Source organism: Mesobacillus stamsii, from assembly GCF_030814065.1.
GTDB classification, from domain to species: domain Bacteria; phylum Bacillota; class Bacilli; order Bacillales; family Cytobacillaceae; genus Mesobacillus; species Mesobacillus stamsii.
Map to the genome: position 1 here is coordinate 1 of NZ_JAUSUN010000024.1, position 54,872 is coordinate 54,872.

The window sequence follows — 54,872 nt, forward strand, 5'->3', positions numbered from 1 at the left end:
AAAAAGTATACAATGCAGGGACTTCTTGATGAATTTGACATCATTGAGTGTTTTGAACAACCAGGTGCTCAGATCCGCATAGGAGAAGTAACTAAACGTCAAAAGGCACTATACGAGAATATCGGCATTTCGCCACCAACCTCGTTACAGTAGCTTCGGGAATGCAGGATAAATGCGTACCGTACTTTCTCCCACCTCTAGATCCTTATATCTTTCCATCAGCCAGTCATGGACTTGTGCAGCTGACATATCAGGATTCTCACTTAACCACGTTTGAATAAGCATTTCATAAGGATCCAGCTTTTTAACTCTTGTTTTGGTTGACGCCATCCATCCACTCATTTCCTCTGGAGATTTTTCAAGATATTTATAAACAGTTGTTCTTGAAATACCTAGCTTTCTAGCAATTCTCCTAATTTTAAATCCTTGTTGTTTTAATTGATAAATTTCCATATACATGTTCCACTTTTCCACCTTTACGTTCCCCCATTGCTGATCAAGTCTACAAATCTATCATATTATACAGCAATAAAGGGATTTTTTTTAACTAATAGGGAGGAGTGATGCGAGCATTGAAATGGGTGCCGCCCCTCCCCCGGGGCGGCACCCATTTCAATGCCAATCCCCATAAATAACTGGTAAAAAAGTGTTCATTTTTATCTAGCAATAATGGTCTATTTTAGTTTAGCATTCACACAGGTCTATGTATTATCTAACGGATGATGATGAATAAAGGGATAAGGAGGATTTAAGAATGAGTAAGGAATTAGTGCAAGAAAAGGAATTTGATATTACCGAATTAGTTGAGGTTTTATCACTTGAAGATGAACTGGAAATGGACAATGATATCCGAGAATGGTTACATACACCAATTGTTCAATTAAAGGAATATGGATTCAGTGAACCAGACAGCCAGGAAGAGTATATCGCTATGTTACAGGACTTATCAAGTTATTTAATGGAGAGATAAGGGGGGAAGGGAATTATGGGTTTTTATATTGAAGCACGAAATAAAAAGAATGAGGTTTTTGCAAAGAAATCGTTTCAGGTCTGGAATCCAAATGTAGAACATCTTTATGTGCCATTGGGTTTGGCTAATCCTTATGGCGAAGATTTTAGTGGGAGAGGGGAAGAAATCACAGTCTCTTATCAAACGCTACAACAAGCCTACAAGGAAGTGGAGGGCCCAACATTTTATAGTGAAGCTAAGAGAGAACTGTTGCATCCTGCTGTCTTAATCTTTTCGGGGTTGCATCCAATGCAACTTGATGCCGACCGAGAAAAGGAGATGTTGCTTCGTTTTCTTTCTTGCTGTATAGAAACTGCCGAGAAAGAGGGAATAATCACTTTATACTTGGGGTAACAGTTAATTCTGATGATACAAAACGCTCCGAACCGATATGAGAAATTATACGATTTTTAAGTTAAACAAAATATTGACCATATTTTGGGGACTGAAGGAGAGTGAAGACGTGAGGGATTTTGAAACTTGCAAAAGGAGACATAGAAGACACACCTGCTCAGGAAATAATAACAGATTCTAAGATTTTATCGAGGGACCTAAAAAAGTTGTTGATTGAATATATAGAGGAACAGGAGAAGGCAGGAAGTAAGGATAGAGTGAATAATGGGGCAATACTTGCAAATGGGAATTTGTTATCAAATGAAAGTTGATAAAAAGATGATAAGTTAGGAAAAGTTAAGGGGAAAAAGATTAAGTTAAAAGAGTTACACAACAACAAGAGTATACATGCCGTTTCCAAAAGTGAAAAAAATGCCCACTCTACCCCTTTGCTTAGAGAAATTCCGGAAAATTGGAAAGGTAAGGTGAAGTAGAATGTTGAGAAAAATAGGGTTACTAGTACTTTTTACTATTTTAATAAATAAGCCTGATATTACTCTAGCTCACGATGGTAGTTTGCCTCTGGGTACCCCTGATTTTCATATTGCACCCGGATTCGGTGATACTGAGACAATAATAGATTATGATAATGGTGTAAGAGGGGTTCAACATAATTTTTATTGGGCAGAGGCAACAGTCTTATAATGCATATCAGACTGCTGATGAGGGATTAGCATCGTTTTGGAACGGAGTTAGTACCGGTCCTTATGGGGGACCTGCAGGAATGGAAATTGATACTTCTTTTTATGGTTATGATAAAACTTCATTACCATCTTATGGCGGATATACACACTATGTATTCTCGTATGGACCTAAATCTGAGTCCCAATCTAGTGTAGGTACTTACTGGGGTTCAGATATGCCATATGCTTATATTGATACAACTGCAAGTGACAACCCAGAAGAACCATCCATTGGCATTGGTTCAGGTTATTGGGCTATTGCAAGTGCGGGCTACTATTATTCGTGGGCAATGGGGAAAGATACAAGCTCATCAACTTTTAAAGTAGTGGATTATGATGATTTTAAAGTGCAAATCTCTAGAACACACAGACATTTAGAATCATTCTCTGTTGGAGGGAAGTGTATAGCAGGATCATACACTGACCCATGGTGCAGGTTTGCAGATGGTAATACTGACGGTTATATTGCGCCGGTAAAGCCTTGGTCGGGATTAACACCAGGTTTTGAGTTATGGTTAGAACCTACAGAATCTAATCTTTACCATAAAGGAAATCCGGTTGTTAACGCCAGGCAAAATTTTGGTAGGTCATACTATTAAACTCGCTGCTTTCTTTGAAGAGCAACTATTCGTATAATACAAATTAACGCTTTAATAAAAACAGTTATAAAATGTCCAAAGCCTTGGTATATATGAGTTTGGGCATTTTTTTAATTATACCATTATTTGCGTTAAGAAGGATTAACGCTTATTTTATGAATTAACGCACAATTGGAAGGAGTTGTAATTGTATATAGCATATGTCTACTATTAATCCAAGACGGGCACTTTCCATAACGATATCAAGCATTTAGAGTTCACATACAACGCCAACGGACCTGTTAACGAAAAAGACCTTCTAACGGTAAGATGTATGAACATTACATATGTATATGATGCAGATGACAAGCTAAATAAAAAGCGACTCTAGGCAAAAAGAATTTACACGTATAACAAAAATGGCAATCTCCTACTGCTATGTGTTATTGTTGGTTACCAAGTTTCCTATTATCGAAATCGGCAAAAAGAACTGTTCTCTCGGATTTGTATACCAAACTTCGGACTTTAAAAAGAATACGGGAGTTTTTGGTATATAAATAAAAGTCTCCGAGAAAGGTAGAGGGTTTTTACCATTATTTAAACAATATCCATTTTTAAATAGCCTAGGTATAATTATCTGGACTATCCGGATAGTACACACATTGAGAGAGGAAGAAAAAACAGAATATGTCTTCATCATTCAAGTCCTTTTATCGCTATTTTGCGATAATTATTTCATTATGCCTTGTGATTAGTTTAGTAGGGCCAAATTTTGCAAAAGCAGCACCAGCTGAAGCGAAAAGGACTCCTATAAAGGAAAAACTAATCGCAGAAATTGGGGAAATGCCAAATAAGCTGCCTAAAGAAAAAATGGAGTTAACAAATAAACGCACTGCCTACTCAACAAGGTATTTAAATCCTGACGGAAGTTTTACCGAAGAGATCTTTATGGAACAACAGTTTTATCAAGATCTTTCAGATAAAAAGTGGAAAAAGATCGATAATAAACTCAAAAGCAGTACAAAAAAAACGGAAAAATTCGAAAACACCGCAAATGATCAAAAGACATGGTTTACGAAAGAAACTGGAAACGGAGAACTTGTTACAGTTGAAATGAAAGATAAAAGTGTTGGCTTCGTTCCAGTGAAAGCTAAAAAAGTACAGGGAACAGTTAAAGAAAATGAAATTAGCTATAAAGGGATTTTCGATAATGTTGATGTTCGTTACCGTGTACAAGGCAACGCTGTAAAAGAAGATATTATTCTCAATCTATATCAAAACGAAAACACATTCAGTTTTGAGTTGAAGATGAAAGGTGTTACACCTCATAAAGAAAAAAACGGCACAATCGTTTTCAAAGATTTAAAGGGGAAAACAGTATGGTTCTTTGAAAATCCTTATATGACGGATGCAAAAGACAAATATTCTGAAAAAGTTTCCCTGAATCTGCGTGAAGAAAACGGGAAAATGTTTGTCGATGTTGTTGCCGATCAGTCGTTTTTGAAAGATCCAGAAACACAATATCCTGTTACAATTGATCCAACGATCAACAGCTGGGATCTATTGCGTGACAACTTTATTGCAAGCAGTTTCCCCGATTCTATTTTTTCTAGTAATACTTATATGCATACAGGATATAACATTTATTTCGGCACAACTCGGGCTTTAGTTGAATTTTATTTACCGAGTTTACCAAGCGATAGCAAAATTTCGAGCGCGAATTTCAATGCGTACCAAACAAAATCTGATGCAACGAATACAGCAATTGATTTGTATAGAGTAACGAGTGATTGGTCCTCTTCTGTTACTTGGAATACTCAACCAACAATTGGCACCAAAGTGGAGGGTTCTACCACAAACAACACGTCTAATGCTTACTGGCAATGGGATATTACTCAACTTGTTAAAGACTGGTATAACGGGGACCAGGCGAACTACGGTTTCATGTTAAAACAACAGAATGAAACCACTTCACCTTATCGTACGTTTAACAGTCTTAACAGTGGTAATAATACTCCTCGTCTAACGGTTAATTATACGGTTGATCCTATAGGACAAGAAGAATTTTGGGGCGTCACTGAAGAGGGTATCAATCCTGCGAATGGCAACTTGTTTATTTCCGGCACAGATATTTCAACACCAGGACGCGGTCCTGAAGCATCGATTACAAGATCCTACAACAGTCGTAAATCCTGGTATGCAGGAATGTTCGGTTATGGATGGATCACCAATCTTGAAGCTCGCCTTGTTGATGCTGGAAAAGGACCTATTACATTAATTGATGGTGATAATACCCGTCATATTTTTGGTCAAGCTATAGGCGGCGGTTATGATACACCGGGAGGCCTTTATTTAACTCTTGCAAAGAATCAAGATGGAACATATACGATTACGGAAAAGGATGGAACTAAGGTTCACTTTAATACAAGTGGCAAAATCAGTTCAATTGTTGATACAAACAGCAATAAGTTGAATCTCATATATGACACTGGTGGTAAGTTAACTGTAATTAAAGATGCGTCCGGACGGTCAACTACAATTGCGTATGGAACCAATGGGTTTGTATCTAGTGTAACAGATCCAGCAAACCGTACAACAACCTATAACTATGATACCGCAGGTAATTTGACTAAAATTTCAGATCCTGCCGGTAATTCAACAATCTTAAGTTATGATACCGATCATAATATAACATCAACTACCGATGCTCGTTCTATTACAACGACAGTTAATTATGACATGTCTGATCGTGCCCAAAGCGTTAGCCGACGAATCACGATCAGTGGTGTACAAGAAACAAGTACTACAACCTTCTCATATAATTCTATGGTCACTTCTGTGACAGATGGGGAAGGAAAACGAGTGGATTACTCTTATAATCCAAATGGTAACATTACCAAAATTACTGAAAATCCTTTAGATATCCAAAATAATGCTGTTACTCAGTTTTGTTATGATGATTTTAACAATTTAACCAAAGTGATTGATGCTAATTTATATAAAGCTGATTCAGGAAATACATGTGACGCAACTACAGCAAAGCCTGCATATGTTTATTCCTATGACGAGAACGGAAATCTAACTGGTGCTCAGCTGCCTGGAACATCAGATAACCCTGCAACTCCAGGAGCTCCGGTGAATGAAACATACTCTTATGACGCTGCTAATAATCTAGTGGAAGAGCAGGACTATAACAAAAATATCGATAATATTGATTATGATAGTAAAAATAATCCAACTGAATCCATTGATCCATATCAACAGAGTGTGTCACAACGTTACTTTGCGAATGGGAATATGCAATATGTTACACACCCAATGTCTGTTACGGATAATCAATTGTTTAATGCCAGCTTTGAAATGGACGAAAATGCCGATAACTGGCCGGACAAATGGACAAAATTCATGAAAGATGGAACAACAGCCAATTTTGGTTGGTCAACTACTAAAAAGTTTGGCAAGAAAGCAATTAGCATTTCTAATCCAACTGGCTGGGCGATTGTAAGCTCTGAAAAGATTAAATATGTTGCAGGTGATCAGTACATTGCCAGTGCATTTATCAAAACTGAAAATACGACTAATACAGCGTTAATTAAAATTGAATACTTGGATGCTCAAGGTACGCCACTTGAACCAACGACATTCTCATACGGTTTAAAGGGAACTCATGATTGGACAAGAGTCCAAGCTGTATTAAGCGATGTACCAAGCAAAACTGACACAATTCGTGTTTCAGTTGGTATGAATCCTGGTAGTGGAACAGCATATTTTGATGGAGTTCAATTAGAAAAAGGGTCTGTGCTTGGTGCTTATAACCTTGTTGAGAATTCAAGTTTTGAGCAGCTTGATACGAATGGAAAACCTTACCTTTGGGTAGGAAGCAATCTTTCCACTAATGATGGTCTGGATAATACGGAAGCTTACGTGGGAAAATACTCGTATAAATTAACCGGTGAAGCTGGAATAAATAAATCTATTAAGCAATCGATTCCGATTTCCGGTGATCAAAATACCCGATTAACCTTGTCAGGATGGTCCAAACAAGTTGGGGTAGACCCTAACGGGGGTTACTATAACTTACAAGTAGCGATTAACTACACAGATGGCACAGTTGGTTGGAATAATGCGAATGACTTCAATACAACTGCAGCTGACTGGCAACATGTCTCAGCTGAGGTAAAACCAACTAAAGCGTTCAACTCAATCGATGTCCATTATTACTACTGGAATCAGAAGGGTACCGCATGGTTCGATGCGATGAGATTGGAAACCGGTGCATCTCATACATCTAACACGTATGATGCAAGTGAAAACTATGTTACCAGCATTAAAAACCCACTGGGAGATACTGTTTCTTATCAGTATGATGCGGTTGGAAATCAGACCGCTGTAACGGATGGGAAAGGTCAAAAAACATCTTATGAATTTGACTCCAGGGATTTGTTAACCAAAGTGACGCAGGCAAACCTTGGTGTCACTCAATATGGTTATGATGCTACTGGTAATCGAACGACTGTTACTGATACTAAAAACAATCTTACTAAGTATGAGTACAACGAGTTTGACGAAGTTTCTCAAATTATTAACCCATTAAATCAAGTGACCAAGTTTGAATACAATAAAAATGGGGATCAGACTCAAGTAACATATCCAAACGGGAGCACGGTTTCTAATACATTTAACGCTTTTAATCGTTTAGAAAAGGTTCTTTACAATGGTGTCGAGAAATGGCGCTATGGATATGATGCTAATGGAAACATTACGTCCGTAACCGATGCAGCAGGAAAAACAACAACTTACACCTACGACAAGAATAAAAAGATAACGGAAAAGGCAGAAGGTACATCTAATAAGATTGCTTACAGCTATGACGATAATGGAAATACAACTGCTTTAACTGCAACAGTCGGTACAAATCAGTTTACGAATGAATTTACCTATAATAAACTTGACCAGTTAATCGCTATGTCTCGTAGTAATTCCAATATTGTACGCTTTGTTTATGATGAGCGCGGGAATGTAATTTCCGAAAAGCGCGCAAACGGGACGTACTCTTCTTATGAGTATGAAAGCAACAACCGTCTTCAGTCGGTAATCAATTACAATGCAACTGGTGGGGTTATCGATAAGTTTATCTATACGTATGATGCTAATGGGAACTGGACGGGTGTCACTACAAATGATGGAAATCTTTCTTATCAGTACGATACGTTAAACCGATTAACAAAAGAGATCCTAAAAGATGGAACGATAATTTCTTATGAGTATGATTCAGTTGGTAACCGTATAAAGAAAGTTGAGACAAAAAGAACAACATCTACTACTACGTCTTACACTTACGATGGTGCTAATCAGTTAACGAACAATAATGGTAAAGTACAAACATATGATGCAAATGGAAACCTGACGAATAACGGTGACAAAACATTTATTTACAACGAAGAAAATCGCCTCGTCGAGGTGAAAGATAAAAATGGTGCTTCCATTGCAACTTTTACCTATGATGATCAAGGCCGCCGTAAGAGCATAACCACTTCTGGTGGAACCGTTCACTTCTATTATGATGGGGATAAAGTTATTTACGAAACAGATGGAAATAATAACATCCTTATAGAATATACGTGGGATCAGGAAGGTAACCCCGTCACAATGACAAAAGGCGGTAAAACGTATTATTACCACTTAAATGGCCACGGTGATGTCATTGCTTTAACAGATACAAGTGGAAATACCGTTGCTGAGTATAATTATGATGCATGGGGTAATATCCTGTCACAAACAGGAACAATGGCAACTTCCAATCCTTATCGTTATGCGAGTTATCGATATGATGAGTCTTCTGGTTTATACTATTTAAACGCTCGCTATTATGATACGGATACAGGCCGTTTCATTACGAGAGATACTTTCCATGGATTTGAGGATGATCCAAAGTCGTTAAACCAATATGCTTATGCTCATGGGAATCCAGTTCGTTACGTGGACCATGATGGTAATTGGGTTTGGTTAGTGTTTAATGCGGCGATGGCGACGTATGATGGTTATATGGCATATAAAAAAGCTTATGCACAGGGAAAAAGAGGTTACAAACTAGCATCAGCAGTTGCGTGGGCTGTTGCAGGGAATTTTATTAAAGTAGGGAAAATATCAAAATTCCTAAGCCTGATTAAGTTTTCTAAAAGTATAACAGCTTTTAAAAATTTTAATTCACACTTTGATAAGCATGTTATCAAACAAAAGGAATTTGGGAAAATATCAAAGCAACAATATTTAGATAGAGCAAGAAATTTAGCTAATGCTAAAGGTGATAACAAAAATGTATTTGTCAGAGTGCTTTCTGGTGGTAGAACTGCAAAATATAAAAAATCTACAAATGAACTAGTAATAATTCATGATGGTAAATATATTGGAACATTGTTCAAACCAAGTAGAGGTTGGAATTATTTTAAGGGTCTAAAGTAATTTAGAGGTGATAGAAATGTACGAATGTCCAGTTTGTGGATTTAATAAGTTGGAAGAACCTATGTATCTTGACACTGGAGAACCGATGTTTGTTATATGTCATTGCTGTGGATTTCAATCTGGCTATGACGATGATGATCAGGGATTTTCCTTTCAGGCCTTTCGGAATAAGTGGATAGAAGAAGGTTACCCTTGGTTTAACCCTAAGAAAAAACCAAAATGCTGGGATATTAATAAACAACTTGAAAAAATAAAAGATTTTAAATAATTCTAGCTGAAACCTTGAAGTCCCTTCTTCAAGGTTTCAGTGTCTTGACTGCAATTTTCAATATATGAAGGCTAGTAGTCTGTACTATTTAATGGCTCGTTATTACAATTCAGATACAGGACGTTTCATCTCGAGAGATACATTCCATGGATTTGAAGATGATCATGTTTCTTGGGCAGTAGCAGATAACTTTATTAAAGTCGGAAAGATTTCCAAGTATCTAAAATTAGTTAATGGTAGCGTTATAAAGAAAGCGTCTAAAGCTGAATATAAAAGCAGCTAAAAAAGTCGGAAGCTTTACAGTTAAGAGTAAGCATTTTATCAAATACAGGAGGCAAATGGAGAAAATTTAATACGTCTAGCCAAAGAGAAGCAAGAAGAATAATTTCTGTTGCACTCAAATCGCGTAATGCACAATTTTCACCTAATAACCAGCCTAATTCTTATGTAGTCATTACTAATATGGGACGGAAAATTGGAACAAATAGGTGAAACGAGAGTTAAAGTTTTATAGGAGTTGACGGAAAAGTATGGACAGCCTATCCGATAAAATAAAATTTAAATTTAAGATCTATTTGAATAATAAAATCGAAGAAGAATTGATTCTTAATCGAAATTATAAGTAATATCCGAAATAGAGGGTCTATTTCAAATTTTAGTTAATGAACGATTGTTTTTTAATGAACAATATATTTTGTTGCTAGAGTTGGGTATTGCTTTAAAGAAATGGCTTCAAAAAATAAAATTAAACGATATTGAAAGTTTTGAATATATTACAATGGATGATGATGAAGGTCCCCTTTTAGAATTCATTTATACAAACAATGGTTGGGGAATTTATTCAAGATGGCAAGAATTTGAGTTTCAGAAGAGTATCCCTATTGAAATACTAATTGAGGCTATAGAGTACTTCTTAAGTGACTTACAAGAGCAGTTGTTAAGTGCATATAACCTTAGACTTACAGATTATCTTTAATAAGATTTAAGTATACAAAATAATCGATTAGTTGCAGGAAGTAAGTTATGCACCTAATCGATTGTATAAATAATTTTGAGATTAACTTGTCCTTCACAGTATATAGTCGGAAAAGAAGAACACTTAACAGTTATGAAAAAGTGGCATGATTATGGGTTATATATTAGGAAAAGCTAACTTTCTTTTTCCTATAAGTAATTGTAAAATAAAACAGTAAAATATGGACGAATAATATTAGAAAGGTAGAATAAACAACATGAATGAACATAAAGCAGCAGGATTTTGGATTCGATTAGGATCAATTATTATTGACGGATTATTACTTATACCACTTTATCTTCTTTGTATGTTAATAGGTGTATCTGACATCGCCACAGAAATATTTGTAAATAGCATTAATTTTTTATATTATCTCATTATCCCTGTGATATGGTCAGGTTTTACAGTTGGTAAAAGAGTAGTAGGGATTAAAATTGTTCGTACAGATGGTAAAAAGGTTGGAATTGGTACAACATTGAAAAGATACATTTTAGCTTCGCTTGTTTATGTTGTAACACTTGGAATTGCATTCATTATCAGTGCATTTATGGTAGGATTACGAAAAGATAAACGATCTATACATGATCTAATTGCAGGAACTCAAGTAATCTATACGTCTAAAAATTAAAACAGTCTTGAATATTACAAAGAGCTACCTTACTAATGTAGCTCTTTTCCCGATTGTGGCATTTGCGGGGCTGCCGTACAGAAGGCGAAATTAGGTTCAAAACAAATCAAATTTCGAATCCGTCCACAGCTGTAGCCGTCGAAAGTGACCGGGTTGCCTATGATCCGAAAAAGAAGTATGTAGTCAGCGGATATATCAAAACCACCAACACAAATTCAAATGCCAAGCTTGTGATCACCGGCGGCAACGCAAGCGGACAGACGACCCAGACGGTAAGCAGCGCCATGCTGAAAGGGACAACCGGCGTGGAAAGGATGCACTTTGTCATCAACCCGGAAGATCTTCCGGTCGATACAACCTTCATGACGCTAAAGGCGTATGTCAATGCCGGAAATGGAGATTACTTCTTTGACGGCCTACAAATTGAGGAGGAGTATTACGGGGCGTTTAACCTAATCGAAAACAGCAATTTTGAATTTGATTCGGAAAACAATGGAGTGCCTGACGGCTGGTACTTACCAGGAACCCTAACATTTTCCGATGGAGTAGATTCTACTACAGCTTATACAGGAGCCAAATCCATCGAGTTGACCGGACAGCGTGGAGTGGACAAGTTTATTCGCCAGGAACTGAAAGTGAATGGTACAGCCGGAAAGGATATTACCGTATCCGGGTTTTCAAAAGTTGATGCTCCTACTGCTTCTGCAGGTCTTTATCAGATGAATGTAGCTATTAATTATACAGATGGTACTATTCAATGGGTAAACGGTGATTTTGATAAGAGTAAATCTCATGATTGGCAACACGTTTCCTTAAGATTTGCGACTTCGAAGGATTTTAAATCGTTAACGATATATTATCAGTCTAAAGATCAGACTGGAACTGATTGGTTCGATGCAGCCAAAGCCCAAATTGGATCCATTCGTTCAAAATTGACCTACGATTCTCTAGGAAACTACGTTATCAACAGTACAGATCCGAATGGCAACAATGTATGGAAAATATATGATTCTATTGGGAACCTCACCAGAAACGGTTGGGGGAGTTACTCGACGATATGAACATGATGCCAATGACAACCTGACAAAGGTAACCGATGAATATGACCGCTTGACAACGTATGAATACGACCAGTCCGGAAACCATACCGGAACCAAAAATGCAAATGGGCAAAAGATAACGTCTACCTATAACGAAAGAGATGATATCACATCTTTGACTCATGCCTTGGGCCGTTCCATTTTCTATGAGTACGACCTAACGGAAAACAAAACAAAAACTATTTCTCCAAACGGGAGTGCAATTGAACACAGGTATGATAATGTCAACCGAAAAACTGCCACTTTCCATAACGGAGTGAAGCGTTATGAGTTTTCCTATGATGCCAATGGCAACCCTATTAGTGAAAAGAATCTTCTAACAGGTGTTACTACTAACTATGAATATGATGCGGATGAAAGAATAACTGAAAGAAGTGATTCGAGCGGAAAGAAGCTATCTTATGTTTACGACAAAAACGATAACCCTATCACAAGCACGTACTTTTCTGGAATAAAAATATCTCGGTAAACCGTATTTTTGATAAAAATGACAAAATTTCAAGTATAACTAGTGATGGATATATGTCATCCACTTTCACTTTTACTGAAAATGATCAAAATAAAAATGGTACATTTACCCTTTTCGATCATGACGGTACGGGCAATCTTTTCATTAGGGAACTTGTCGCAATCTATTTAAAAAAAGAGGGTTATACAGTTCTTGAAGCAAACGATGGTGTAGAAGCTGTGAATATTTTATCTGAATGCACCATTCATCTGTGTATCATTGATGTTATGATGCCAAATAAAGTAAAAGAAGTGCCTGAAAAACATCGTGAAGGTTTTAAATTAACCAAGGGAACAAAGTATGTATGTAGTTTGCATAATGTGTCTTATGTCTTGGGTTTGACTCCACGAAATTGTGGACTCGACAATTCTGCTTAGTCCTCCATCTCACTCGCCAAGTTTGCGAGTCAATGCAGCCAACTTTGGACGTATTAAAAAAACGCCCACCGGAATGAACGTTATTGCTGCGTTATTTTTTCGATTTCTGATTCTACTTTGAAAACTCGCTTGTTAAGGGCCTGAACGTCATAGTCTTTATCCTCAAGTTTGCCGTTGATCTGTTTAATCAGGGCCGTGATATCTTCCGGCTGGTCGGCTTCCATTCGCACTAGCGTTTGCTCGATGCTTTCTAGGCGGTTATCTACCGTGTTGAAGCGTGCTTCCATTTTCTTTTCTAGTTGTTCCTGCCCGTGTTTCACCCCTTTAATTTCAGATAGAATTTGCTTCAAGATTTCCTCGTTCATCGTGTTCATCCTCCCCTTCTTGTATGTACTGTACAATTTCTTCGATGGAGCATTGGAAATGGCTGCATACACGCTCGATCACGTCCATTGATACATTCTCCCCTTTTCCCATTTTAGCAATTTTGGAGGGAGAAAACTTCAGTGTTTTTCGCATTCTTCTTTTGTCAGGTTCTTATCAATCAATTGTTTCCAGAGGCCATTATAAGAAAATGGCATGTCCTATCATCATTATTCACATTGTAAGACATAATCTATTATTTCTCAAAGGTTTTCTATCACAAGGAGTTGATGAATTTCCTTATTTTACCTTAAAACTTGTTTTTTGATTAAGTGGTAATCTCCGCCTTTCTTCCATTGTAAGTTTATTAGAAGTGCAGATTGGTTGTATAAAAAATGGAAGGAAATAATATTTTTATTTCCCCTTTTTTGCGACGAGGGGAAAAGAGATGCTTGTAAAAAATATTTTAGTACTAGACGAAACATACTAGAATAATGTACAATTTGTGTGAATATTAGTTTTATTGACAAAATTGTGATATCAAGTTTTTAGGGGGAAAAGAAATGAGAAAAAGAAGATTGGCTGGGATTTTTCTTTCGTTTTCGTTAATAGCCGGGGCACTGGCTGGCTGTGGCGGGACACAGAGCAGCGGAGGGTCGAGCGACACGATTAAAGTCGGCGCAAACATTGAACTCTCTGGCGGGGTGGCATCTTATGGACAATCCATTTCAGAAGGCCTAGAACTCGCTCTGGAAGAAATCAATAAAGACGGGATTGACGGCAAAAAAATTGAGCTTGTAAAAGTAGATAACAAATCAGATGCTGCAGAAGCAACCAACGGCGCTATCAAGCTGGTTAACCAGGATAAGGTAGTGGCCATCATAGGTGCAGCTACTTCAACAAATACCCTTGCCCAGGTGCAAGTTGCCCAGGATAACAAAGTTCCGCTTATTACTCCAACTGGAACAAATCCTGATATCACGAATAAAGACGGCAAGCTCAATGATTATGTGTTCAGGACTTGCTTCATTGACCCGTTCCAGGGGACAGTAGCAGCGAATTTTGCAGAAAAAGACTTGGGATCGAAAAAAGCTGCTATATTCATTGACAGTGCAAGTGATTACTCAAAAGGGCTTGCAGCTTCATTCAAAAAAGCATACAAGGGAGAAATTGTGGCTGAGGAAGCTTATGTGGCTAAGGATACAGATTTCAGCGCTACTTTGACTCGAATCAAATCAGCAAATCCGGATTTCATCTTCCTGCCGGGTTACTATGAAGAAGTTGGTTTAATCATTAAGCAGGCTCGTGAACTTGGAATTGATGTTCCTTTCATGGGTGGAGATGGCTGGGATTCTCCTAAGCTGATAGAAATCGCTGGAGGAGAGGCTCTTAATAACACATATATTACCAATCACTATTCGTCTGGAGACAAATCAGAGAATATTCAGAAATTTGTAGAAGCATTCAAAGGCAAGTACGATGGCAAGAGCCCGGACGCCTTTGCAGCGCTTGGCTATGACACAGCTTACTATCTTGCAGATGCAATTAAGCGCGCGGGAAGCACTGACCCGGCAAAGATCCAAGCGGCATTAGAGGAAACACAAGATCTTCAATTAGTTTCCGGAAAACTTACATTAGATAAAAACCATGACCCTATTAAATCTGCTGCCATTCTTGTTTATGAAGATGGCCAGCAAAACTTCAAAACAAACGTGGCTCCTGAATAAGCAGGAGATGGAAAAGGGGGGCTGTCGATGTCCTCCTTTTCTTACTTATTTTAGCCCCATTTTAAAAAAACACTGAATTGAAAATGCATTCAAGGGGAGTTCATTATGGAACTTGTACAGCAATTGGTGAATGGAATTTCGTTGGGTAGCATTTATGCCTTGATTGCCTTGGGCTATACAATGGTTTATGGCATCGTAAAATTAATTAATTTTGCACATGGAGACGTTTTTATGGTAGGGGCCTTTGTGGGCTTCTATGCTATTAAAATATTGGAATTATCCTTTTTCCCAGCACTGTTAATATCCATGGCAGCTTGCGCTTTGTTCGGAATGCTCATCGAACGTGTTGCATATAAGCCTCTGCGGAATGCAACTCGCATAGCGGCGTTGATCACAGCAATTGGAGTATCGCTGCTGATTGAGTATGGCGTCATTTATGCACGAGGTGCGCAACCAGAAGCATATCCAGGAGATGTGCTGCCAAAAGAAACGATTGACATTTTTGGTTTATCTATTTCGAGCCAATCTCTATTTATTCTTGGTGTATCTGTAGCACTTATGGTTATTCTCCAATTTATCGTTCATAAGACAAAAATCGGTAAGGCGATGCGCGCAGTCTCCTATGATGCAGAGGCAGCCAAGCTAATGGGGATAAATGTTGATAATACAATTTCGGCAACATTTGCGATTGGTTCTGCACTTGCAGGTGCAGCTGGCGTTATTTTCGGTACTTACTATATTAAAATTGAACCGCTAATGGGAATTATCCCTGGATTGAAGGCTTTTGTCGCCGCAGTTCTTGGCGGGATCGGCATCATTCCTGGAGCGATGGTCGGCGGCCTGCTGCTTGGGGTCATCGAGGCGCTTGTTTCAGCATTTGGTTATTCATTATGGCGTGATGGAGTTGCCTTTATCGTCCTTATCCTTATTTTGATTTTCCGTCCGTCTGGTTTGTTCGGGAAAAACATAAAAGAGAAAGTGTAAAGGGGAGGACTAGGTATGAAACTTTTCAAGCAATCAAAAAGCTTCTGGTTCTTTATCCTGCTGTCTCTGGCCGCGTTCGGAATCATACAAGCATTGATAATCACAGGTATGCTAAATGGTTTCTATGTAAATACAATTATATTTGTTGCGATCAACATTATCCTTGCCGTCAGCTTGCACCTTATTATAGGGATTACGGGCCAATTTTCAATAGGCCATGCCGGGTTCTTAGCTGTCGGAGCCTACGCATCAGCTATCATTACGATGAAGCTGCAGCTTCCTTTTGCTGCCGCGATCATAGTAGCGGGGCTAACGGCTGCATTTACAGGACTTCTCATTGGTATTCCGAGCTTGCGCCTGAAGGGGGATTATCTTGCGATTGCTACATTAGGATTCGGCGAAATTGTCCGGATTGTGCTTCTTAATGTCGACTATGTCGGCGGGGCAAGCGGCATGCAAGTTTCGCATTTAACCACATGGGGTTGGGCGTTTACCTGTATGCTAATTGCGATTATCGTCATTGTCAACTTCACTAATTCAACTCATGGCCGGGCCTGTATTTCCATAAGGGAAGATGAAACAGCTGCCGATGCAATGGGAATCAATACAACTCTTTATAAAGTAGTTGCATTTGCGATCGGTGCTTTCTTTGCAGGGATAGCTGGGGCGCTCTATGCCCACAATTTTTACATTATTCAGCCATCCAATTTCGGCTTTCTAAAATCATTTGATATCCTGATTTTCGTCGTACTCGGCGGGCTTGGAAGCCTTTCGGGTTCTGTCATTGCTGCAATCCTGCTCACAATTATTTCAACATTCTTGCAGGAATATCCTGAGACGAGGATGATCATTTATAGCCTTGTGCTGATCGTTACGATGCTGTACAGGCCACAAGGTTTAATGGGAACACGTGAAATTACTTCCCTGTTTAAGAAGCGAAAGGCAGCTGAAGGAGGAACACAAGATGACTCAAAGCACACCGTTGCTTAAAGTAGATAATGCCGGAATCAGGTTTGGCGGCCTGAGAGCAGTGGCCGATGTCAATGTTGAACTGTTCCAAGGAGAGCTTGTCGGTCTCATTGGCCCGAACGGTGCTGGGAAAACCACTTTCTTCAACCTTCTCACAGGAGTTTATGTACCAACAGAAGGGAGCATTCTTCTGAACGGAGAAAAGCTTCATAACCTGGCACCGTATAGAATAACAAGGAAAGGCATCAGCCGAACATTTCAGAATATCCGCCTATTTGGGGAGTTATCCGTGATTGATAATGTAAAAGTGGCATACCATTCCCTTGCAAAGCATTCTATCCTAAGTTCGATCTTCCGATTGCCGTCTCATTTTTCCGGTGAAAAAGAGATGGATGATAAAGCGGTAGACTTCCTTAAAATTTTTGGGCTTGACCGTTATAAGGATGAAAAAGCGAATAACCTCCCATATGGGCAGCAACGGCGTTTGGAGATTGCCCGGGCTCTCGCTGCGAATCCCAAATTGCTGCTGCTGGATGAGCCGGCGGCAGGGATGAATCCCCAGGAAACAAAAGAACTGATGAACCTTATTGCGCTAATCCGCGAAAAGTTTGATTTGACAGTTTTGCTGATTGAACACGATATGGGACTTGTTATGGGAGTATGCGAACGGATATATGTATTGGATCACGGCCAGTTGATTGCCAACGGTACACCTGAAGAAATTAGGAATAATCCGAAGGTGATCGAAGCGTACCTGGGGGAGGAGGTTTCATAATGCTGAAGGTAGAAGGAATCAATGTTTATTATGGAAATATACAAGCTTTGAAAGGGGTATCCCTGGAAATTAATCAAGGGGAAATCGTTACTTTGATTGGAGCAAATGGTGCAGGTAAAAGCACGCTGCTCAAAACCATTTCAGGGCTTTTAAAACCTAAGCAGGGGCAGATCATTTATGAAGGCCAATCGATTGCCGGAAAGGCAGCACAATCGATCGTAAAAATGGGAATCTCTCATGTGCCGGAGGGCCGCCGAGTTTTTGCTAATATGACCGTTGAGGAAAATCTCGATTTAGGGGCATACCTTAGAAAAGATAAGGAAGGAATAAAAGAGGATTTTGGCAGAGTGTTTGAGCTTTTTCCAAGGCTTATGGAACGCCGAAAACAGTTAGCGGGCACCCTGTCAGGCGGTGAACAGCAAATGCTGGCTATGGGGCGCGCCTTGATGGCGCGACCAAGGCTGCTAGTACTCGATGAGCCGTCAATGGGCCTTGCACCATTGCTTGTGAAAACGATTTTTAGAATCATCGAGGAAATCAATGCAACCGGAACAACAATCCTGCTTGTCGAGCAAAACGCCCATATGGCCCTGTCGATCGCCAACAGAGCCTATGTCATCGAAACCGGCCGCGTTGTCCTATCTGGCACGCCAGATGAATTAAATGCAAGCGAACAAATTAAAATGGCCTATCTGGGAGGCCATTAATTAAGAAAACCGTTCCTAATTAGGGAACGGTTTTTTGCTTGCTCTTTTTTGTGATTAAAGACCTGTATTTGCTTTTACCAGAATTTCATCATATTTCTTAGCATCCTCTTTTTTAGTGGACAGAACCGTTCCAAGATAAGCGCTGAGAAAGCCTAGAGGAATGGAAATGATTCCAGGATTGGTCAGGCTGATCAGTGGATCACCGACAAGGATGGCTGCACCTGCTTCTGGTGACCAGACATTCGGACTGATTGCCACGAGGAACAGGGAACTTATCAGTCCAACCAACATTCCGGTAATAGCCCCAGTGGTGTTAAAGCGCTTCCAAAAAATTGTGAAGATAAGAACAGGCAAGTTTGCACTCGCAGCAACTGCGAAGGCCAATGCGACAAGAAAAGCCACATTTAGCTTCTGGGCAAATAAGGCAAGGATGATAGATAGGACTGCAACTCCAACGGATGCGAGTTTTGCTGCAACCATCTGCTCTCTTTCGGTAGCTTGCCCTCGGCGCATGATATGTCCATAAAAGTCATGGGCAAAGGCGGAGGCAGCTGAAAGGACAAGGCCGGCAACTACTGCAAGAATCGTAGCGAATGCTACAGCCGAAATAAACGCAAACAGGAAATCGCCTCCGAGCGCTTGTGCAAGCAGAGGAGCAGCCATATTGCCAGCTGCATTTGCGGCGACAATATTATCGTATCCAACGAAAGCTGCTGCGCCAAAGCCGAGGAAAACGGTCATAACATAAAATACTCCGATGATCCAGGTTGCATACACAACTGATTTTCGTGCAGTCACCGCGTCTTTTACAGTAAAGAAACGGATCAGAATATGCGGCAGGCCTGCAGTACCGAGAATAAGTGCCAGATTCAAGGAAATGGTATCCAAAGGACTTGTGAACTTGTTCCCAGGATTAAGAAAGCTATCTCCAAGCGGTGTAGCCGTTTTCATTTCATTGAACATATTAAGGACACTGAAGTCAAATTTCGCAAAGACGATAATCGAAATAATGAATGTGCCGATCATTAGCAGACCGGCTTTTACGATCTGTACCCAGCTGGTGGCGGTCATTCCGCCAAACACAACATAAACAGTCATTAGCGCACCGACAATCAACACAGAATACAGATAATCGATCCCCAATAATAATTTAATAAGTGCACCTGCCCCAACTAACTGTGCAATCATATAAAAAATAGAGATAGTAATGGTATTTAAAGCTGCCACACCACGAATTTTTTTATCATCAAAACGAGCAGCAATCATATCAGCCATTGTATACTTTCCTAAGTTTCTGAGTGGCTCAGCGATCAGATAAAGGACTACCAGATAAGCAACAAGAAAGCCGATACTGTAAAAGAAGCCATCAAAACCAGACAGGGCAATCATCCCAGCTATACCAAGGAAAGATGCAGCAGACATGTAATCGCCTGCGATAGCAAGACCGTTTTGAAAACCAGTCAAACTGCTGTCAGCGGTATAAAAATCGCTTGTAGTCTTAGTACGCTTCGAAGCGAAATAAGTAATGACAAGAGTGAGTCCAACGATTAAAAGAAACAAGGTAAATGCCAATGTATTCAAGAAAGATTCCCCCTGGCGTACTTGCTTTTTATTTCTTCGACAATTTCATCAAATTTAGCGGCACGTTTTGTATAAATGATGCACAAAGACCATGTCATGATAAATTGAGCAAATGCAAATACCCAAGCCCAGCTAATCGCACCAAAAGCAGGTGTATTTAAAACGGTAGAGTAAGCGGTCAGAATAGGAAGCGTAAAGTAAAATGCTAAAAAAAATAAAGAAAACGGCAGCAAAAAGTTTCTTTTTTCCTTTAGCAGCTGCTGGAATTTTTCAGACTGGACAATCGCTGAGTAATCAATGGAGTTTTCCATCTTCGTCGTTTGTTTTTTTATCATTGGCGCATTCGTAGTCATTCCTTTTCCCTCCCTAAATTAGTGAATAATAAATAATGAATCTCCCATTCCTCCTCCTGTATTCATAGTATGTATATTATTATAAATATATCTGAAAAATTTGTAAATTTAAAATATGCATAATTAAATAATTTTCTGTCTATTTATTCTGTCGCAGAAGAAAAGAGATGAGTTGTCCGAACTAATTAAGCTAGTAAAAGAACACCTGCTGAGAAACTCTTACAGCTTGTCCAGCTGGGTGTGAACGATTACTTGTACACAGATAAACTCGACACAGAATGGAAGGGGCTACAGGCTGATCGCAGATATCAACGGTTGTGGCGGTTTTATCGACGGTTAGAGAGAAAATATCAACGGTTGTGGCGGTTTTATCGACGGTTAGAGGGAATTTATCGACGGTTGGAGTGGTTTCATCACCAGTTCACATGTTGGTAATGCCAATTGACATTACAATATACCAGTTATTTCAAAATATAATAGTAGTTGGGATTTAAGCTGGATTAATTTTTAAAAAGGTTGGGGCCTTTCTGCCGAAAATTTAAAATCGGGGTTGGTCATGTTCGTGCTCGGTAAACGAGAAGGAACGAAAAAATAAGCTACTCTAAAAAGAAGGGCAGGACGGAGATCTTGGAAGGACATCTGAAAAAGTGCAAAAATAAATAGGAGAAAAGCGGTCAGAAAAGAGAAGCACAAGAAACATAACTTTTGGGACTTTGTTTTAGCTAAAGCAGGGGAATTTGGCATACTCGATCTGGCAAAGTTTTTAGAAGAAGAACGGGACGCGGTATATGGAGCAGTCCAGGAAGGATCCAAATGTTTTCGGAGGAACCAACGCCTAATTAGGACAGGTTGTGTGGAGAACATATAAATGATGTAAAGATGGTCGATAAGGTTTGCGTTTGTTTATCAGTTAGTATAAAGTAAAAAAAAGCGTGCTCGCCTTGGCACACTTTTCAATACCTAGATTTTTAATAATTCTTCCTCAAAATAGAAGGTGGCCGGATACTCTTTAACTGTGTATGAGTATCTTTTCATGTTTTTTACATATTGAGATTTCATAATAGTCACTTTTTCACCGGTTTCTTTGATACTGACAGATTGACCAGACTTATAAAGGTTGCTTGCGCTTTTCAATTAGCCACGCCCTTTCATATTCACCTTATTATATCACATTTTTAACGTTCCCATTTGTAAATAACAGCTGTTTTTTGGTTTTTACAAATTTCCTAATTCCCTTAATACTTGCACTTCGCTTCCTGGTCTGTTATTATTAAGGAGGATTATTTTTGTTCGGTATGCAAGGAAAGAACATGCACTGCTTGATTCGCCTGGATTAACTGAAACAAGAATAGTAACAAATTGTGTGGATATCACACTAGGAGGCAACAAAAATGGAAAACGGTAAAGTAAAATGGTTCAACGCAGAAAAAGGTTTCGGATTCATCGAGCGTGAAGGTGGAGAGGACGTTTTCGTACACTTCTCAGCTATCCAAGGCGAAGGCTTCAAGTCTCTTGAAGAAGGCCAAGAAGTATCTTTCGACGTTGAGCAAGGTGCTCGTGGACCTCAAGCAGCTAACGTTACAAAATTATAATAACGGATTAGCCCATACAAACAAGCCCTGATCTGATCAGGGCTTGTTTTTTTGGTGCGCGTCTTGTTGTAGCTGGAATAATTAGTTAGCAGTGGGATTCCATCTAATTTGGAGGGATTTCAGAATTTTCCGTTGATCAATCGTCCTATCCGGTAGATAATAGTACTAGGCAATTTTTCATAATCATAGAATCCCGGGGGATAAAATGATAGATTTCATAAAAGATTTGATTTTGCATTTTTTGATGATGCTTTCACTTGGCTTCATGTACAATTTTTTGTGGATGCAAAAGCGTTCGGATTATAAGAAACAAATCTTTAAAATGGCAATCCTTGTGACGCTGCTCGTGACAATGGCATTGCCTGTCAAATTCCAAGAAGGCATGGAGTTTGATTTCAAGCTGATACCTATCTTTATCGCTTTCTTCTATTTAGGCAAGAAGGATGGACTTCTCCTGATAGCGGCACTATTGCTATTGCAAAGCCTGATGGACATCGACGGACTGCTTGTTTTAACCATCAACTACGGGATCATCTTCCTTTTGTTTTTTGCGTTGGAAAAGACTTATAATAAATCGACGGTCAGCAGGAAAATCATTCTAGGTATTTTTGTCTATAGTTTAATAACCCCTACAAGGCTTGCTGCATTGATCAAATCTGGCCATGCCGATGCCTGGATGTATTTACTCGTCTTTTCACTTGTTTCCTTCCTTGCTTTATCGTTTATCATTTATATCATGGAAATGACCAACTTACAGCTTAAGCTGATGCATGATCTACATAAGGCAGAAAAATTCTCGGCCATCAGTCAGCTGGCTGCATCCGTCGCCCATGAAATCCGCAATCCAATGACGACAATCAGAGGCTTCATGCAAGTTTTGCAGGGAGATAGGAACCTGAGTGACGATCAGAATCTTTTCATTTCCATTTCTCTCCAAGAGCTTGACAGGACCCAGACAATCATCAATAACTTTTTGGCGCTGGCCAAACCAAATACAGGGTCCATGAATCCAATCGACCTAAGCACCATTTTGAAAGAAACGACCGCGTTCATGAGGTCCTATTCTCATCTCAGAAACACAGAGCTGGTAGAAGCAATTGATAATAGTCTTTGCATTAAAGGGGATGCCCATGAAATCAGGCAGGTATTTGTCAATATCCTGAAAAATGGGATTGAGGCAATGCCTTCAGGAGGCAGTATTTATATCATTGCTAAGGTTGATAAGGGTTATGTAAGGATCCAATTTCGGGACGAGGGCATTGGCATGACAAAGGAACAGCTCGCCCGGCTCGGTCATCCATACTACTCAACAAAGGAAAAAGGTACTGGCCTCGGGATGATGATTTCCTATGATATCATCCAAAGAATGAGGGGCAAAATCAAGGTCGAGAGTGAAGAAGGAAAGGGGACAATTTTTATGATCTTGCTGCCCTGCGGCTGAGATTTCCGTCACAATTCCCCCAAATTATGCTATGATAAAAAGAAAAAAATGGACTTAATGGATAGTATTTCTAGGGAGGATAAGCTGGATATGAGAGCAAGGGTAAGAAAAAGTGAACCTTTTTCATTTGACAAACTGAAAGATTTTTTCACTACTATACTGCTGCATCTTAGTTTTTATGCCTTCATCGTTCTTCTCGTCATATTTTTCATCGACAATTTTAGTTAACTACATAATGAGGTTTGGGATCGGTAAAATAAAGAAGAAGCACTGAAGCCATATGGTAAGGCCTGACAAGCGATCCGCCATCATTCCATGAAAAAAAGCTGAGTTGCTCAGCCTTTTTTTGTTTATGATCCCATCAAATTACAGACCGAAACTTCTGTCTTTTGAAGCAAACATATAGGTTTTATGATGGAACCTTATCCCATAGATCAGCCCCATTGCCATCATATTGCCCATCAACGAACTTCCGCCATAACTGATGAAAGGCAACGGGATCCCCGTAATCGGCAGCAGCTGAATGGTCATTCCGATATTTTGAAAGACATGGAAGGCAATCATGCTGATAACCCCTGTACTAATATAAATGTTAAAAGGGTCATTCGTATCCAGTGCTGTTTTGGTCAGGTGGTAGATGAGCAGGAAATAAAGGCTGATAACAAAACTGCCGCCGATAAAGCCAAATTCTTCACCAATGACGCTGAAAATAAAGTCCGTATGGCTTTCGGGAATATAGACTTCACTGCCATTGATTCCTTTTCCTGTCAGCATGCCAGAGCCAATCGCACTAAGGGATTTCAACAGATGGTAACCGTATTCCGGGTAGCTCTCCGGATCAAGCCAGGCATAGATGCGGCCAAATTGATACGTTTTTACTCCGAGATATTCTTTCAGAATTTCCGGCTTCCAAATGACGAGATAAAGAATGCTGGCTCCTATTGCGGCTCCGCTTCCATAGAGAGGCAGGATGATAGCCCAGGTGATGCCTGAGACGAGGATGATTCCAGTAAAAATCGCTATGATTACAAGAGATGTTCCGAGATCAGGCTGCATTAAAATCAGTCCCAGCGGCAAGGCGGTAATGACTCCAAGTTTGACGAACAGCAGGAAATCAGTTTGGAGGGTCCTGCTAGGATGGTTTTGATGATGGGCATAGATGGCACTGCTCAAGGCTAGAATCAAAAAGACTTTCATGAATTCAGATGGCTGGAATGATCCAAGTGGTTCGATGAAAAACCAGCTTTTTGCCCCGTTTCTTTCTTCAGCAATGCTGGCAGGGGCGAAAAATAGGAAGATGAGCAGAAAAATCCCGAATCCATATAAATACCAGGAGAGTTTACGGTATTGTTCACTGTCAAACATCATGACTACTGCAATGATTCCTGAACCAACGATATACCAGAATATTTGCCTACTTAAAAAGTTCTGCCCAATATATTGCCCGGTTTTCTGAGCGCTATAAATCGCAAGGCAGCTGGTTAGAAAAAACAGCAATAGGAGCAGTGTCAGTGTCCAATCAAAACGATCATATTTTTTAGTCGTTGTATCCATTCGCTCCACCCGGTTCCATTCGTTTTCCTAATAATCGACTATCTGGTTTCGTTTTCCCTAAAGGCAAAGTTCCTACCATTTTATGTTAACAGACAACGCTAACGCTCACAACCCCTGACTCGGGAATCGACTCAGATATGGATTAGACGAATGATGGGAGGGTTTGGTTTCTGTAACAAGGGGATTCTTTTTATAGGTGGAGTGGATAATATTTATGACTCGGAAGAAAGATATTTCCCTGCGTTTTTGTTAGAATGGAAGAAGCTGTCGTTCTGAAGCTTAGAATTCTCCAGGAGGTTTTGCAGTTGAAAAGGAACCATCCTTATAGCAGGGATTTACTATATCTCCACATGAACGAACGGGACCATTATGTGCTTTCGCATGGAATCGAATTTCATGAATTTTTCAAGTCGTTACAAGATCCATTTGCCCATCTGTTGCTGTTGAAGCATCGCTATGAGGATGGCGAATTTAACAGTCATACTTTATTTGAATATGTACCTGGTGACAATGCTGAAAAGCTGGCACAAGCGAATGTACATGCATTCGGTGACTTTTGCTGGATTGATTTTGAGGAAGTGGAAGCGCTGAACGTGCTGACCGCCCAAGAAATAGCCGAACTCCTTTATCTTGGACATATCAAGCATCATTTGAAGCTGCCATTTTACAATCAGCTTAATAATCGGTTTGTTTATTTGTCCAATGAAGATGGCTGGTTCAACAAGATCTATTATCGCAATTTCAATGACTTTTACCGCATGCTTGGCGATGTTCTATCAAGCAAACTCGGAGAAATGAAGCCGGAAAAAATGCTGCTTGGAATCCGCAAAAAAAAGTCTTATCCATCAGTAAGCAAAGAAATTCTTAAAGCGTTGATCCCTGCTTTGAAGGAAGGGGCTGTGCTTTCGCTGAAACAGATGCAACAGAACCGCAACAGGATGGAAATACCAATCTGGATTATCGGAGATTTTGCCGACATGGATGACATGCATGATGAATACAAAGAAGCAAGTCGCAGCCAACCGGACGGCAGAATTGTTTTTGATAAAAAGTTAAAGGAATGGAGCTTGCTTGCACAATAAGTAGAACAACAAAATTTTTGCCGCGATTGTTGGAAGATCGTGTATAATGAGTTGGAATGGATCATTGCATATTGAAATGAACAGGTGTCTTTTTAACGAGACTTAATAGGGAAGGTTGGTGAAAATCCAACGCGGTCCCGCCACTGTAAATGGGAGCAAGCTGAGAAATGCCACTGTACAAATGTATGGGAAGGCACAGCGAGCATTGACCATAAGCCAGGAGACCTGCCTGTCCATTGTACCAAGCCAACCTACGAGGATAGGGAGGTGTCGACAAGCTTTATGTCTTTTTTGTAAAAACATTTGCTTACTCGGACATCTCCGCTTCAGATGGAGATGTCTTTTTGTTATTTTTCGAAAAAATGGGGGGAGCAAATGAGGCCATTTACCCGGATCATTTTACATAATAAAGGAATAGCCTATGTATTTGCGATGGCATTCTTGATCAGCTCGATGCTGCTGGGGATCGCAATTGGAACGGTAGCCATTCCTGTCTCTACTATTATAGAAATCATTTTTACAGATATTTTCCGGTTACAGGGACAGGGGATCGATCCAATGCATGCTAGTATTGTCATGGAAATTAGGCTGCCGCGTGTTTTGCTGGCAGGCCTAGTTGGTGCGTCACTTGCAATCGCCGGCTCTGCATTTCAGGGTCTGCTGCGAAACCCTCTTGCCGACCCGTATACGCTTGGAATTTCTTCGGGTGCCTCCATTGGAGCAGTTGCAACGCTTTTTTTTGGCGTGTCACTGCCTATGGTTGGAGCATTCACCCTGCCGATGCTTAGCATTCTGTTCGCATTTGCCACTGTGTTGTTTGTGCTATTTTTTGCCCGAAAAGTCGACAGACTGCTTAGGGTGGAGACAATTATATTAACTGGAATCATTTTAAGTTCCTTTCTTGGATCATTCATTTCATTGATGATTGCCCTATCTGGCGAGGAGCTGCGGCAAATTATTGGCTGGCTGCTTGGCAGCGTCTCGATGCGTGGCTGGGAATATATAAAAATCATTTTTCCTTTCTTCCTTATTGGACTGGTGATATTGTTGGCAAATACGAGGGAGTTAAATGCGATGTCCTTTGGAGAAGAGCGGGCACAGCATCTCGGTGTCAACGTCGAGCGCCGCAAGCTGTTGATTTTGCTGTCCGGTTCACTTTTGACCGGTTCGGCTGTTGCAGTGTCAGGAACGATCGGCTTTGTCGGCCTGGTTATTCCCCATTTAACAAGGACTATCTGGGGCCCTGACCATCGCCATTTACTGCCATTATCGGTGCTGATTGGCGGGGGATTTCTGATTCTAGCCGATCTAATCTCGCGGACGATTATTGCTCCATCAGAATTGCCAATTGGTGTGATTACAGCATTAATCGGTGCTCCGGTTTTTGCGTTGATTTTAATGAGAAATCGCAGAGAAAGAAGTGCTGGACGATGATTACTGTGAATGGCTTAACTGGCGGATACGCAGGCGGCGAGGTGCTGAAGGGCATCTCCTTTCAGGTTGGCCACGGGGAGCTTTTCGGAATTCTTGGTCCGAACGGAAGCGGGAAAACGACGCTGTTAAAAATGATCAGCGGTGCATTGGAATTCAGAAAAGGTGCCATCGAGCTGGATAGCCGGCCGTTGACTCAGTATTCACCGAAGCAGCTGGCGAGGATGATGGCGGTCCTGCCGCAGCATTCCGACCAGGCGTTCCCATATCGTGTGAAAGAAACCGTTTCGCTTGGCCGTTATGCGCACCAGAAAGGCTGGTTCCACAGCTGGAGTGAGGAAGATGAGCAGATTGTTCTCAAAGTGATGGAACAGACAGGGATCACCCATCTGCAGGAAAAATCAATTGTTGAACTGTCCGGGGGTGAAAGGCAACGAGTCTATCTTGCGCAGGCACTGGCGCAGCAGCCGAGGATTCTGCTGCTTGATGAGCCGACGAACCATCTGGATCTTAGCTTTCAAAAAGAGCTGTTGGATTTGCTAAAAAAATGGGCGGCAGAAGAGGAGTTGACGGTGGTCTCGATTTTTCATGACTTGAATCTAGCCTCGCTTTACTGCGACAGGCTACTGCTAATGGAAAATGGCGAGGTACTGATTGTTGATACTCCTGCTGAGGTTTTAAAAGAAGAGCGAATCAAGGCTGTTTACAAGACAAAGGTCAAAAATCATCCGCATCCTGAAATTGCCCGGCCACAGCTGCTGCTCGTTCCTAAATCAGACGGCAATCAAGCAGCCAATTTCCAAATAGACGCATCGTATCTTGACATTGGATCAGACCGGATTGCACTAAAGACACCGGCGAAATTGAGGACAATGTCTTCTGGAATTACGGGTGCCGGGATTGGCTGGCATAATTCCTTCGTCCACCGGGTGGTTCCGATGGATTATGATTGCAGTGACCATAAAGCAGAAATGGCTGAGTTTCTGCAGGCGAATGGTTTCCTGCCGAGCGAGACGGTTGCGATGATGACGGCTGTTCCTGCGGAATCCGTCGCACACCGTTTTTTTAAGAACGGGGAAGTTTCTATCTTCATTATGGTCTCTGCAGGTAATACGCATCGGGAGAGTCCAAGAAATATCAATACATGGCTGTTCATTAATGGCCGAATCTCGGAAGAAGCGTTCATCCAGAGCGCAATGACTGCAGCTGAGGCGAAAATAAGGGTAATACAGGAGCTGCAAGGAAGCAGTACTAGCGATGCTGGCCAGTCAGCTGGTATTTCAACCGACAGCATCTGTATCGCAGCTACGCAGCAAGGAGAGCTAATTGCCTATGCTGGAACCGCTTCGCCACTAGGCAAGCTCATCAGTGACGGGATTTATTCCTGCACTAAACAAGCGATTTTGAACTATCGAGCTGGAAAGACTTTATGAAGGAATCTGCAACAGAAGATGTCCAGGGCGCCGTAGAAAAACTGCGTGCCGCCGGTGTCTCGATCCTGCTCGAACCAACCGAAAAACCATGGGGCCAGGTCGTTGCCTATGCAGCCGACCCGGATGGGCATTATATTGAAATATGCACACCGATTGCTTGAAACAAAGTCCTGCAGTTAGTCAGCTGCAGGACTTTGTTTTGTTTAATTTGGATTTTTAAAGGAACCCTGTTTTCGCTGAAACCATGAACAAGGTGGATTCTCATTTTATAATTTTAGGATTTCAACGTAGAAATGAGAAAAATGAAGCTATTAGTCGAATTGCAAAGGAAACATGATAATACACCGTTTACAATATGGGTTGCCTGTTTTAGGATTTGTGTTATGATAAATCCTGTTTATCACGGACCCGGCTTGCTTGAGAGTAGGAAGCCATGAAAAAAATCATATTAAGGGGTGTTTTCTTGACTACTAAAACAATAAAAGAACAATGGTTTGGCAATGTAAAAGGAGATATCCTTGCAGGGATTGTCGTTGCACTTGCTTTGATTCCTGAAGCGATCGCTTTTTCGATTATTGCCGGTGTGGACCCGATGGTTGGGCTTTACGCTTCCTTCGCTATCGCTGTCACAATCGCGATTGTCGGCGGCCGCCCAGGCATGATTTCAGCAGCAACTGGTGCGATGGCACTGTTGATGGTGACGCTTGTTGCCGACCATGGTTTACAATATTTGATGGCCGCTACGATTTTGACAGGTGTCCTGCAGATTCTGTTTGGTGTGTTCAAACTGGCGAGGTTCATGAAGTTCATTCCCCGTTCCGTTATGATCGGTTTCGTGAATGCACTGGCCATTCTAATTTTCATGGCACAGCTTGGACAATTTGTCGATGCTACTTGGGTAATGTATGCGATGGTAGCGGGTGCGCTTGCGATCATCTATCTTTTTCCGCGCATCACAAAAGCAGTTCCATCACCGCTTGTGGCGATTATTGTAATTACAGTGATTGCGCTGATAACTAAAAGTGATGTAAGAACCGTGGGAGACATGGGGAACCTGACATCTGCACTGCCAACTTTTCTGATTCCTGATGTCCCTTTTAATCTTGAAACTTTGAAAATCATCTTCCCATATTCATTGGCTTTGTCGATCGTTGGTCTTCTGGAATCCTTACTGACAGCTTCTATCGTCGATGATATGACAGATACTACTATTGATAAAAATAAAGAAAGCCGCGGCCAAGGGATTGCCAATATTGTAGCCGGTTTATTCGGCGGCATGGCAGGCTGCGCGATGATCGGTCAATCCGTCATCAATGTTAAATCTGGAGGGAGAGGCAGACTATCTGCTCTCGTTGCTGGTGCATTCTTGATGTTCCTGATCCTTGTGTTAGGAAATATCGTTGTCCAAATTCCGATGGCCGCCCTTGTAGGTGTCATGTTCATGGTATCAATTGGAACATTCGATTGGTCATCGATCAAAGCTATCGCAAAGACCCCTGTTACCGATACAATAGTTATGGTTACTACGACTGTTACCACAGTGTTTACTCATGACCTTTCAAAAGGTGTATTTGCCGGAATCATTTTAAGCGCGATTTTCTTTGTCGCAAAAATATCAAAGGTAAAAGTAACTTCTACACTCGATGTAGCAGCCAAACGCCGCACATATTTCGTAACAGGACAAGTATTCTTCGCGTCCGTTACAGATATGCTTGAATCATTTGATTGGAAAGAAACAGCAAAAGAAGTCGTCATTGACCTGACTCATGCCCATGTATGGGATGATTCAGCGGTTGCGGCAATTGATAAAATTGTCCTCAAATTGAGAGAGAACGGAACGGTTGTCCGCCTGCAGGGGCTGAATGAACCAAGCTCCCACTTGATTGACAAACTAGCCGTTCACAAACAGGAAGGTGCCAAGCTTTCCGGTCATTAAAGAAAATAGGAGAAAGTGCGTGGACAAATCAACGTGCTTTTCAATGGGAATTAATGGAGGGGAATGGATTGTTTAAAAGAATCTTGCTCGCTTCCGATGGATCAGATCATTCAGTACGTGCGGCGAAAAAAGCCGTTGATCTGGCCAGGCTAAATGGTGATAGTGAAATAACAGTGGTTTATGTTGTCGATGGGCAAACTTCCAAGGAGGATATCCTTCATCATGCGGACCAGACATTGGTAGAGGGAAAAAGAAAAGCCAGGCTTCAACCTGTAACCGATATGCTTGAAAAAGAAAACCTGAGCTACAAGCTTGAAAAATTGCATGGAGAACCAGGTCCAGCGATCGTTGATTATGCAAACAAGAACCAGTTTGATGTCGTGGTCGTCGGCAGCCGCGGTTTGAATGGACTGCAGGAAATGGTACTGGGAAGTGTCAGCCACAAAGTCGCAAAACGGGTTAAAGCACCAGTTTTAATTGTAAAATAACCAGCGTTCAGGTAAAGCCTGAGCGTTTTTTCTTATTTAAGAAGAGCTTCCTGTTAATTTCACAGCTTATTAGAATTGTATAGATTTTCATAGCGAGTTGGAAATTCCGGCGGTTTTTTACAAAATAATCGACACATTAAAAAAGGGATCTTTCCTTTCACGAAATTATCAGTTTATTCATATTATAAATTAGGCGATTGCTTCAGGTGCGAATGCCTATTGCTAATTTTATTTTTGCTGCAGGTTTCAGGCAATTCAAACAGGAAATAGTATAAATATTAAATATTGATAACAATTCCTTAATTGAAAAATAAAGTGGTAAAATAATAACCGGATTGAATTTTATTGGAGGTCTATTTTATGAAGACGAGAATTGGGCTGCTGTACGGCGGCAAATCGGCTGAACATAAAGTATCAATGCAGACAGCTTTAGCTGTGATGAAGGCATTGGATTTTGAAAATTATGAGGTCTACCCTATATACATAACGGAGGAAGGGGATTGGACCAAGGGGCCGCAGCTGAGCGCACCTGCTGAGAACATCAAGCAGCTTGAATTCGCTGATGGTTCGAATCTGCCATCGCCTTCCTTTTCACCGGCATTATTTCAGGCTGACGGAAAGGAAGAGAGCCGGACGCTAGATGTAATTTTTCCGCTGCTGCATGGTCCGAACGGGGAAGACGGGACGGTTCAGGGCCTGCTTGAACTATTGAACCTTCCTTATGTCGGAAATGGGGTTCTTGCCTCATCTGCCGGGATGGATAAAATCATCATGAAGAATATTTTTGCGCAGGCCGGACTCCCTCAAGTAGATTATATAGCTGCACTTCGCAGCGAATGGGAAAAGGACTGCGACAAGGTATACGCCCTTGTGGAAGAGAGGCTTGGCTATCCTTGCTTTGTAAAACCTGCAAATCTTGGGTCCAGTGTGGGGATCAGCAAGGCATCGAGCAAGCAGGAGCTTGAAGTGGCATTCAAGGAAGCGTTTCTATTTGACCGTAAAATCATCGTTGAACAAGGTGTTGTCGCGCGGGAAATCGAAATTGGTGTCCTTGGAAACGATGAACCTGAATGCTCGGTGGCTGGTGAAATCGTTCCTAAGAAAGACTTCTATGACTACAAGGCGAAGTACGAAGATGGCGATACAGCAATGATCATTCCAGCCGAATTGACAGAACAGCAATATGCAGAAGTTAAGGAAATGGCGATCACGGCCTTTAAGGCGCTTGATTGCTCAGGTCTCGTTCGTGCTGACTTTTTTCTGACAAAGGATGGCCAGTTTTTGATTAATGAAGTGAATACTATGCCTGGATTTACGCCATTCAGCATGTTTCCTCTTCTGTGGAAACACACGGGTGTCACATATCCGCAGCTAATTGAAAAGCTGGTGAACCTCGGGATCGAGCGGCACGCTGAAAAGCAGAAGATCAAATATACATTCTAAATAATGCGTAATGAAAAAGGGGACACGGAGGGACAAAGGTCGTGTTCTCTCTTTATCATGGGAGGAAACCTGTATGATCGAAAAAAGTTTAGCGGAAATTGCGAAAATGGCTGGCGGGCTGAATGATGTACGGAAATTTGCCGATGTTAAAGTCAAAGGTGTATCCATTGACACACGTAAAATGGAGGCAGGAAATTTATTTGTTCCTATTAAAGGGTCGCGGACAGACGGCCATAACTTTGTAGCGGATGTGATCGAGAACCGCGGTGCTTCGGCAGCCCTCTGGCAAAAAGATGTCCCGAGTCCTCCAGAACACCTGCCAGTCATCATTGTTGAGGATACGACAACAGCCCTTCAGGAGCTGGCAAGAAGCTATCGAAATTCACTGGAAATCAAGGTTGTCGGAATTACAGGAAGCAACGGAAAAACAACAACAAAGGACATAACATCCAATCTGCTTGCCCAAAAATACAAGGTTCAGAAAACAGAGGGGAACTTCAATAACCATCTTGGACTCCCGCTGACGCTATTGCGTCTTCGGGAAGATACAGAGGTGGCTGTACTTGAAATGGGGATGAGCAGCAAGGGAGAAATTGAATTTTTATCCAAGCTGGGGCGCCCTGATGCAGTGATCATTACGAATATTGGCGAATCCCACCTGCTTGATCTCGGTTCAAGAGAAGCGATCGCGGATGCTAAACTGGAAATCATTAGCGGTCTCAAGGAGAATGGGATCATCATTTATCACGGAGACGAGCCTCTATTGCGGGATAGACTGCAAAATTATCATGGAAAGGGCATTCTGAAAACCTTTGGGGCAAGCCACGACAATGATTTGTATCCAGTAGCGATCGAGCCGTGGGAGAATGGCAACCAATTCACGACCAACCTCGGCAGTGCAACGTTCTTTCTGCCTGTTCTCGGAAATCACAATATCCTGAATGCGCTCGCAGCCATGCTTGCAGCAGAGTTCCTTGGCGTTTCCTTTGAACAGATGAACGATGGTTTTGCTAGCTTAAAGCTGACAAAAATGAGGATGGAACTTTCAGAGGGAGTTCATGGAGAAAAAATTATTAATGACGCCTATAATGCCAGTCCAACATCGATGAATGCAGCGATTGATCTAGTAGCCAATCTGACAGGCTACCGACGTAAAATCCTGGTCCTCGGTGATATGCTTGAGCTCGGGCCGCTGGAACAAGAATATCATTACAAAGTGGGGATATCCCTCGATGCATCTAAGGTGGACTATGTTTTCACTTACGGCGAACTGAGCGAATCGATCGCAAGAGGTGCAAAGGAAATGCTCGGCGAAAACAGAGTCTTTGCTTTTCATGATAAACAGAAGCTGAGTGAAGAACTGAAAAAATATGTAACCAATGAAACGATTGTTCTTGTAAAAGCATCCAGAGGCATGGCGCTTGAAGAAGTCGTAAAAGCGCTACAATAATATAAAGCTAAAAAGATGTCCTTGCTGGACATCTTTTTATGATGGATTTGAATGCTTTAAAGAGGAAATGTTGGGTTAAATGATTTAAAATAGGGAAAGATTAAAGACGAGAAAAAAACTGATGGGTGATTGGTTATGATCGGTTGTCTATTGATCCATGGTTTTACCGGGTCTCCTTTTGAAGTAGAGCCGCTTGCCCAGTCATTAAGAAGCCGGACTGACTGGAAAATCGCTGTTCCAACCCTGCCTGGACATGGCGATGAGCTAAGCTTGAAAGGAATTAAGCACACAGAATGGATGAACCATGCCGAAAGGGAACTGAAAGCTTTGCTAAAAGAGTGTGACACCGTGTATGTAGTCGGATTTTCGATGGGTGGTCTGATTGCCAGCTACTTGGCATCCTTGTATCCGGTCGAAAAGCTGGTTCTACTCAGTGCCGCTGCCTATTATGTAAACCCTAGACAGCTTGCCTTGGACATCAAGGAAATGATGAAAGACACAGTAAAAGGAAAATTGAAGGAAAATGAGTTGTTCAGGCGTTACACAAAAAAAATCAAAGCAACACCCGTGACCGCTACCTTGCAGTTTCGCAGGCTTGTGGGTAAAATCAAGCCTATTCTCAATGATGTCAAGGTACCTACCTTGATCGCCCAAGGTGAGAGCGATGGCATCGTCCCTCCGAAAAGCGCCCGTTATCTTTATGAAAACATTGGCGCGAACGAAAAGCGGCTGATTTTTTATAGAAACTCCAAACATCTGATTTGCTACTGCGATGAAAAAGAAAATCTATTTGATGAAGTGTATGATTTTTTGACCAATGGAAGCGATCCGCAAGAGAATCCCGTCTGAAAAATTGCTTTTCCTGGCTAAAGATGGTATCATGAATATTGAGTGTCTAACTGAGAAAATCCTTTAAGCGGACATACTCCCGTGCTGGAGAATGTCTTTTTTTGCTAAAATTTCAGGTTCTGTGCCTCAGCACATTGTAATTGCTGATTCAGCCCTGCTTAAAACACAAGGTGCTAACACCTAGTTTGCCGTGAAGGTACAATAAACTAACCAGAATCAGAAATGATTTGGATCCTTAACCAGCCACTTAAAGTAAACGAAGCATCGGATTTCGGTGCGGGATAAATGTAAACATAAAGGAGAATGAGCAAAGTTGACAATGTTCCAAGACATGGGCATTAGCCCAGCAACACTAAAAGCTGTAAAGAATATGGGATTTGAGGAAGCAACTCCAATTCAGGCAGAGACGATTCCAATCAGCCTTTTAAACAAAGACGTAATTGGCCAGGCGCAGACAGGTACAGGTAAGACTGCAGCTTTTGGTATCCCTCTCGTCGAAAAAATCAAGAAAGAAACGCATAACATTCAAGGAATCATCATCGCACCAACTCGCGAATTGGCCATCCAGGTATCAGAGGAATTATACAAAATTGGTTCGGGTAAGAGACTAGGGGTTCTTGCTATCTATGGCGGCCAAGATATCAATCGCCAGATTAGAGCATTAAAAAAAGGACCGCATATTATCGTCGGAACACCAGGCCGACTTCTAGATCATATCAACAGAAAAACAATTCATCTCGATACGGTGGAAACAGTCATTCTCGACGAAGCGGATGAAATGCTGAACATGGGCTTCATCGAAGATATCGAGGCAATCCTTGCGCAAATCCCGAGCGAACGCCAAACATTATTGTTCTCTGCAACAATGCCGGGACCAATCCAAAAGATCGCTGAACGTTTCATGAAGGATCCTGAAGTAGTCAGAGTCAAATCGAAGGAAATGACTGTTCCTTTAATTGAGCAGTTTTATGTGGAAGTTCAGGAAAAGAACAAGTTTGATGTTCTTACGCGTCTTCTTGACATCCAATCTCCGGAGTTAGCCATCATCTTCGGACGCACAAAGCGGCGGGTGGATGAGCTTGCTGAAGCGCTGAACCTTCGCGGTTACACTGCAGAAGGAATTCATGGCGATCTTACCCAGGCAAAGCGGATGTCTGTTTTAAGAAAGTTCAAAGAAGGCTCAATCGAAGTGCTTGTTGCGACAGACGTGGCAGCTCGTGGCTTGGACATTTCTGGTGTCACGCACGTGTACAACTTTGATATCCCACAGGACCCAGAAAGCTATGTGCATCGTATCGGGCGAACTGGCCGTGCTGGGAAAGAAGGAATGGCCATTACATTTGTTACCCAAAGAGAGACTTCTTACCTCCATGTAGTGGAAAAGACAACGAACCGCCGCATGGAAAAACTGAATGCTCCAACTTTGGATCAGGCACTTGAAGGGCAGCAAAGAGCGGTTGTCGACAAAATTAACCAAACAATTGAGTTGAATAACCTTCAATACTACCGCCAGGCTGCAGATGAGCTATTAAAAGACCATGATGCCCAAACAGTCGTTGCTTCCGTGTTAAAAATGCTCACCAAAGAGCCGGATACAACTCCTGTCAAGCTTACGGAGGAAAAGCCGCTTCCAAACAGAAGAGACAAGAAACCGCAAGGAGACCGCAGCAGACGTTACGATAACAGAGGTGATGGCCGCAAGAAGCCTTATAAGCCACGCTCTGGAACAAAACGCACAAGTAGCGGTGGCGGCAGCAGAGAAGGCGGCAGCTACAAATCAAGATCACCACGCTAACATAATCTTGAATGAATCCCCAGATGTTGATACATCTGGGGATTTTTGTTATATATTATTTAGTTGTGGGACAACTACTTGTGGCTTTCTTAATCCAGCTCCAGCGCCTATGAGTCTGTCCGATAAAAAATTTTTAGCGTATAATTATGCGAAAATGCTTCATATTCATCCTTTTTATTATATAAAAACATTCATTTTGAATAAAAATACGTGGATTTCACTCCGTCGGACAGACTCCTAGCCCCTCGAGTCGCTTGTCTAGTGTCGCCTCCTAGAAACTCCGAAACTTCAACTCCACCAGCAAAAGCAAAAAGCGCTTCTTCTGGTGGAGTCTCCAGTTTCTACGTTTCTGGGCAGTCGGCTATACTTTTCGGTTTCGATCCGCCAAGTGAAGTCAAAGAACGACTTCACCGGTCGGCCCTCCGAGGCATAGGACGTGCTAGACCCGCCAGCCACAGGACGTGGCGTTTAGGTGGGCAGCGCTTGTCGGGGCTGTTCGAGGCGCTTGCGCTTTTTGGTCCGTCACTATACTGTAGTTGTTGTATACTAAACGGAGAAATGGGAAAACAGGAGGAGCATTTATGACGATTTCTGAGCCGCAAAAGCGGATTTCTCGGCGGGCTTTGACTGTCTGGAAAATTGCTGCTGGTCTTCACTCCTTGATGGTTTGGATTCTAGCAGGCAGTTTGGTCGCTGTTGCAATTATTTTTAATTTGCAAAAATCGATCATTGGAGCAGCGGTTGCTGTTGCCGTTATCTATAGCTATTTGTTCATTTTCTTAGTTCCGCAAATGCGGTGGAAACGCTGGCGTTATGAAGTAAGAGAACAAGAAATTGAGCTTCAATACGGAGTTTTCATCGTAAAAAGGACGCTTATTCCAATGATTCGCGTCCAGCATGTTGATACGCTGCAAGGTCCGCTGTTGAGGAAATACCAATTGGCAACGGTAACCGTTTCCACTGCAGCAACGGTCCATGAAATACCAGCGCTTGATATGGAGGAAGCGGAAAGCTTGAGAATGTCCATTTCACGCCTGGCAAGGGTGGCAGATGAAGATGTCTGAACCGAAAAAGATGCACCCGGTGGCAGCAGTCGTCTATGCGTTGCGACAATTGAAAGAAATGCTTATTCCGTTCCTGATTTTCGTTGTTTTTGGAAGCAGGGGGACGGATTGGGATCTTTTTTATCTTATAGGGTCTATCGCGGTTGTCGTACTGGTGTTGGTATATGGGGTTTTGTCATGGCATCGTTTTACCTTCCGAATCGAGCAGGGAGAACTAAGGATGGAATATGGACTGATTGTCAGAAAAAAACGGTACATTCCATTTGATCGGATTCAGAGCATTGATTTGTCGGAAGGGATATTGCAGAGGATGTTCGGGCTTGTGAAGGTAAAAGTGGAGACCGCGGGCTCAGGCGGGATGGGCCTGCAGGATGGCGAAGCAGTCCTCACGGCGATCACGAAGCAAGACGCCCAGGAAATCCATGACTATCTGGTCGCAATCAAGAAGAACGGCCAAATCCAGCACGAAGACGAAGACCGGTTCTTACGGGAAGATGTACTTTATAAAATTTCTGTCCCTGAGCTGTTGATGCTGGCAACAACTTCTGGCGGAGTAGGTGTGGTTATTTCTGCCGTGCTGGCATTCGTGTTCCAATTTGAAGAATTCATTCCCTATGAACAGATTTTTAATGGCTTCGAGAATTTTGTGCAAAATGGCGTTCTTTTTATCAGTGTTGTTGTTTTCATCGGCTTCCTGTTCGCCTGGCTGATTGCCCTTCTAGGGACGATACTGAAATATGCCAATTTTACCGTGAAAAAAGTGGCTGATGACCTTGTGATTACTCGAGGATTATTGGAGAAGCGCCAGTTTACGATCCCAATGAGCAGGATCCAGGCAGTGCGGATCACCGAGAACCTAATTAGGCAACCGCTCGGGTATGCCTCAGCATTCGTGGAGAGTGCAGGTGGTTCGGCACTTGACCAGGAGAGCGCCAAAGTCCTCATCCTGCCAATCGTGAAAAAGAAAACAATTCCCAGCTTGCTTGAACCATATTTGTCCGATTACCATTTTCGCGTCCGTTTCTCCTCTGCACCTAAACGGGCTTACCGGAGATATGTAATGAAAGGCTGGATTTTTGTCTTGCCGATTCTCGCTTTGGCTGTCTGGTTTTTCAGGCCTTGGGGTTATGGAGCAGTGACTTTGCTTGCTTTCTCGTCCATTTGGTCTTACCTTCATTATAAGGATGCAGCCTGGAGCCTGGACGAAGGGATGTTGACGTTCCGTTATCGAAACATGGCCAAAAATACTGTATACATGAGGAAAAATAAGATCCAGTCCTTCAGTGTCAAACAAAGCGCTTTTCAGAAGAAACTGAAGCTTGCCACGGTAGAAGCAATCGTCAAGTCCGGGCATGGCGGTGCCGGCGGCAAAGTCGTTGATCTTGAAAAGCGCGACGCCGATCAAATCTATCATTGGTATTCACATAAGATAAGCACTCCAAACGAATGATAAAAAGCGCCTTTCTGGGCGCTTTTCTTATGGAGAGGAGAAAACGCCCGCATAAGGGTATCATTCCGCAAGAAAGATGCCCTTATGAAGGAGAAAACGCCCGCATAAGGGTATCATTCCGCAAGAAAGATGACCTTATAGCAGTTGTTTTAGTGAAAAAAAACGAAACACATAAAATTTTGGGACTAGTTATTTCCAATTCGCTTTATTTTTTTCAAACAGACTTAAAAGAGGTACCCATTTTTTTACCTTCTATAAGCTGCTGCGCCGATCAGGAAGCCGGACAGCATGCCAAAAAGATGGGCGGAAACGTTAATGTTCGACTGGAAAAAAGTCATGAGAACGGCGATGATAGCGATAGTTAAAATAGTCTGTGAGTTCTCGCGCGACAACATTGCTTTTCGGAACAGGATGATCGAAATATAGAAGCCAAACAAGCCAAAGATCGCACCGCTCGAGCCTACATGGGTATAGGTCAGCGGTTCAAGCAACAAGGTGGCCACGTTCGCGGCAATTCCTGTACCAAGATACACTAAGATAAACTTTGTTCTGCCAAGCAGCTGCTCGAGTGCCGGACCAAATAAGACGAGTGAAAAGCTGTTGAATAGCATGTGCGCAAAGCCAGCATGCATGAAGATCGGAGTGACCAGCCGCCAATACTCACCATTGACTATGTACAGATTTACTCCTGCCAAACGTTCAAGCAAGTATTGGTTCGGAAAAATTGGCAATGCCGTCAACAAGTATAATAAGATATGAATAACAATGATGAAGGAAATGACCGGGTAAAAACGGATGAAGTCACGAAAGCTTTCAGTCCTAGTAAACATGGAAACCCCCTGGTTACGAAATTCGTGTTGCTCAATTAAATTAGTACCTACATAAAGGATAGCCCTAGTCAGCAAAAGTTGTACACTATTTTGTATGCAAAAGAAAGTTTTTTTAGAAGGGAGACAGAAATGATCATCGGTACAGGTATTGATATTGTCGAAATCAGCAGAATTCGCAAACTGGTTGATTCGCAGCCTCGTTTTCCAGAAAGAGTGCTAACTGAAAAGGAAAGAGAGACATATCTTAAATATAAAGAACGGCGAGCAATCGAATTCCTTGCGGGAAGATGGGCGGCGAAGGAAGCTTTTTCAAAAGCGAAAGGGACTGGCATTGGCAAGGAGCTGTCATTTACTGATATAGAAATTGCAAACGATTCGCATGGACGCCCGGTTGTTCTCAAGCCACTTATGGAAGGGGTTCACTTATCCATTTCTCATAGCGAGCATTATGCGATTGCGCAGGTGATCATCGAAAAAGTCGTTTATTGATTTTGAAAATAGAAAATTATCATGTTGCTAAAAATCCCAGGGGCATATTCGCCCAGGTTGTCTCATATATTCATAATGCAGTAAGGGAGACAAGGCTAGGGCGGCGAGAACAAGGCTGCACGAAGACTACTCAAGCACTTTTGCAGCCAGTGTCTTATTCCTGTCCTTTCTTTCCCTTTACACGTTTAAATGAGACTAAAAGGGGTTGAAGGAATGAAAAAAAAGTTGTTGCTGCTTCTCGCCGGGCTCATGGTTATTTTTGCTCTGGCTGCCTGTGGGACGAAATCACAGGAATCTGTGGTGAAGGACTTGGACGGGACGCTTAATGACTTAAAAAGTTACAAAGCGAAGGCCAAGATGACATTGCAGATGGGGACCGAGCCGCAAGTGTATGATGTGGAGATTTGGCACAAAGAACCGTCATTTTACCGTGTAAATTTAAAGAATGCCCAGAAGGACCAGAGCCAGATGATCCTTCGGAATGAGGAGGGAGTGTTTGTTCTAACACCTGCTTTGAACAAGAGCTTCCGTTTTCAAAGTGAATGGCCGAAAAACAGCAGCCAGGCTTATCTTTACGAATCATTAATTACTGATGTCCTCGAAGATAAGGAAGCGAAATTCTCGGCGACCAAAGAGCATTACGTGTTCGAAACAAAAACAAGATACCAAAACAACAAGATGCTTCCGACTCAGGAAATCATACTGAACAAGAAAAACCTGACACCAGTCAGTGTGAAGGTGATGGATCCCGACCGCAATGCATTGGTTACGGTGGAATTCTCTGATGTGAAATTCGACGCAAGCTTTGATAAGGATGCGTTTGACATGAAAAAAAATATGACAGCTGCCCAGCTTGAAGTTCAGGTTATGGCAAATGTGGAAGACAAGGAATTCACAGTAAAATATCCTGTTGCTGAACTCCCGAATGTGAAGCTGGTTGATGAAAAAGAAATCACAACCGAGAATGGCAAGCGGGTTATCTTGACGTACGACGGCGACAAGTCCTTCACGCTCATCCAGGAAAAGGCAGATGCCATGCCTGCAATGTCCTCTCCAATTACCATGACTGGAAAGCCAGTCGATCTTGGGTTTACTATCGGTGCCATGAATGAAACTTCCGTATCATGGACGCATCTCGGAGTCGATTATATGCTGGCATCCACCGATCTATCACAAGAAGAACTGGAAATGGTCGCTAAATCCGTTCAGGCCGATATGGAAAAATAACAATTGGCAAGCAGGCTCAGCTTCTTGGGCCTGTTATTTTTATGGGGAAAAGTCCTTCTTGTGAACTTCCATTCTATAATATTCAATTGACATGGAGTTCCTTCAGTTTGATAATAAAAATAATTGAAATAACGCTTGGACTGAAGGAAGTGGAGTTTTCGGTGGAGGAACAAAGGTTTTTTTTTCGTGATACATGGGCGGAAGTAGATTTGGATCGAATCCAAAATAATTTAACAGAAATCTCAGCTCATTTGTCAAAGGATGTGGAGATTATTGCCGTTGTGAAGGCCAATGCTTATGGACACGGTGATTTTCAAGTGGCGGAGGTCGCATTGAAAGCGGGGGCATCGATGCTTGCAGTGGCGTTCATGGACGAAGCGCTAGCCTTAAGGGAAAAAGGGATTACAGCACCGATCCTTGTCCTAGGTGCCAGCAGACCAGGGGACGTGAATATCGCAGCTGAGGCAGGAATCATTCTAACTGTTTTTCAAAAAGAATGGCTGAAACAAGCGCAAAAAATTTTGAAAAAGGATGCTGCGCTTTTCCTCCATCTAAAAATAGATACAGGCATGGGCAGGCTTGGAATTCGCACCGAAGGAGAGCTGAAGGCTATGGAGAGGCTTATCGAAGAAGACCCTCGCTTGCAACTTCACGGGATTTACACTCATTTTGCGACTGCGGATGAATTGGATGATACGTATTTCAATAGGCAGCTTTCCTTATTTAAGGACATGCTATCAATAATGAATCAACAGCCGCCCGTCGTTCATACTAGCAACAGCGCCGCTGCTCTCATGCATCCGGCTGCACGCTTTAATGCGGTAAGGATAGGAATCGTGATGTACGGCCTAGCACCGTCAGTAAAAATTGCACCTGAATTGCCTGTTGTGCTACAGGAGGCATTCACACTCCACTCGCGGATTGTGCATGTGAAGAAGCTGGAGAAAGGGGACAAAGTCAGCTACGGTGCTACCTATGAAGCGCCTGAAAAGATTTGGGTAGGAACGCTGCCGATTGGGTATGCTGATGGATGGATAAGAAGGCTTCAGGGCCAGGAAGTACTGGTCGATGGCAAAAGGTCACCGATTATTGGACGGATTTGCATGGATCAATGCATGGTAAGACTACCGTATGAAGTTCCGGTTGGAACGGTTGCTACCCTGATTGGCAGCCAGGAACAAGAATCAATATCCATTAATGAAATTGCCTGTAAGCTGGAAACCATCAATTATGAGGTCCCGTGCATCATTACTGCAAGAGTGCCCAGACTGTACATGCAAAACGGCAAACTCGTCTCTTTGAGCAATCCGTTGTTAGAAGAGAACTCCAAGTATTAACAAACCTGTGTATTCCCGCTAATACCTTGTATAAAACAGTAAATTTTTAGCGGAAAATACAGAAGAATTGCTGATTTGCCTTTGCATTTTGGATAAATAGTGATACCATTAGAAATGGTAGAGAGATAATGAATTTAATAATCGTATGTAGTGATGATGGTGGAGGTGTATGTTTGTGTCTGAATCCAGCGCAACAACTGAGATTTTGGTAAAGTTACCGCAGCATCTGTTGAGTGAACTAGATGGATTTGTTAAACAAGAGAACGTAAACCGCAGCGAATTTATTTATCAGGCAACAAAAATGTTTTTGCGTGAGAAGAAAAAGAGACAAATTCTCGAGTCCATGAGACGTGGCTATATGGAAATGGCCAAGATTAATCTAACCATTGCATCAGAAGCATTTCAAGCAGAATACGAGGCTGAACACACAGTTGAACGTCTAGTCAGCGGAGGATGATCCTTTGATTGTCAAACGTGGTGACGTCTATTTTGCAGACCTATCCCCAGTTGTTGGCTCGGAACAAGGCGGAGTGCGCCCTGTCCTGGTCATTCAAAACGATATCGGGAATCGGTTCAGTCCCACAGTCATTATCGCAGCGATCACAGCACAGATCCAAAAAGCCAAGCTTCCCACTCATGTGGAAATTGATGCGAAGCGGTACGGTTTTGAAAGAGATTCGGTCATATTATTGGAACAAATACGCACCATTGACAAACAGCGCCTAACCGATAAAATAACCCATCTCGATGACGAAATGATGGAAAAAGTGGATGAAGCCCTTCAGGTAAGTTTAGGTCTTATTGAATTCTAATTAACAGCACACTCTTGATTAAAAGAGCGTTTTTCGTAACGGAACCACCTGGCCTGCTGACAGGCCTTTTACATACCCAAAAAATAAAATAGGATGTTTCTGTGTGGGAGGCAAGCTTAGCGCTTGCCTCTTTTTTTAGAATAAATTGATTTTATTTGACGAAAGAGAACGGATATCATTAAATGGAGATATAGGATCAAGGTTTGTGATAATTTAATGACAGTTTTAAAAATGGTTTACAATTGTGAGATTTGGGTAATGTTAAATTTTTTTGTGATAGAATGGGGAGGTAAAATGAATAAAATAATTTCCAATTATATTCAGGACAATAAACAAGGGATTCTGGATCAATGGATAGATAGGACGAAAGAGGAAGCGGATGACAGGGTAGTACGATTAGTTTCTGACCGTGTATTCCACGCTACGAGCAAGGAGTTCATCGACCTGATCATCTCCAATTTCAAAGGTAGCAGCAAAGAGTACAAAGAGAAACTGACGGATTTTGCTGAAAAGGTCGTCAGGCTTGGCTGGCCATTGACTTTTGTTACAAAAGGCCTGCACACTTTTAATAGTATTGTTTTTGAAGCAATGCAAAAGGACGAGATAATAATACCTGACAACCAGATGGATTTTGTTATCGAGTTTGACCGATGGGCAGCACCTATGAGTAATGAAATTGTCAGCATCTATTCATCTACTTGGGAACGAACTGTTTCTCTGCAGAAAATGGCCCTTCAAGAACTTTCCGCTCCGCTCATTCCTGTATTTGAAGGAATTACGGTGATGCCTCTTGTCGGTACCATCGATACAGATCGTGCAAAACAAATCATGGAGAACCTGTTAAAAGGTGCAGTCAAACACCGTTCTGAAGTAGTTCTTATCGACATTACAGGGGTTCCAGTCGTGGATACGATGGTGGCCCACCATATCATCCAGGCGGCGGAGGCAGTTAGGCTGATCGGCGCGAAGTGTATGCTAGTCGGTATTCGTCCTGAAATTGCGCAGACGATTGTCAATCTGGGAATCAATTTGAATCAATTTACAACGAAGAACAATTTGAAAAGAGGAATTGAAGCAGCTCTTGAGCTGACAAATAAAAAAATCGTTTCGCTGGAGGGAGCAAAGTGAGAATACCTATCCTAAAACTGGATGATTGTCTATTGGTCTCCATTCAATGGGAGCTTGATGACCAGACTGCTCTTCAATTTCAAGAGGACCTGCTCCAAAAAATACACGAGACTAGCTCAAATGGTGTTGTCATTGATTTAACATCGATCGATTTTATCGACTCTTTTATCGCTAAAGTCCTTGGTGATGTTATCAGTATGTCCAAGCTGATGGGTGCGATTGTAGTTTTAACAGGGATCCAGCCCGCTGTTGCAATCACGCTAATAGAATTAGGGATCGGACTTGATGATGTCCTAACTGCATTGGATTTAGAAAAAGGTTTGGAGAAATTACAACAGGAATTGGGGGAATAACTGAATGAACATCCAATCCTGCATAACGATTATCAATGAATGGGACATCGTGGCTGCACGCCAGCTTGGGCGGAATGTTGCCAAAGAGCTAGGCTTCGGAACGGTTGACCAGGCTAGAATCACTACTGCCATCAGTGAACTGGCCAGAAACATATACTTATACGCCGGAAAAGGACAAATTTGCATCGATAAACTGTCTGAAGGCGGAAAAGCGGGATTGCAGATCAAAGCAGTAGACAGCGGCCCCGGTATAAGAGAAATACGCCAAGTCATGGAGGATGGTTTTTCCACATCAGGAGGACTTGGGGCCGGCCTTCCCGGAGTAAAACGCCTTATGGATGAATTTTACATAGATTCTACTCCTGGACAAGGAACACAAATTAAAGCAACTAAATGGCTCCGTTAGGGGGAAACAATATGGACTTCCGAGAAATGATGGAATCAAAGTATCGGGATATTCTTCACCATTATATTAAAGAGCAGTCAGAACAAGCATTGTATGCAGGGCAGAAATTCAGCCGCAAGTCGATTGAGCACAAAGTCGCTCCGGAAGAAATCATCAGCCTTCATAAAAGTTTGCTTCTTGAAATGTATCCTGAACTTCCAAAAGATATTATCCATTCTTTTGATATTCTGCTCGAGGTAATGGTTGGATATGGAATTGCATACCGTGAGCATCAAAGCTTAAGGCACCAGCAGGAGGAACTAAGGTCGGAAATGGAAATCGCTTCCAATGTTCAGCAAACGCTGCTGGGCACCAGTATCCCTACCGTTCCCGGATTTGATATTGGTGCGATCAGTGTCCCTGCCAAGCACATGAACGGTGATTATTTCCATTTTGTTCTGGACGAAAATGACAATATTAGTGTCGCTATCGCGGATGTAATCGGAAAAGGAATTCCGGCAGCGCTTTGCATGTCGATGATTAAGTATGCGATGGACAGCCTGCCAGAAAACCGGCTTGACCCGAGCAGTGTTCTCGAAAACCTGAACAGAGTGGTTGAACAGAACGTGGACCCTAGCATGTTCATCACTATGTTTTATGGAATGTTTAATCCTTCCAACAATATCTTCTATTATGCTTCTGCAGGGCATGAGCCTGGCTTCTATTATGATTCCAAAAAGAAGGAATTCTCTGAGCTGGTGGCTAGAGGATTGCTGTTAGGAGTGGACAAACGGACAAAGTACTCCCAGTATGAAAAAGAAATATTTCCTGGCGATATGATCATCCTGATGTCAGACGGTGTGACGGAATGCAGAACGGAAGAAGGTTTCATTGAAAAAGAAACATTAATCGGCTACATCAATAAATATATTCACTTAAATGCTCAAGAAATAGTCAATAATATCTTTAGAGAACTTGAAAAACTTCAGCATTTTCAATTGCGGGATGATTTCACCTTAATCATTTTGAAAAAAGATGTTTAATAACAAGCAGAAGGGGTAAATCAAAAGAGCAATTGAATTGTAAAGGTGGGTCATTTATGAATATTTCGATAGATGTGAAAGAAACAGAAACTAAGTTAGCAATTAAAGTAACTGGCGAAATTGATGCATATACCGCTCCGCAGCTTCGTGAAAAGCTATTTCCAATGTCCGAAAAAGAGGGCGTAAAGATGGTTGTAGACCTTTCAGAGGTTAATTATATGGATAGTACTGGGCTTGGAGTATTTGTAGGAGTATTTAAGAACGTTCGTGCACACAGCGGCGAATTCAAAATTGTCGGCGTGTCTGAACGTTTGGAGAGACTTTTCGAAATCACCGGCTTGGCCGATATTATCGATATAAACAGCCAGATAGAGGGTGGAGTGCAATGAGCGTGTCATTTGACTATATTGAAATGAAAATCCCGGCAAAACCGGAATTTGTCGGCGTCGTTCGGCTGACACTGTCTGGGATTGCAAGCCGCATGGGATTTTCCTATGACGAAATAGAAGATTTAAAAATTGCGACCAGCGAGGCATGTACGAACGCAGTGCAGCATGCTTATAAAAACAATGAAAACGGCGAAGTAATCATTGGTTTTGGATTATATGAAGGGAAGCTTGAAGTGATGGTTGCAGATAATGGCCAAAGCTTTGATTTCCACTCAGCGCGCCAGGGTCTCGGTCCTTATGACCAGAATAGCTCTGTCGAATTCCTTCGCGAAGGAGGCTTGGGACTATATCTGATCGAAACCTTAATGGATGAGGTTCGAATTCATCACAAAGAGGGTGTCACGGTCTTTATGACCAAGTACCGAGAAGGAGAGCAGGTGGAGAGAGATGCAGAGACAATCTCAACCTAAGCAGCGGCCGAAAGAAGAGGTTAATGAATTAATCAAAGCCTACCAGCTGCATGAGGATGCAGACGCCCAAAATGAGCTGGTCCTTTACTATCAAAACCTTGTTGAAACAATCGCGAGAAAATACTCAAAAGGAAGGTCATTCCATGAAGATATATTCCAGGTTGGGATGATCGGTCTTTTAGGCGCAATCCGCCGTTACGATGAAACGTTCGGCAAAAGCTTCGAAGCTTTTGCTGTACCAACCATTATCGGGGAAATCAAAAGATTTTTAAGAGATAAAACATGGAGTGTCCATGTACCGCGCAGAATTAAGGAGCTTGGCCCTAAAATCAAGGCAACCGTAGAAGATTTGACTACCCAGCTGCACCGCTCCCCCCGAGTAGAGGAGATTGCGGAGGCACTGGAAGTTTCTGAGGAAGAAATACTGGAAGCAATGGAAATGGGCAAAAGCTATCAGGCGCTATCGGTTGATCATTCGATTGAAGCCGATTCCGATGGCGGGACAGTCACCCTATTGGATATCGTCGGAAATATTGATGAAGGCTATGAAAAAATCAACCAGAAAATGGTGCTCGAAAAGGTACTACATGTGCTTAGTGAGCGCGAAAAGTTAATAATCCAATATACCTATCTTGATAACCTCAGCCAGAAAGAGGCTGGAGACAAACTGGGTATTTCGCAGATGCATGTATCAAGACTCCAGAGAAGAGCCATCAAGAAGCTTCAAGAAGCGATTCATGCGGAAAACAACAATTCGGAGTACATTACATGATTCAACTATTCAATGATAAAATAGAACTTTACGCTTACCAGACAATCAAAGAAGGTAAATTAGAGTGCGGTGACAGTTATTATTATACAGCCACCGATGATTATTTTGTCTGTGTAGTTGCAGATGGACTTGGTTCAGGACAGTACGCCCATGAAGCATCTGAAGCAGTTGTTGGCGTAGTCGAACGGCACCATCATGAAGATGTCGATACACTCATGAAATACTGCAACAACATCCTGGTGCAAAAGCGCGGTGCCGCTGTATTGATCTTCAAGGTTTATTTTAAGAGCCGCCAATTCGTGTACAGCTGTGTCGGGAATATTCGCTTTTTCCTCTACGCACCAAATGGCAAATTAGTGTATCCCTTGCCGGTTACGGGCTATCTTTCAGGGAAACCGCAAGTATTCCACACCCAACGATTTGTATACGAGCCGGATTCCAAATTTCTGATTTACTCAGATGGATTCGATATTCACGGCGCTAAAACTCTTTTGATGGGATTCCGGTCCGTAGCTTCCGTAGCGGAACAAATCAAAAACAACTATGCAAACTCAATGGATGATGCAACTTTTATTGTAGGAAGTCTACTTTAGCCAGTAGACTTCTTTTTGTTCTTTAGGTAAGAGAATATCCCTTCCACAGAAGCAGAACTGTAAAGCCCTCTTCGATTTTGATACACTAGTAAGGTATCAAGCAATATTAAAATGATTATGGAGGATTGTCTCTTGACACAAACAGTAGATAAGCAAGACCAATATGTAAAAATAATTGCCAAGGAACAATCGTTAGCAGCGAAACAGGTGCAAAGTGTGATTGCCTTGATCGCTGAAGGGAACACGGTTCCATTCATTGCACGATATCGTAAAGAAATGACAGGTGCCTTAGATGAAGTACAAATTCGCAACATCGTTGAAAGGTGGCAGTACATACAGAACTTAGAGCAGCGTAAAGAAGAAGTCATCAGGCTGATCGAGGAGCAAGGGAAGCTGACAGACGAGCTAAAAGCGGATATAGAAAAATCAATCAAGCTTCAGGAAGTAGAAGACCTATACCGTCCGTATAAGCAAAAACGAAGAACGAAAGCCACCGTCGCCAAGGAGAAGGGGCTCGAACCACTTGCACAATGGATGCTGGAATTCCCGGTAAACGGCAATTTGGAAGAAAAAGCCCAGGAGTTTCTATCCGAAGAAAAAGGTGTTGACTCTGTCGAGGATGCTATAATAGGCGCGAAAGACATCGTCGCCGAAATTATTTCCGACGATGCAGACAGCCGCAAATGGATTCGTAATGAAACCTATAAGACGGGCTCCATCGAATCTGTTGTCAAAAACGAAGAGCAGGATGAGAAAAAGGTTTACGAGATGTATTACGAATACTCGGAGCCGGTCAGTAAAGTAGTTCCTCATCGAATACTTGCGCTCAACCGCGGTGAAAAAGAAGATCTGTTAAGGGTTTCAATTAAGCCAAAAACCGATGCAATGATGAGTTATCTTCAACGCAAGTGGATTTCAAAAAGTCATTCCATAACAGCTACCCCGGTTATGGAAGCAATCGAGGATGCTTATAAGCGTTTAATCCAGCCTGCAATCGAACGAGAAATCAGGAATGAATTGACAGAAAAAGCAGAAGAGCAGGCAATTCATATTTTTTCTGAAAACCTCCGCAAACTTCTTCTTCAGCCACCGTTAAAAGGAAAGGTCGTTCTTGGGGTAGACCCAGCATTCCGGACAGGATGCAAGTTAGCTGCTGTAGATGAAACAGGAAAAGTTTTAACGATCGGTGTGATTTATCCGCATACATCAGGTGCCAAAAATACTGAGGCCCGGGATAAATTCATCAAAATTTTAAAGGAATACAGTGTGGAAATGGTCGCCATTGGCAACGGTACAGCATCAAGGGAAACGGAACAATTCGTATCGGATATCCTGAAAGAATTAGATCGAGAGATGTACTATCTCATCGTAAACGAAGCCGGGGCCAGTGTGTATTCCGCCTCCGACATTGCCAGGGAAGAGTTCCCAAACTATCAAGTAGAGGAAAGAAGCGCGGTTTCGATTGCTCGCAGATTGCAGGATCCTCTGGCAGAACTCGTGAAAATTGATCCAAAATCAGTTGGAGTCGGGCAATACCAGCATGATGTAGGCCAGAAAAAGCTTTCTGAATCCCTGACGTTTGTTGTAGAAACAGCGGTTAACCAAGTAGGCGTAAATGTAAACACAGCTTCTTCTTCGCTGTTGCAATACGTATCCGGCCTATCCAAGACAGTTGCTAATAACGTAGTGAAGAAGCGAGAAGAAGAAGGAAAGTTTACGAGTCGTGCACAGCTGAAGAAAATCCCGCGCCTTGGTGCCAAGACATATGAACAAGCAATCGGGTTCCTTCGAGTCATCGACGGAAAAGAACCGTTGGACCGCACCGGAATTCACCCTGAAAGCTACGACGAGGTCAAGCAGCTACTAGACAGTCTTGGCTTTAAAACATCAGATTTAGGGACAGCTTCCTTAAGAGAGGCACTCGGAAAAATCAATATCGATCAGACGGCAAACCAGCTTGGGATAGGAAAACTGACGCTTAAAGATATCATTGACGCTCTCGTCCGACCAGAAAGAGACCCGCGTGATGATTTGCCGTCACCGCTGCTCAAGAAAGATGTCTTAAAGCTGGAGGATCTAAAACAAGGGATGGAGCTGCAAGGAACTGTGCGAAATGTCGTGGATTTCGGAGCCTTCGTCGATATCGGAGTAAAACAGGATGGACTGGTCCATATCTCAAAATTAAGCAACCGTTTTGTCAAACACCCATTGGATATCGTCTCGGTAGGAGATGTGGTAACAGTATGGGTGGACAGTATAGACCAGAAAAAAGGCCGCGTAGCCTTGACGATGCGGAAACCGGAATAAGCAATACTGCAGTCTTTTTGCTTCGTTAACCTCAAGACGTTTCGGTCCGCCCTCCAATGCACAGATGCGCTACACCCGCCAGCGACAGGACGTGGCATTTTAGGCGGGCAGGGTTGTTGGAGCTGGCCAAGGCGTTTTTAAAGAATAAGGGTATCTTTCCGTTGAAAGGTGCCCTTATTGGGGAAGAAATGCTCGCATAAGGGCATCTTTCCGCTTGAAAGGTGCCCTTATGGCAGTTGTTTTAGTAAAAAAACACGAAACATATAAAAATCGGTGGGTGATTTCCGATTCGCTATAAATAGTAAAAACTCGCTCTTCGGAATAAAGTGACAGTGTTGACGTATGTTTTTTAGTGTTTTGAAATATTATAAAGGACCTTGAAGATGCATAGATAGCCAATTCTCTGTAAACCGTCAGTATAAATTGAAAAATGTAGGAGTGAGACTTCAACATGCAATATGATGCAGAGAATTCCGGAGAATATTTAGAATTGCTTGAAGACGATTGGCGTAAAGAGAAACTGCTCGCGATTAGACAAATGATTTTTGCTTATGCACCCGAATTTGAAGAGGCGATTCGCTATAAGATGTTGAATTATGGTAAAGATGATAACGATGTCTTTGCGTTAAACGCGCAAAAACATTATGTCAGTCTCTATGTGGGTGCCATAGATAAGGTAGATAATGCAGAAAATTTATTAGCGGGCTATAATTATGGAAAAGGTTGCATCCGCGTCAAAAAAACGATAAAGATTGAAGAAACGGGATTGGAACAATTTATCCAAAAAACCGTTGATAGGTGGCGCACCGGTGAAGATACGGCTTGTTAAGATGAAAGTGACAAATAGACAGTAATCTGAAGCTTCGGTTTTCCTATACTCCTTCATTTTCAATTTTTGTTACTTGTGATACTTTATTAGGTGACTATGGTTTTAGAAGGACATGCAGATAGGTTTTACTCCTGTTTCTTTTTATAAAAAAACCAACATTGATTTAAAAGTTTGATTTGATACCGATTTTTTTCATAGAAGGCTCGTTTCATTTGATTCTGGAACCAGACAGGCATAAACAATACCTCCTTAAGAGTAAGTAAGTACATTATAAGGTAACATTAATATATGCTATAATGGGTTGTCAGGTTTCAAAAAAGGCAGGTAGTTTCAAATGACAGATCAAGAATTACAAAACCTCGTTCGTAACATCTCCAATGATTTATTCCATAAACAATTCAAACATAAAGCTTTCTTCAATCCGCGACTCCGTACTACCGGAGGTCGTTATATGCTGAATAGCCATAATATCGAAATCAATAGAAAATATTTTACTCAGCTAGGTCAAGAAGAGCTTATTGCTATCATCAAGCATGAGCTATGCCATTATCATCTTCACCTGGAAGGGAAAGGCTACAAGCATCAGGATAAGGACTTTAAGGAATTGCTGAAACAAGTCGGTGCTCCCAGATTTTGCTCAACTCTGCCTGAGGAAACTAAAACGAAACAAAGATCAAAAAGGCAAAAATTCCTGATTTATCAGTGCAGCAGCTGTAAGCTGACTTATCGCCGGAAAAGATCCATTAACACTACAAAGTATGTATGCGGAAAATGCCGGGGCAAGCTGGTAAAAGTCAAAGAAATAGTCGAAATGGAAGGTTTTTAAGCTTGTAATGATGGGCTGGAGAAAATATTAAAAACATAGTTGACTTTTGCTTGGCTGCTCCCTATAATAGTAAGAGTCGATAAGACAAAGCACGAATGTTTAGTGGCGGTGCACCGAGGAATACCTCCCTGTTATTGTTGCTTTGTTATACGAATAGAGCTGTTTTTTGGATAAGCTATTTTAAAAAACAAATACAGATACTATTATTCCGCAGTAGCTCAGTGGTAGAGCACTCGGCTGTTAACCGAGCGGTCGTAGGTTCGAATCCTACCTGCGGAGCCATTTATTTTTCAAGGCATGGGGAAGTACTCAAGAGGCTGAAGAGGCGCCCCTGCTAAGGGTGTAGGTCGGGTAACCGGCGCGAGGGTTCAAATCCCTCCTTCTCCGCCAGTGCATTCTATAGATCGGCCCCTTGGTCAAGCGGTTAAGACACCGCCCTTTCACGGCGGTAACACGGGTTCGAATCCCGTAGGGGTCATTAAGATTTTTTCGCCTTAGCGAAAATAATCTTCCGTAAGGTTTCACGATAATGAAAAAAATAACTTCTTTTTTATACGGTCCCGTGGTGTAGCGGTTAACATGCCTGCCTGTCACGCAGGAGATCGCCGGTTCGATCCCGGTCGGGACCGCCATTTACATTGGGCTATAGCCAAGCGGTAAGGCATCGGACTTTGACTCCGTCATGCGTTGGTTCGAATCCAGCTAGCCCAGCCATTTTTTGAGCCATTAGCTCAGTCGGTAGAGCATCTGACTTTTAATCAGAGGGTCGAAGGTTCAAGTCCTTCATGGCTCATTAAGTTTTTTTCGCGCTAGCGAAAATAAACTTCCTTAATTTCGCGCTAGCGAAAATAAACTTCCTTAATTTCGCGCTAGCGAAAATAAACTTCCTTTCACTAAACTATCCTTAAATTTTGTTATATCGGATTAGTTTGGATATGCGGGTGTGGCGGAATTGGCAGACGCACCAGACTTAGGATCTGGCGCCGCAAGGCGTGGGGGTTCGACTCCCTTCACCCGCACCATTATTTACTTGTTGATTAATCTGGTTTGGTATGGTAAGATATAAACCTGTTATATATGTTTCTGCGGTCGTGGCGGAATGGCAGACGCGCTAGGTTGAGGGCCTAGTGGGGGCAACCCCGTGGAGGTTCAAGTCCTCTCGGCCGCACCAAAAAAAGTTATTGACACGCTCGAAAAAAGATGTTATTATATAAAAGTTGCTATTAAAACATTAAGCGCCCGTAGCTCAATTGGATAGAGCATCTGACTACGAATCAGAAGGTTGTAGGTTCGACTCCCGCCGGGCGCACCATTATTCATATAACGGGAAGTAGCTCAGCTTGGTAGAGCACTTGGTTTGGGACCAAGGGGTCGCAGGTTCGAATCCTGTCTTCCCGACCATCAGGATCTAAAAAAATATGCGGGTGTAGTTTACTGGTAAAACCTCAGCCTTCCAAGCTGATGTAGTGGGTTCGATTCCCATCACCCGCTCCAATTTTATTGTTCTTTGAAAACTAAACAAACAAGCGTCAACAAACAATTAATTATCATGGCTTCTATTATAGAAGCTCATGAGCCAACGTTTTAACTTATG

At 42.0% G+C, this 54,872-nt stretch carries 54 protein-coding genes, 11 tRNA genes, 1 pseudogene and 1 riboswitch; of the genes and pseudogenes, 58 read left to right on the forward strand and 8 right to left on the reverse strand.

All coding sequences use genetic code 11. The features are described 5' to 3' along the window. Positions 1-144: 144 nt before the first annotated feature. The gene (locus J2S25_RS15625) at positions 145-459 is read right to left on the reverse strand and encodes a helix-turn-helix domain-containing protein (protein WP_128721458.1); all 315 of its coding nucleotides are present in this window, start codon (positions 457-459) and stop codon (positions 145-147) included. A gap of 295 nt (positions 460-754) precedes the next feature. Between J2S25_RS15625 and J2S25_RS15630 the strand changes: the two genes are divergently transcribed. The 12 genes from J2S25_RS15630 (at position 755) to J2S25_RS15685 (ending at position 13,021) form a co-directional block, all read left to right on the forward strand. After that, on the forward strand, positions 755-970 hold the full coding sequence (locus tag J2S25_RS15630) for a hypothetical protein (RefSeq protein ID WP_044392610.1): 216 nt from the start codon (positions 755-757) through the stop codon (positions 968-970). Between the two features lie 15 nt (positions 971-985). Continuing rightward, complete coding sequence (locus J2S25_RS15635; protein ID WP_044392612.1) at positions 986-1,363, forward strand: hypothetical protein; 378 nt, start codon at positions 986-988, stop codon at positions 1,361-1,363. A gap of 119 nt (positions 1,364-1,482) precedes the next feature. Further along, positions 1,483-1,674, forward strand: a complete 192-nt coding sequence (locus J2S25_RS15640) for a hypothetical protein (RefSeq protein ID WP_044392614.1) — start codon at positions 1,483-1,485, stop codon at positions 1,672-1,674. Positions 1,675-1,837: 163 nt separating this feature from the next. After that, complete coding sequence (locus J2S25_RS15645) at positions 1,838-2,047, forward strand: hypothetical protein (RefSeq protein WP_044392616.1); 210 nt, start codon at positions 1,838-1,840, stop codon at positions 2,045-2,047. A gap of 79 nt (positions 2,048-2,126) precedes the next feature. Beyond that, positions 2,127-2,684 (forward strand): hypothetical protein, encoded by a 558-nt coding sequence (locus J2S25_RS15650; protein ID WP_044392617.1) that lies wholly within the window; start codon positions 2,127-2,129, stop codon positions 2,682-2,684. 666 nt (positions 2,685-3,350) lie between these two features. After that, a complete protein-coding gene (locus tag J2S25_RS15655) occupies positions 3,351-9,125 on the forward strand; it encodes a DNRLRE domain-containing protein (protein WP_307192346.1) in 5,775 nt (1,924 codons plus the stop codon). Positions 9,126-9,141: 16 nt separating this feature from the next. Then, positions 9,142-9,393: a hypothetical protein gene (locus tag J2S25_RS15660; protein ID WP_044392618.1), complete on the forward strand. Its 252-nt coding sequence runs from the start codon at positions 9,142-9,144 to the stop codon at positions 9,391-9,393. A 634-nt stretch (positions 9,394-10,027) separates the two neighbouring features. Then, positions 10,028-10,369 carry a DUF7878 domain-containing protein gene (locus J2S25_RS15665; protein ID WP_439117505.1) on the forward strand — a complete coding sequence of 114 codons (342 nt, stop codon included), beginning with the start codon at positions 10,028-10,030 and terminating at the stop codon, positions 10,367-10,369. Between the two features lie 256 nt (positions 10,370-10,625). Further along, a complete protein-coding gene (locus tag J2S25_RS15670; RefSeq protein WP_044392623.1) occupies positions 10,626-11,036 on the forward strand; it encodes an RDD family protein in 411 nt (136 codons plus the stop codon). Positions 11,037-11,089: 53 nt separating this feature from the next. Beyond that, on the forward strand, positions 11,090-12,097 hold the full coding sequence (locus J2S25_RS15675) for a hypothetical protein (RefSeq protein WP_307192347.1): 1,008 nt from the start codon (positions 11,090-11,092) through the stop codon (positions 12,095-12,097). Then, positions 12,042-12,605: a hypothetical protein gene (locus J2S25_RS15680; RefSeq protein WP_307192348.1), complete on the forward strand. Its 564-nt coding sequence runs from the start codon at positions 12,042-12,044 to the stop codon at positions 12,603-12,605. The genes J2S25_RS15675 and J2S25_RS15680 overlap by 56 nt, the downstream gene beginning before the upstream one ends. A gap of 53 nt (positions 12,606-12,658) precedes the next feature. After that, entirely contained in the window at positions 12,659-13,021 is a 363-nt protein-coding gene (locus tag J2S25_RS15685) for a response regulator (RefSeq protein WP_307192349.1), read from the forward strand. Positions 13,022-13,101: 80 nt separating this feature from the next. On the opposite strand, the gene J2S25_RS15690 is transcribed toward J2S25_RS15685, so the two are convergent. Both J2S25_RS15690 and J2S25_RS15695 read right to left on the reverse strand, forming a co-directional pair. Beyond that, complete coding sequence (locus J2S25_RS15690) at positions 13,102-13,386, reverse strand: hypothetical protein (RefSeq protein ID WP_307192350.1); 285 nt, start codon at positions 13,384-13,386, stop codon at positions 13,102-13,104. Beyond that, complete coding sequence (locus J2S25_RS15695) at positions 13,352-13,540, reverse strand: helix-turn-helix domain-containing protein (protein ID WP_307192351.1); 189 nt, start codon at positions 13,538-13,540, stop codon at positions 13,352-13,354. Before J2S25_RS15695 ends, J2S25_RS15690 begins: the two co-directional genes overlap by 35 nt. Positions 13,541-13,947: 407 nt before the next feature. Here J2S25_RS15695 and J2S25_RS15700 point away from each other — a divergent pair, with 407 nt between their 5' ends. The 5 genes from J2S25_RS15700 (at position 13,948) to J2S25_RS15720 (ending at position 18,546) form a co-directional block, all read left to right on the forward strand. Beyond that, entirely contained in the window at positions 13,948-15,111 is a 1,164-nt protein-coding gene (locus tag J2S25_RS15700; RefSeq protein ID WP_044392632.1) for an ABC transporter substrate-binding protein, read from the forward strand. A 105-nt stretch (positions 15,112-15,216) separates the two neighbouring features. Then, entirely contained in the window at positions 15,217-16,095 is an 879-nt protein-coding gene (locus tag J2S25_RS15705) for a branched-chain amino acid ABC transporter permease (protein ID WP_044392633.1), read from the forward strand. A 15-nt stretch (positions 16,096-16,110) separates the two neighbouring features. After that, positions 16,111-17,085, forward strand: coding sequence for a branched-chain amino acid ABC transporter permease (locus J2S25_RS15710; protein ID WP_044392634.1), 975 nt, complete (start codon positions 16,111-16,113; stop codon positions 17,083-17,085). Then, positions 17,060-17,839, forward strand: coding sequence for an ABC transporter ATP-binding protein (locus tag J2S25_RS15715; protein WP_307192352.1), 780 nt, complete (start codon positions 17,060-17,062; stop codon positions 17,837-17,839). Before J2S25_RS15710 ends, J2S25_RS15715 begins: the two co-directional genes overlap by 26 nt. Further along, the gene (locus tag J2S25_RS15720; protein ID WP_044392636.1) at positions 17,839-18,546 is read left to right on the forward strand and encodes an ABC transporter ATP-binding protein; all 708 of its coding nucleotides are present in this window, start codon (positions 17,839-17,841) and stop codon (positions 18,544-18,546) included. The genes J2S25_RS15715 and J2S25_RS15720 overlap by 1 nt, the downstream gene beginning before the upstream one ends. 54 nt (positions 18,547-18,600) lie before the next feature. On the opposite strand, the gene J2S25_RS15725 is transcribed toward J2S25_RS15720, so the two are convergent. Together J2S25_RS15725 and J2S25_RS15730 are read right to left on the reverse strand one after the other, a co-directional pair. After that, positions 18,601-20,127: a solute symporter family protein gene (locus tag J2S25_RS15725; protein ID WP_044392637.1), complete on the reverse strand. Its 1,527-nt coding sequence runs from the start codon at positions 20,125-20,127 to the stop codon at positions 18,601-18,603. Then, a complete protein-coding gene (locus J2S25_RS15730; protein WP_128721515.1) occupies positions 20,124-20,462 on the reverse strand; it encodes a DUF485 domain-containing protein in 339 nt (112 codons plus the stop codon). The genes J2S25_RS15725 and J2S25_RS15730 overlap by 4 nt, the downstream gene beginning before the upstream one ends. A gap of 1,409 nt (positions 20,463-21,871) precedes the next feature. Here J2S25_RS15730 and J2S25_RS15735 point away from each other — a divergent pair. Both J2S25_RS15735 and J2S25_RS15740 read left to right on the forward strand, forming a co-directional pair. Further along, on the forward strand, positions 21,872-22,072 hold the full coding sequence (locus tag J2S25_RS15735) for a cold-shock protein (RefSeq protein WP_041967029.1): 201 nt from the start codon (positions 21,872-21,874) through the stop codon (positions 22,070-22,072). A 205-nt stretch (positions 22,073-22,277) separates the two neighbouring features. Beyond that, on the forward strand, positions 22,278-23,513 hold the full coding sequence (locus tag J2S25_RS15740; protein ID WP_307192353.1) for an ATP-binding protein: 1,236 nt from the start codon (positions 22,278-22,280) through the stop codon (positions 23,511-23,513). Between the two features lie 366 nt (positions 23,514-23,879). On the opposite strand, the gene J2S25_RS15745 is transcribed toward J2S25_RS15740, so the two are convergent. Next, positions 23,880-25,067: an FtsW/RodA/SpoVE family cell cycle protein gene (locus J2S25_RS15745; protein ID WP_044392642.1), complete on the reverse strand. Its 1,188-nt coding sequence runs from the start codon at positions 25,065-25,067 to the stop codon at positions 23,880-23,882. 305 nt (positions 25,068-25,372) lie between these two features. Between J2S25_RS15745 and J2S25_RS15750 the strand changes: the two genes are divergently transcribed. The 12 genes and pseudogenes from J2S25_RS15750 (at position 25,373) to J2S25_RS15805 (ending at position 39,488) form a co-directional block, all read left to right on the forward strand. Then, positions 25,373-26,149 (forward strand): hypothetical protein, encoded by a 777-nt coding sequence (locus J2S25_RS15750; RefSeq protein ID WP_307192354.1) that lies wholly within the window; start codon positions 25,373-25,375, stop codon positions 26,147-26,149. 65 nt (positions 26,150-26,214) lie between these two features. Beyond that, positions 26,215-26,396, forward strand: a riboswitch (cobalamin riboswitch). Positions 26,397-26,524: 128 nt separating this feature from the next. After that, entirely contained in the window at positions 26,525-27,583 is a 1,059-nt protein-coding gene (locus tag J2S25_RS15755) for a FecCD family ABC transporter permease (RefSeq protein WP_307192355.1), read from the forward strand. Next, entirely contained in the window at positions 27,580-29,013 is a 1,434-nt protein-coding gene (locus J2S25_RS15760; RefSeq protein ID WP_044392647.1) for a heme ABC transporter ATP-binding protein, read from the forward strand. The genes J2S25_RS15755 and J2S25_RS15760 overlap by 4 nt, the downstream gene beginning before the upstream one ends. Positions 29,014-29,024: 11 nt before the next feature. Then, positions 29,025-29,174, forward strand: a pseudogene (locus J2S25_RS15765) (VOC family protein); the annotation flags it as partial. 272 nt (positions 29,175-29,446) lie between these two features. After that, positions 29,447-30,949, forward strand: coding sequence for a SulP family inorganic anion transporter (locus J2S25_RS15770; protein ID WP_307192356.1), 1,503 nt, complete (start codon positions 29,447-29,449; stop codon positions 30,947-30,949). 68 nt (positions 30,950-31,017) lie between these two features. Continuing rightward, entirely contained in the window at positions 31,018-31,437 is a 420-nt protein-coding gene (locus J2S25_RS15775) for a universal stress protein (RefSeq protein ID WP_044392650.1), read from the forward strand. Positions 31,438-31,797: 360 nt separating this feature from the next. Then, on the forward strand, positions 31,798-32,880 hold the full coding sequence (locus J2S25_RS15780) for a D-alanine--D-alanine ligase (RefSeq protein WP_044392652.1): 1,083 nt from the start codon (positions 31,798-31,800) through the stop codon (positions 32,878-32,880). Between the two features lie 73 nt (positions 32,881-32,953). Next, positions 32,954-34,330, forward strand: a complete 1,377-nt coding sequence (locus tag J2S25_RS15785; protein WP_044392654.1) for a UDP-N-acetylmuramoyl-tripeptide--D-alanyl-D-alanine ligase — start codon at positions 32,954-32,956, stop codon at positions 34,328-34,330. Between the two features lie 135 nt (positions 34,331-34,465). Next, entirely contained in the window at positions 34,466-35,179 is a 714-nt protein-coding gene (locus J2S25_RS15790; RefSeq protein WP_044392656.1) for an alpha/beta hydrolase, read from the forward strand. 313 nt (positions 35,180-35,492) lie between these two features. Then, positions 35,493-36,974: a degradosome RNA helicase CshA gene (cshA, locus tag J2S25_RS15795; RefSeq protein ID WP_044392658.1), complete on the forward strand. Its 1,482-nt coding sequence runs from the start codon at positions 35,493-35,495 to the stop codon at positions 36,972-36,974. Positions 36,975-37,555: 581 nt separating this feature from the next. After that, entirely contained in the window at positions 37,556-38,038 is a 483-nt protein-coding gene (locus J2S25_RS15800; RefSeq protein ID WP_044392316.1) for a PH domain-containing protein, read from the forward strand. Beyond that, the gene (locus tag J2S25_RS15805) at positions 38,031-39,488 is read left to right on the forward strand and encodes a PH domain-containing protein (protein WP_044392314.1); all 1,458 of its coding nucleotides are present in this window, start codon (positions 38,031-38,033) and stop codon (positions 39,486-39,488) included. Before J2S25_RS15800 ends, J2S25_RS15805 begins: the two co-directional genes overlap by 8 nt. 245 nt (positions 39,489-39,733) lie before the next feature. Here J2S25_RS15805 and J2S25_RS15810 read toward each other — a convergent pair whose 3' ends face one another. Then, the gene (locus J2S25_RS15810) at positions 39,734-40,318 is read right to left on the reverse strand and encodes a rhomboid family intramembrane serine protease (protein WP_307192357.1); all 585 of its coding nucleotides are present in this window, start codon (positions 40,316-40,318) and stop codon (positions 39,734-39,736) included. Positions 40,319-40,447: 129 nt separating this feature from the next. Here J2S25_RS15810 and acpS point away from each other — a divergent pair, with 129 nt between their 5' ends. The 15 genes from acpS to J2S25_RS15885 all read left to right on the forward strand — a co-directional run bounded on the left by acpS (position 40,448) and on the right by J2S25_RS15885 (position 52,452). Further along, complete coding sequence (gene acpS / locus J2S25_RS15815; RefSeq protein ID WP_044392310.1) at positions 40,448-40,807, forward strand: holo-ACP synthase; 360 nt, start codon at positions 40,448-40,450, stop codon at positions 40,805-40,807. A gap of 213 nt (positions 40,808-41,020) precedes the next feature. After that, complete coding sequence (locus J2S25_RS15820) at positions 41,021-42,034, forward strand: LolA family protein (RefSeq protein WP_307192358.1); 1,014 nt, start codon at positions 41,021-41,023, stop codon at positions 42,032-42,034. Between the two features lie 161 nt (positions 42,035-42,195). Further along, positions 42,196-43,371, forward strand: a complete 1,176-nt coding sequence (gene alr, locus J2S25_RS15825) for an alanine racemase (RefSeq protein WP_307192362.1) — start codon at positions 42,196-42,198, stop codon at positions 43,369-43,371. 175 nt (positions 43,372-43,546) lie between these two features. Further along, entirely contained in the window at positions 43,547-43,828 is a 282-nt protein-coding gene (locus tag J2S25_RS15830) for a CopG family ribbon-helix-helix protein (protein ID WP_044392318.1), read from the forward strand. Between the two features lie 4 nt (positions 43,829-43,832). Continuing rightward, the gene (gene ndoA / locus J2S25_RS15835; RefSeq protein ID WP_041967053.1) at positions 43,833-44,183 is read left to right on the forward strand and encodes a type II toxin-antitoxin system endoribonuclease NdoA; all 351 of its coding nucleotides are present in this window, start codon (positions 43,833-43,835) and stop codon (positions 44,181-44,183) included. A 294-nt stretch (positions 44,184-44,477) separates the two neighbouring features. Further along, entirely contained in the window at positions 44,478-45,311 is an 834-nt protein-coding gene (gene rsbRA / locus J2S25_RS15840; RefSeq protein ID WP_307192359.1) for an RsbT co-antagonist protein RsbRA, read from the forward strand. Beyond that, complete coding sequence (locus J2S25_RS15845; RefSeq protein WP_044392303.1) at positions 45,308-45,664, forward strand: STAS domain-containing protein; 357 nt, start codon at positions 45,308-45,310, stop codon at positions 45,662-45,664. Before rsbRA ends, J2S25_RS15845 begins: the two co-directional genes overlap by 4 nt. Before the next feature lie 4 nt (positions 45,665-45,668). Next, the gene (locus J2S25_RS15850) at positions 45,669-46,070 is read left to right on the forward strand and encodes an anti-sigma regulatory factor (protein ID WP_044392302.1); all 402 of its coding nucleotides are present in this window, start codon (positions 45,669-45,671) and stop codon (positions 46,068-46,070) included. 11 nt (positions 46,071-46,081) lie between these two features. Continuing rightward, complete coding sequence (locus J2S25_RS15855; protein ID WP_044392301.1) at positions 46,082-47,092, forward strand: PP2C family protein-serine/threonine phosphatase; 1,011 nt, start codon at positions 46,082-46,084, stop codon at positions 47,090-47,092. A 56-nt stretch (positions 47,093-47,148) separates the two neighbouring features. Beyond that, positions 47,149-47,481: an anti-sigma factor antagonist gene (locus J2S25_RS15860; RefSeq protein WP_044392300.1), complete on the forward strand. Its 333-nt coding sequence runs from the start codon at positions 47,149-47,151 to the stop codon at positions 47,479-47,481. Then, complete coding sequence (gene rsbW, locus J2S25_RS15865) at positions 47,478-47,951, forward strand: anti-sigma B factor RsbW (protein ID WP_307192360.1); 474 nt, start codon at positions 47,478-47,480, stop codon at positions 47,949-47,951. Before J2S25_RS15860 ends, rsbW begins: the two co-directional genes overlap by 4 nt. Next, complete coding sequence (gene sigB / locus J2S25_RS15870) at positions 47,929-48,723, forward strand: RNA polymerase sigma factor SigB (protein WP_044392298.1); 795 nt, start codon at positions 47,929-47,931, stop codon at positions 48,721-48,723. The genes rsbW and sigB overlap by 23 nt, the downstream gene beginning before the upstream one ends. Next, positions 48,720-49,316, forward strand: coding sequence for a PP2C family serine/threonine-protein phosphatase (locus J2S25_RS15875; protein WP_044392297.1), 597 nt, complete (start codon positions 48,720-48,722; stop codon positions 49,314-49,316). Before sigB ends, J2S25_RS15875 begins: the two co-directional genes overlap by 4 nt. Before the next feature lie 132 nt (positions 49,317-49,448). Further along, positions 49,449-51,623, forward strand: coding sequence for a Tex family protein (locus tag J2S25_RS15880; RefSeq protein ID WP_044392296.1), 2,175 nt, complete (start codon positions 49,449-49,451; stop codon positions 51,621-51,623). 451 nt (positions 51,624-52,074) lie between these two features. Beyond that, on the forward strand, positions 52,075-52,452 hold the full coding sequence (locus tag J2S25_RS15885; RefSeq protein WP_307192361.1) for an iron chaperone: 378 nt from the start codon (positions 52,075-52,077) through the stop codon (positions 52,450-52,452). Between the two features lie 125 nt (positions 52,453-52,577). Here the strand turns inward: J2S25_RS15885 and cmpA are convergent, their stop codons facing one another. Next, the gene (gene cmpA, locus J2S25_RS15890) at positions 52,578-52,688 is read right to left on the reverse strand and encodes a cortex morphogenetic protein CmpA (RefSeq protein ID WP_128721505.1); all 111 of its coding nucleotides are present in this window, start codon (positions 52,686-52,688) and stop codon (positions 52,578-52,580) included. 98 nt (positions 52,689-52,786) lie between these two features. On the opposite strand from cmpA, the gene J2S25_RS15895 reads away from it, so the two are divergent. The 12 genes from J2S25_RS15895 (at position 52,787) to J2S25_RS15950 (ending at position 54,772) form a co-directional block, all read left to right on the forward strand. Then, positions 52,787-53,278 carry a SprT family protein gene (locus tag J2S25_RS15895; protein WP_044392292.1) on the forward strand — a complete coding sequence of 164 codons (492 nt, stop codon included), beginning with the start codon at positions 52,787-52,789 and terminating at the stop codon, positions 53,276-53,278. A 207-nt stretch (positions 53,279-53,485) separates the two neighbouring features. Continuing rightward, positions 53,486-53,560: transfer RNA gene (locus J2S25_RS15900), tRNA-Asn, on the forward strand. A 17-nt stretch (positions 53,561-53,577) separates the two neighbouring features. Continuing rightward, a tRNA-Ser gene (locus J2S25_RS15905) sits at positions 53,578-53,668 on the forward strand. A 16-nt stretch (positions 53,669-53,684) separates the two neighbouring features. Next, positions 53,685-53,756: transfer RNA gene (locus J2S25_RS15910), tRNA-Glu, on the forward strand. Positions 53,757-53,834: 78 nt separating this feature from the next. Further along, positions 53,835-53,910: transfer RNA gene (locus J2S25_RS15915), tRNA-Asp, on the forward strand. A 7-nt stretch (positions 53,911-53,917) separates the two neighbouring features. Beyond that, a tRNA-Gln gene (locus J2S25_RS15920) sits at positions 53,918-53,992 on the forward strand. Between the two features lie 6 nt (positions 53,993-53,998). Beyond that, positions 53,999-54,071, forward strand: a tRNA-Lys gene (locus J2S25_RS15925). Positions 54,072-54,215: 144 nt separating this feature from the next. Then, positions 54,216-54,300 (forward strand) — tRNA-Leu (locus J2S25_RS15930). Between the two features lie 63 nt (positions 54,301-54,363). After that, positions 54,364-54,449, forward strand: a tRNA-Leu gene (locus J2S25_RS15935). 64 nt (positions 54,450-54,513) lie between these two features. Next, positions 54,514-54,590 (forward strand) — tRNA-Arg (locus J2S25_RS15940). A gap of 12 nt (positions 54,591-54,602) precedes the next feature. Next, positions 54,603-54,679: transfer RNA gene (locus J2S25_RS15945), tRNA-Pro, on the forward strand. Positions 54,680-54,698: 19 nt separating this feature from the next. Further along, positions 54,699-54,772: transfer RNA gene (locus tag J2S25_RS15950), tRNA-Gly, on the forward strand. The last annotated feature ends 100 nt before the right edge of the window (positions 54,773-54,872 follow it).

What these genes read in the sequence shown, in the direction of transcription:
- J2S25_RS15625 (WP_128721458.1), bottom strand. Translation starts at nt 459, where the DNA reads ATGTATATGGAAATTTATCAATTAAAACAACAAGGATTTAAAATTAGG.
- J2S25_RS15630 (WP_044392610.1), top strand. Translation starts at nt 755, where the DNA reads ATGAGTAAGGAATTAGTGCAAGAAAAGGAATTTGATATTACCGAATTA.
- J2S25_RS15635 (WP_044392612.1), top strand. Translation starts at nt 986, where the DNA reads ATGGGTTTTTATATTGAAGCACGAAATAAAAAGAATGAGGTTTTTGCA.
- J2S25_RS15645 (WP_044392616.1), top strand. Translation starts at nt 1,838, where the DNA reads ATGTTGAGAAAAATAGGGTTACTAGTACTTTTTACTATTTTAATAAAT.
- J2S25_RS15650 (WP_044392617.1), top strand. Translation starts at nt 2,127, where the DNA reads ATGGAAATTGATACTTCTTTTTATGGTTATGATAAAACTTCATTACCA.
- J2S25_RS15655 (WP_307192346.1), top strand. Translation starts at nt 3,351, where the DNA reads ATGTCTTCATCATTCAAGTCCTTTTATCGCTATTTTGCGATAATTATT.
- J2S25_RS15660 (WP_044392618.1), top strand. Translation starts at nt 9,142, where the DNA reads ATGTACGAATGTCCAGTTTGTGGATTTAATAAGTTGGAAGAACCTATG.
- J2S25_RS15670 (WP_044392623.1), top strand. Translation starts at nt 10,626, where the DNA reads ATGAATGAACATAAAGCAGCAGGATTTTGGATTCGATTAGGATCAATT.
- J2S25_RS15680 (WP_307192348.1), top strand. Translation starts at nt 12,042, where the DNA reads ATGATTCTATTGGGAACCTCACCAGAAACGGTTGGGGGAGTTACTCGA.
- J2S25_RS15685 (WP_307192349.1), top strand. Translation starts at nt 12,659, where the DNA reads ATGTCATCCACTTTCACTTTTACTGAAAATGATCAAAATAAAAATGGT.
- J2S25_RS15690 (WP_307192350.1), bottom strand. Translation starts at nt 13,386, where the DNA reads ATGAACGAGGAAATCTTGAAGCAAATTCTATCTGAAATTAAAGGGGTG.
- J2S25_RS15695 (WP_307192351.1), bottom strand. Translation starts at nt 13,540, where the DNA reads ATGCGAAAAACACTGAAGTTTTCTCCCTCCAAAATTGCTAAAATGGGA.
- J2S25_RS15700 (WP_044392632.1), top strand. Translation starts at nt 13,948, where the DNA reads ATGAGAAAAAGAAGATTGGCTGGGATTTTTCTTTCGTTTTCGTTAATA.
- J2S25_RS15705 (WP_044392633.1), top strand. Translation starts at nt 15,217, where the DNA reads ATGGAACTTGTACAGCAATTGGTGAATGGAATTTCGTTGGGTAGCATT.
- J2S25_RS15710 (WP_044392634.1), top strand. Translation starts at nt 16,111, where the DNA reads ATGAAACTTTTCAAGCAATCAAAAAGCTTCTGGTTCTTTATCCTGCTG.
- J2S25_RS15715 (WP_307192352.1), top strand. Translation starts at nt 17,060, where the DNA reads ATGACTCAAAGCACACCGTTGCTTAAAGTAGATAATGCCGGAATCAGG.
- J2S25_RS15720 (WP_044392636.1), top strand. Translation starts at nt 17,839, where the DNA reads ATGCTGAAGGTAGAAGGAATCAATGTTTATTATGGAAATATACAAGCT.
- J2S25_RS15730 (WP_128721515.1), bottom strand. Translation starts at nt 20,462, where the DNA reads ATGATAAAAAAACAAACGACGAAGATGGAAAACTCCATTGATTACTCA.
- J2S25_RS15735 (WP_041967029.1), top strand. Translation starts at nt 21,872, where the DNA reads ATGGAAAACGGTAAAGTAAAATGGTTCAACGCAGAAAAAGGTTTCGGA.
- J2S25_RS15740 (WP_307192353.1), top strand. Translation starts at nt 22,278, where the DNA reads ATGATAGATTTCATAAAAGATTTGATTTTGCATTTTTTGATGATGCTT.
- J2S25_RS15745 (WP_044392642.1), bottom strand. Translation starts at nt 25,067, where the DNA reads ATGGATACAACGACTAAAAAATATGATCGTTTTGATTGGACACTGACA.
- J2S25_RS15755 (WP_307192355.1), top strand. Translation starts at nt 26,525, where the DNA reads ATGAGGCCATTTACCCGGATCATTTTACATAATAAAGGAATAGCCTAT.
- J2S25_RS15760 (WP_044392647.1), top strand. Translation starts at nt 27,580, where the DNA reads ATGATTACTGTGAATGGCTTAACTGGCGGATACGCAGGCGGCGAGGTG.
- J2S25_RS15770 (WP_307192356.1), top strand. Translation starts at nt 29,447, where the DNA reads ATGAAAAAAATCATATTAAGGGGTGTTTTCTTGACTACTAAAACAATA.
- J2S25_RS15780 (WP_044392652.1), top strand. Translation starts at nt 31,798, where the DNA reads ATGAAGACGAGAATTGGGCTGCTGTACGGCGGCAAATCGGCTGAACAT.
- J2S25_RS15785 (WP_044392654.1), top strand. Translation starts at nt 32,954, where the DNA reads ATGATCGAAAAAAGTTTAGCGGAAATTGCGAAAATGGCTGGCGGGCTG.
- J2S25_RS15790 (WP_044392656.1), top strand. Translation starts at nt 34,466, where the DNA reads ATGATCGGTTGTCTATTGATCCATGGTTTTACCGGGTCTCCTTTTGAA.
- J2S25_RS15800 (WP_044392316.1), top strand. Translation starts at nt 37,556, where the DNA reads ATGACGATTTCTGAGCCGCAAAAGCGGATTTCTCGGCGGGCTTTGACT.
- J2S25_RS15805 (WP_044392314.1), top strand. Translation starts at nt 38,031, where the DNA reads ATGTCTGAACCGAAAAAGATGCACCCGGTGGCAGCAGTCGTCTATGCG.
- J2S25_RS15810 (WP_307192357.1), bottom strand. Translation starts at nt 40,318, where the DNA reads ATGTTTACTAGGACTGAAAGCTTTCGTGACTTCATCCGTTTTTACCCG.
- acpS (WP_044392310.1), top strand. Translation starts at nt 40,448, where the DNA reads ATGATCATCGGTACAGGTATTGATATTGTCGAAATCAGCAGAATTCGC.
- J2S25_RS15820 (WP_307192358.1), top strand. Translation starts at nt 41,021, where the DNA reads ATGAAAAAAAAGTTGTTGCTGCTTCTCGCCGGGCTCATGGTTATTTTT.
- rsbRA (WP_307192359.1), top strand. Translation starts at nt 44,478, where the DNA reads ATGAATAAAATAATTTCCAATTATATTCAGGACAATAAACAAGGGATT.
- J2S25_RS15850 (WP_044392302.1), top strand. Translation starts at nt 45,669, where the DNA reads ATGAACATCCAATCCTGCATAACGATTATCAATGAATGGGACATCGTG.
- J2S25_RS15855 (WP_044392301.1), top strand. Translation starts at nt 46,082, where the DNA reads ATGGACTTCCGAGAAATGATGGAATCAAAGTATCGGGATATTCTTCAC.
- J2S25_RS15860 (WP_044392300.1), top strand. Translation starts at nt 47,149, where the DNA reads ATGAATATTTCGATAGATGTGAAAGAAACAGAAACTAAGTTAGCAATT.
- rsbW (WP_307192360.1), top strand. Translation starts at nt 47,478, where the DNA reads ATGAGCGTGTCATTTGACTATATTGAAATGAAAATCCCGGCAAAACCG.
- sigB (WP_044392298.1), top strand. Translation starts at nt 47,929, where the DNA reads ATGCAGAGACAATCTCAACCTAAGCAGCGGCCGAAAGAAGAGGTTAAT.
- J2S25_RS15875 (WP_044392297.1), top strand. Translation starts at nt 48,720, where the DNA reads ATGATTCAACTATTCAATGATAAAATAGAACTTTACGCTTACCAGACA.
- J2S25_RS15885 (WP_307192361.1), top strand. Translation starts at nt 52,075, where the DNA reads ATGCAATATGATGCAGAGAATTCCGGAGAATATTTAGAATTGCTTGAA.
- cmpA (WP_128721505.1), bottom strand. Translation starts at nt 52,688, where the DNA reads ATGCCTGTCTGGTTCCAGAATCAAATGAAACGAGCCTTCTATGAAAAA.
- J2S25_RS15895 (WP_044392292.1), top strand. Translation starts at nt 52,787, where the DNA reads ATGACAGATCAAGAATTACAAAACCTCGTTCGTAACATCTCCAATGAT.